The sequence below is a fragment of the Acidobacteriota bacterium genome (assembly GCA_038040445.1).
GTDB classification, from domain to species: Bacteria; Acidobacteriota; Blastocatellia; order UBA7656; family UBA7656; genus Onstottus_A; species Onstottus_A frigus.
Genome location: JBBPIG010000016.1, coordinates 57672 through 115342, shown reverse-complemented (window position 1 = coordinate 115342; position 57671 = coordinate 57672). Strand labels below are relative to the sequence as shown.

The following is a 57671-nucleotide window of genomic DNA, read 5'->3' as shown; positions in this document are numbered from 1 at the left end:
CGGACGCTGGTCCGCGTATTACGAATCACCCGAATGTTTGTGCCAAACTGGAAACTGTGGCTGCCTTTGGTCCACGAAACGTCGTCGGTGAAGTTGTATGTCGGGTTTGCGCGGGCGAAGGTCCGCGAGAAAGCTGCCGGGGAAAAAACCGCCCGGAACTGGACGTTATTGGCCCCGGAATCCCCGAAAGTCGAGAACGCGTTCCGAGTCATGCCAAATCGAGCGTCGTTAACCAGCGAATTCTTGATAGCCCAGGTGTGCCCGACCACAAATCCCGACGGGTGGCTCCAGGTTCCCGGCCTGGGACTGTCGGGTAGGAAGGGCGCGTTGAGGGCGACGTCTTGCTGGTAGTTCGCACGCAAGAACAGTATGTGACGGCTGTCCTGCGTGAGATTGTAGTCGATCCGCGCAATGTGTGTGGTGAACCGCGCCGGGGTCGAAGCATTAAAGCGAAAACCGCCGGTATTGAGGCCATCGCCCACTTCTGACGAATTTGCCGGATACTTTTTCGCGGCGTCGGCGAGGACTGCGATCGCCGCCGGGTTAACCCCGACCGCTGGAAAGATCTGGGTGATTTGGGCCGAGGTCAATGTGACGGGGACGAGCGTGGCGGTCAGGTACTTCACTTCGCCGCGGCCAAGGCTTGCAAGCGGCACAGTCCGTGGATCGGAGGACGCTTCACTGGCGTCCCTCCGGCCTTCGTAGTTGTAGAAGAAGAATAAGCGGTCTTTCTTGATCGGGCCGCCGATGGTGGCGCCGAAAAGGTTGCGGATTAGTTTGGGTCTTGGCAGTTTCTCTTCGCCGGCACCTTTCAGCCCGGCAAGCACCTGTGGATCAGTCGCCGTAAACACCCCGGCCTTGTTGTTAAAGAAGTTGTTGGCCGTGAATATGGTGTTGCGGTGGAACTCATAGGCCGAGCCGTGAAACTGATTGGTTCCGCTCTTGGTGACCAACGCCACCTGGGCGCCTGCCGAGCGTCCCTCCGCCGCATTGGGGTTCGTTGTAGTAACGCGAAACTCCTGAACCGAGGAGGGAGTTACGCGCAGTACGCTAAACAATGCGTCGCCGTTCCGTGCGAGGCCTGCTTGTTGTTCGTTAACATCGACGCCATCGAGCGTGATATTGGCCTGGTCCGAGCGGGAACCGGTGACATTGCCGTCCGGCGTCACTCCGGGTTGAAGGCTTAGCAGTGCGACCACGTTGCCGGATTCGAGCGGCAACTGGGTGATCTGCTGCGCCACGAAGTTGTTGCCGAGGCTGGCATCGCGCTTGTTGAGCAGGACCTCAGCAGATCCGGCGCTAACCGTAACCGTGTCGCTTACGCCGCCAACTTCCAGTTGTACTGTTACGTTGGTCGGCTTGGCCACCAGCGCGCGCACATCCGTAATCACAGCCTTCTTGAAGCCGGAAGCTGTCGCTTCAAGCTGGTACTTCCCGGGCTGGACCAAGCTAAAAAGGAACGAACCATCCTCAGCAGCCGTAGCGGTCCGAACAGTGTTCGTGTCACTGCTGGTGAGTGTGACTGTTGCTCCTGCGACTGACTTACCCTGTGGATCCACAACCGTGCCATTAACCGAGGATGTGGAACTTTGAGCGGGAACGCTCCCACTGAGCAGCAGAAGCGAGAGAAGCACGCCGAGACCGGCCCGACCTCTCGAAGACCCGCGGTGTCTCATGGGGTGAATCCAGAATCTAGTTGTTGAACCCGGCGGTGCCAACCATCCGAGTCCGCGCCTGATGCTAGTACTAAACATTTTGCCTCCATTCCTTCTCGCCTGACAGCTTGGTGTCAGTGTGAGCGTTTGTTAGGTTATTCAAATTCCGAGCTAAAGCCTGAGCCGGATTGCGTTCGAGCCCCGTTGCATATCAGGCCGCACCCGAATAGCGCGGGCACGCTGCTGAGGCTGATGGACGAGTCTTGCCGCCCGTCTTACCTACACATCCTAGAACCCTTTGATACCTGGAGGAGTGCTGCCGAAATTAGTGCAATTTATGAAAGCGAGCGAATTCTACAAATTGCGAGGACAAGAGTCAATAGCGCATGAGCGTTCTTCGCGACCGGCGTGAGAGTGTCACAAGAGCGAGAGAGGCCTTGAACATTCGGGTGCACCTGCGTCGCGCCGAGAGTCAATCCACAATCTTGATGTGAAGGTCGCGCAGTTGCTCTTCGGATACCGAGCTCGGGGAGTCGATCATCAAGTCCACAGCGCTGGCGGTCTTCGGAAACGCAATCACCTCGCGGATCGATTTCTCGCGAGCCAGTAGCATCACCAGGCGGTCAAACCCTATCGCCATTCCTCCGTGAGGAGGCGTTCCGTATTCCAGAGCGTCAAGCAAAAAGCCAAACTTCGAGTGCGCTTCCTCCTCGGTCATTCCAAGTACTTTGAAGACACGCCGCTGCGTCTCGCGCTGATGAATTCGAATCGATCCGCTGCTCAATTCCACGCCGTTCAGCACCAGATCGTAAGCTTTCGCCAGTACGGAACCCGGATCTGTTTCCAGCCGGTCCATGTCTTCGTCGCACGGGCTGGTGAACGGATGATGCATCGGATAGTAACGGCCGTCTTCTTCGTGATATTCGAACATCGGGAAATCGGTAACCCATAGAAAGTTAAACTTGGCCTGATCGATCAGGCCTTCGCGCTCGCCGACCTCCAATCTCAGCGCGCCGAGGGACGCTGCCACGACCGAGGGCTTGCCCGCGACCACCAGCGCGCAGTCGCCTGGCTTCGAACCGGCTGCCTGAACGAGTTCCGCGACTTTCTCTTCGCCGAGCGATTTTGAAAGCGGGGACGTTATCTCTCCCGAGTCGGCAGTCTTGATCCAGGCCATTCCGCCGGCCCCGAAGCGGCGCGTGACCTCGGTTAGCTCGTCGAGGTTCTTGCGCGAGTACTTCGCCCCACCGCTCACGTTGATGGCCTTTACCTGTCCGCCCGATTCAAGCGCGTTCTTATAAGGTGCGAAGCCGGTTCCGGCCAGCTTGTCCGATAGCTCGACCAGCTCCATCTCGAATCGCGTATCAGGTTTATCGGTGCCGTAGCGGCGCATGGATTCGGCATAGGTCAGGCGAGGGAAGGGAAGCTCGACTTTCAAGTCGATCAACCGCGACATCTCGGCCATCAGCGGCTCGATGACCTTGAAGATATCGTCGGGGCGAACAAAGCTCATCTCGATGTCGATCTGGGTGAACTCGGGCTGGCGGTCTGCGCGCATGTCCTCGTCGCGGAAGCAGTGCGCGAGCTGAAAGTATTTGTCGTAGCCGGCGATCATCAGGAGCTGCTTGAATATCTGAGGTGACTGGGGCAGCGCGTAGAAGCGGCCCGGCTGCAAGCGGCTGGGCACGATGTAGTCGCGCGCACCCTCGGGGGTGGTCTTGATCAACATCGGCGTTTCGATTTCGTAGAAGCCGTGTTCGTCGAGGTGGCGCCGCACGGCGAGAGCCGCGCGATGCCGCAGTCCAATGTTGTACTGCATCTTTTCTCGGCGAAGGTCCAGATAACGGTACTTGAGCCGCACTTCTTCGCTCGCCTTATTTGCGTCGATCTCGAACGGCGGAGTCTTTGCGTCGTTCAGGATGTGCAGTTCCAAAGCCTTCACCTCGATCCGGCCGGACTTGAGGTTTGGATTGACCTTTTCCTTGTCGCGCATCAAAACCTTACCGGCGACCGCCACGACATGTTCGTTGCGCAACTCCTTGGCTCGGCGATGGGCCTCCGCGTTCTTCTCTTCATCGAAGACCACCTGTACGATGCCCTCGCGGTCACGCAGGTCTATGAAAGTCAGTGGGCCAAAATCACGGCGGCGGTGTACCCACCCCATGAGCATCACCATCTCGCCGGCGTGCTCAGCCCTGAGATCGCCCGAATAGTGCGTCCGTTTCAAGCTTCCTAGATTATCGAGTGTAGACATAAAAATTGATGAGTGATGCGTGATACGTGACCGAACACGATCGTCACGCATCACGCATCACTTTGTTAAGGTGTCAATCAGATCCTGCTCTCCCAGATTCCTCTGCTCGCCCGTAGTCATATCGCGAAGCACGTATGTGCCTTTATCGATCTCGTCGTCTCCGACTATCAACGCGTATCGCGCCGCCAGCGTGTTTGCGATCGCCAGCGATTTCTTTAGCTTGCGCCCCTCCAGATCTACGACGGTGCTGATGCCGGCTTCCCGCAACCTGGCGGCCAGCGTGAATGAGTATCTTCGCGCTCGTTCGCCAATGTAGGCGACGAACAGCGTAGGGACCCGCTTCGGGAGATCGGCGCTGTCCTCCGGCAAACTCATTATCATCCGCTCGACGCCGAACGCGAAGCCGAATCCCTTGGCAGGCGGCCCGCCCAGCATCTGTGACAGGCCGTCATAGCGGCCGCCTCCTACAATTGTGTTCTGTGAGCCAAGCCGATTGCCGATGATCTCGAACGCCGTGCGCATGTAATAGTCGAGCCCCCGCACTAGCCTCGGCGAGACTGTGTACGTGATACCGCGCGAATCGAGAAGCTCCTTGAACTGGTCGAAGTGCGCGCGGCAAGGATCGCACAGCGAGTCGGTGATGGCCGGAAGCTCTTTCAAGTAAGGCTGGCACGATTCTATTTTGCAGTCGAGCACTCGCAACGGGTTGGTCTCGTACCGCTGATTGCAGCTTCCACACAGCAGCGGTAGCTGCCGGCCAATCGCTTCCTTTAGCTGCTCAATGTAAGCCGGCCGGCAGTTCTCGTCGCCGATCGAGTTCACCAGCAGCTCAGTGCCGGTGATTTGAAGCCGCTTCAAATACCAGTCGAGCATCTCGATCACCTCCGCTTCGATCGCGGGGTCGTCGCTCTGGCCGAGCACCTCGACGCCGATCTGCCCAAATTGGCGATAGCGGCCTTTTTGCGGGCGCTCGCGCCGAAACTGCGGGCCGATGTAGAAAAGCTTCACAAGCCCGGGTTGGTTGAACATCCCGTGTTCGATGTAAGCTCGAACAGCCGAAGCGGTTGACTCTGGTCGAAGTGAGACTCGCTCACCATCGCGGTCCTCGAAGGTGTACATCTCCTTGTTCACATCGGTCTCGGTTCCGATCCCACGCTCGAACAACTCGGTCTTCTCGATCATCGGCGTGCGAATCTCCTCGAAGCCGAAGCGGCGAAACGCCTCGCGCGCCGTGCGCTCGATGAGGTCCCAGCGCTCGATCTGCGCGTCGACCTTTTCGGTGAACCGCGCAGGCAGAAGATCCTGTGTTCCGCGTACTTTTGCGATCATGGAGCTTGCCAAAATCCCAACATTGAAAATTGAGAATTGAGAATTGAAAATTGAAAAATTGCGGATCTAGCGCTTCTTATCTCTGTTCTCCTTCGCCGTAACAATCGACTGACCGGTTATGTTGCAGAGCTCGTTGGCTTCATCCAACAATTCGTTCATCCGGTGCTCTGGAAGAAGTTCCGTCTTGATAATCAGACGAATCCAGCACCGCGACTCTCGCAATTCCTTCAAGCAGATTCCGAGTTTGTGAATGAAGTCGGCGCGACTCTCGGCGGCGCAGGCTTCTTCGTAGTTCGGGGCGGGTGAGGTGCCGCACCGCACAAATTGTCCGGCAATGTGACGTCCCATTCGCGTATCAGGCAGTGCGTCTACCACCTTGCCGACACGCGCGGCGAAGTTAATCAAGCGCTCAGAAAGTTCGTCGGGTGTCACTACTTGCCTCAATGAGTTCACAATTTGCAATTTTCATTTTTCAATTCTCAATTTTCAATTTTTTCTCTCTCGGTGCTGGCGAGGTGCCGCACCGCACAAATTGTCCGGCAATGTGACGTCCCATTCGCGTGTCGGGGAGCGCATCGACGACCTTGCCAACGCGCGCCGCAAAGTTGATCAGTCGTTCAGATAATTCGTCCGGCGTCAATGACTTCCGTTCCCCTTCAATTTGCAATTTTCATTTTTCAATTCTCAATTTTCAATTCTTCGCTCCCGCCACGTACTGATTCTTGTACTCGACATAATGCTGCCAGTGTTCATCGATCCGTGCCACTTCTTCGTCGGTCACTTGCCGCCGAACCTTTGCCGGCGCGCCCATCACCATTGAACGCGGCGGTATGACCGTTCCAGGCGTGATCAGCGAACTGGCGGCTATGAACGACTCTTCGCCGATGGTCACATCGTCCAGCACTATCGCTCCGATTCCGATCAGACAGCGATCCTTCACCGTGCACCCGTGAAGCACCGCCGAATGCCCCACTGTCACATAGCTTCCGATAACGGCCGCGAACCGTCCCTGCGTCACGTGAACAACTGTGTTGTCCTGGATGTTAGTGTTCTCGCCGATTCGGATGTAGTAGCAATCGCCGCGCAGCACACAGTTGAACCAGACGCTCGAGTGCGCACCAATGTGAACGTCACCGATTATTTGCGCGCCCTCGGCGACGAAGGCGCTATCGGATATCCGCGGAGTGATGCCCTTGTACGAAGTGATCATCATCTTGCCAAGAAAACTCAGAGCGTGCAAATTACGGCCTGACTTCAAAGCCCTGGTCTCTTCTCCCGAAGTGTCTCCTGAACAGCCTCGAGGACGGGTCACATAGCACGCGAAACGCGCTGTCTACAGAAAGAAGTGACGTTAGCATAGCCCTCTGAAAAGCCGCAAGTTGACACCCATGTTGTTGCTGGCTTAGCATCAGCGTGATGTCATCTACATCCGTTGAATGGTATTCACCGCGGCAATCTTTGCTTCGGCTGATGGGCGGCTGCGCCTTGGTTTTGTTTACGGCGCCGTCTTTCGGTTGCGGTAAGCCGTTCAATGTTCGAACGCAGCCGGAACTGCCGCCGGCGAGTTACGCGGCGAAAGCTTCGGCAGGTAGCATCGGCATTCAGGCACAGGCGGTAACCGACGAAGACTTCTTGTATGACACCTTCGATGCGAATTTGCTTCTAGCCGGAGTCTTGCCCGTGCGAGTAATGATCACGAACTCCGGCCGCGAGAGCGTCGATCTTAAGAACGCCCGTTTCGAAATGCGCGCGGCGGAAGGCCGCAGCTTCAAAGCAATGAACGAGCGTCAAGCATTCAAGCGGCTGGTCTCCTACTATGAAATCTCAGCCTACAGCAAGGCGGGGTACAAAGAATCTTTGGAGGCTTTCTCGGCGTACGCGCTCGACGTCAAGGCGCCGGTTGAGGCGGGGCAGTCGCGTCAGGGATTGGTGTTCTTTTCGATGCCGAGCCAAGCGTCACGTGGGGCCGGTTTGGCGCTGGTGGTGAGCAAGCTGGACTCTGCACATCCGGCGAGTCGTGGTGTTGAGCTTAAACTGAATTGAATCAGCCTGGCGTCAGAAATACGGCATGGCGTCGGCCTGCGGCTTTTGCTTTGAGAATTCTCTCTGAGAAAGTCGCGACGTGCGAATGTGTCCGAGCGACTGAGGAGCAGTCTGTGAGAAAGTTAACTCGCGCGATCTTATTTTTCTCGATGATCGCATTGGCGGCCACGAGCGCGGTCAACCAGCCGGCCTTAGCTCAAGAAGCCTCGACAAAGCCGGCCCCGGAGCAAAGCGATGACTTCCAAAAGGCGCTCACCGACGGCCGTCTGCTTGTGCGGCAGGGCCGCGTCGAGGAGGCGATTACCGAGTTGCGTAGAGCCGCGGCACTTCGCGATGACAAATGCGCGGAATGCTTTCAGTCCATCGGGCAGATCAATCTTCAGCTAGGGAGACTGAAGGAAGCCGCCGTTGCTTTTCGTCAGGCCGCCGAGCTGAAGCCGCCAAACGAAGCGGAGATGTACAACGTGCTGGGCGTCGTGCTTTATCTGCAAAACGAGAAAGAGTTGTTCGAGCAAGCGGCGGTTGCTCTTCAACGCGCGATCGAGTTGAGCAAGGGCAAAGTGGTCAAGGCTTATTACAATCTGGGCTTCGCTCTGATCAAGGCCGGTAAGGAACAGGAGGGCGTTGCCGCACTGAAAACATATCTCGAACTTGATCCCGCCTCGAGCGATGCAAGCCAGGCACGCGCGGTCATCGCCAATACGAAGATGGTGGATGCCAGGGTCGCGCCATCTTTTGCGGTGAAGTCTCACACCGGCGGGGAACTTTCGCTCGAGAAGCTTCGGGGCAAGGTTGTGCTCCTCGATTTTTGGGCAAGCTGGTGCTTGCCTTGCCGGCGGGATATACCCGAAATCAAAACCATCTTGAAGAAGTTCGGTGGCGAGCAGTTCGTTATGATAGGGATCAATCTCGACTCAAATCGCCCGGAGTTCGACGCCTACATGAAAGAAGAGGGCATCACCTGGCTGCAGTACTACGACGGGCTTGGATGGCGGAACAAGGTCTCGCAGTTGTACGGCGTGTACGCGATCCCACACACGGTGCTGATCGATCAAGACGGCGTGATTAAGGCAGCCGGTCTTAGAGGTGAGGAGCTGTCGGAAAAGATAGGCGAGCTGCTGAAGAAACTACACGAACAGAAGAGCGAGACAAGATCGAATTAAGCCGGCGCTAGCGCCTGTGCCCGCACCCACGGCTCACGGCCGGCATACGCACAAGTTTAGAGTTCAGGCTTTAGCCTGCCCAATCTCTACCAGCAACCTAAAGGTTGAACTCTGAACTTCGGACTCGCGATCCCAACCGTTCACTTGATCAATCGAGCTTGCGCAGTACGTTAAAGATCTCGTTGATATCCGGCTGCTCGCCTATCTCGTGGATGTCCTTGTAGACGATCTTGCCTTGCTTATCGATGACGAACAGCGCGCGTTCGGAGTAGCCTTCCGCGCGATACGCTCCGAACTTTCGCGCGACCTCGCCCTTTGGCTCGAAGTCTGAAAGAAGATCGTAGGTGATGCTACCGAGGCTCTTGGCCCATGCGGCGTTGCAGGGAACCGAATCGACTGATATACCCAGGACCTGGGTATCGTAGCCCTGGAAGCGGCTGAGATCAGCCTCATACGAGGGCATCTGCGTTGTTCAAACCGAGGTCCAGGCCAGCGGATAGAAGGCAATGAATACGTTCTTCTTGCCACGGACGTCGGATAGCCTGACCTTCTTGCCCTCACCTAAATGAGACGCGAGCTCGAAGTCAGGAGCCATATCGCCCACTTCAACAGCCATCTTCTTTTCCTCCACTCTAGAGACATAACTTCCAGGTACTCATTAGTTCGACTGGCGGTCGGGTGTCAAGCACGGTTGCAACTTGCGGGGCGTGAATCGGTATCCGCGCAAATCGGTCGAATCAGTGTCATCCGTGGTCTATGCGGCGTGCTGGCCAATGCGATCCTTGCGAACTCATAGACCACGGATGACGCTGATTTGACGGTTCGCACGGATTTCGTACCCAATTAATGGCTAGCGAAACGACTGTTCAAGTCACTAGTTTGCTTTCCTAACGGGTTTGGACGGCTTTATTAGAGGTGTGTAGCTCACGACGAAATCTGTGACCCGCTGGCATTGACTGAGCTCGATTGTTTTCTTAGATGCTTCGCCTTCAAACTTGAGAGAGGTTCGCCCGCCCGCGTCCCAGGCTAGCGGCTTGTGATCTGCTTCGGTTAGTTCCTGGTCGGAGAGCTCTCGCGCTACGAGCCGGTATTTGCCGGGTGCGATGTTGGCAAACGCGAAGTTGCCGTCTGCTGCTACTTCGGCCTCGAAGTAACGCAGGATATTGTCAGCGGCTTCTGGTTCGGCAGGCACAAGGTGCACTCTCATCTTCGCGGACGGCGGCTTGTTTTCTTCGCCGGTGACGACCTTTCCTCGCAAACCCGCGGCTCCTTCGCTCATCGTGACTACCAGCCCCTTCACCTTGTCGCCGGACTTCAGCGTAACCCCGCTCTTTGCGGCATCGACGGGCTTGCCATCGGGAGTCAGCGGAGGAAGCGTGACGGTTCTTATGTAAACACTGTCTCCGGGAAGCTGCAGATCCAATCGATGAACACCCGGCCGGAGAAAGCCAACGGTGAACTCGCCCTTCTCGTTGGGAGAAGTGTCTTTAAACATGGAGAGCAATGATAGAGATTGATCCTCGGGCTTCTTGCTGCCTTCGTCTCGCGCGCTGATGACGAGTTCTTCGAGCCGGGCCGGCCTGTTAGCTTTGCATTCCGCTTTCTGCGCGGCGCTTATCGGCTCGATCAAGGCGCGGCCGGCCATTGAAGCAAGAGGCTCGAGCGCAAGCTCAACGCCGGTGACGTCGGCGCCGCTCACCGTCACTGGCCGTGACGGTGACACCGATACATTCATCCCGTCACCGCCGCCCATCATAGAGCCCGATCCGGCCATTGCAGTCACGAAATATTCACCGTCGAGGAGAGCGTCGAAAGCAAAACCTTTTTCTTTCAGCGGCGCAAGCACGTAGGTTGTCGCTTCAACTATTCCGTTGCTTGCCCGAGTCAGCATCACCGAGATTCCGTCCTCACCCGATTCCTTAGAACGCGATACGGCGCCGCTCACCGAGTGACCTCGGTTATCGCGATACCGGATGTCAATGTTGGTGGCTTCGTCCCCGGCTCGCACCGTGACCTCGGCCGCAGTGTCGATCGTGCTCGAGGGAAAGTAAGTCGGCGCGTCGCCGTCGTAGGCTCCACCGCGCGGTGAGGACAGAGCCTCTGAGTAGTTCACACCGGTGCCTTGCCCGCGCCGGCCGCCCGCGGCAACCTGATAATAACCTGCCTCGAGACCGTAGATGCGGTATATGCCGCGGTCGTCGGTCTTGTACGGTCCAAGCAGCGAAGCGATCGTGCCGGTGAATTCGGAGGCCATGTCTCGGCGTACCCGCACCGGTTTGTTATCAGCTTCTCGCACTTTGATCGCACGCACGACGGCTCCGACTACGGCATCGCCCGTTAAGTTGGTCACCCGGCCGGTAATCACGCCGCCTTTTGCCAGAGTGAGCGTGATACTCTCGCCGGGTCGATAGTACGGCTTCGAGTCGGAGTCGGACAGAACGTATCCGGGAGCGCTTGCAGAGATTTTGTAGGCGCCCCATTGAAGACCGCTCAACTCGAACTTTCCATCCGCGTCGGAGGTGACCGGCCGGAAGAACGTGGTCATCATCGCTTGCGGGTTGGAAGCCATGTTTGCAGGAAAAGCCATGATCGAAGCATCAGCAACCGGCCGGTTTCCTTCTCCGATCACGCGGCCCTTGATCGACCCGCCCGCCTGGGGTTTTTTCTCCTGCGCGGTCGCTGGTTGCTGCGCCACCCGGCGATCGCCCGCCGCAGGCTTCTCTGATTGCGGTTGCTGGGCATTGGCGATCGCCGATACGAATAAGGTAGATAGAATAATTCCTAAAGCAATCTTATGCATCGTAAAGTTTCGGCAATTCGTCCCGGGCGGATTCTGTGACAGAGCGTTCATTTGTCGGGACCTTTCGCTCCTAGATCGAGAATGAGGCTCGTTTGTGCCGGGGTGCCAGGCGTCAATGTCACCTGCTGCTTAGCCGAGACCCTGCGCCCGGTTCCCGAGCCTTGCGAGGACACGCTGGCCTCGACCTCATAATCACCCGGCGCCAGACCTTCGATGACGAAATTTCCCTTCGCGTCTACCGGAAAGGTTCGATGCGAATCATTGATGGTGCTGTTCAGCGGACGCGCCCACACTGAGATCTCTGAGTCGGGCGTGAGAGTGCCCCCTTGAATGGTAACCCTACCGTGCAGGATGCAATTGGCCTGAACCACGACTACTCTCACTCCGGTGATCTGCTCGTTTGGCTGAATATCTAGTCCGTCGAATTGCTCTACACCGTTGCGTTCGATCCGAACGACTGAAAACTTCTGGGCGCCATATGGAAGCGACCGGATATTTATCTTGCCGGCTTTGAGCCCGCCGATCCTAAAGCTGCCGTCGGCCGCAACTCGGGCCATGCCCGACGCCGTGGACTTCGTCCGCTCATCCGGGACGGCAATCAGCATAAATGGAGTCGAGGTGTCGAAAGCTTCGGCGGCGGGGCTTTCGAACCCCACGACGCCGCTGATGCTTGCGCCGAGATGAACCTTGATCACGAGCTTATCGATATTGCCCGATTGAACTTCGAAGTTGACCGGGTCGGCGTAGAAATCATTGGTGCTGGTGCCAGTCAATGCGCCCATGGATTGGACTTCCAATTTGTAGTTGCCTGGCTCCACGGAATCGAGGCGAAACTCACCCTTGGCGTTCGTAGTCGTGATCCCGCCGGGAACAGAGAAGGAGTCTTCGCGATTGCTCTGTTCCAGGCTGCCCTCACTGGGTCTGGTCGTGTAGGCAACCATCGCATTGGCGATCGGTGCGCCTGTCTCCGCAATAAGGACGCGGCCGTTCACGCTAAACCCCTTGTCCGCCATGCCAACCTTAATGTCCACACCTGAGGCTTCCGCCCCGGCGATCACCTCAACGGGTTTTGACCGCGATTCATCGGTGACTCCCGGATAGTAGGTCTGAACTCTTTTCGGCCGTTTGGCTAGGAAACTCATCGAGTCTTGAGAACCGCCGGCGCTCACTATGTACCGCCCGGGCGCTAGAGCGTAGATTCGATAGACGCCGCGGTCGTCCGTGTAGTACATCCGGCCTCCTTGCCCCGAGTACGAGTCGGCCGCCTTTGTGCCCGCGACCAACTTCAAGGAGATTTCTTCAGTAATAACCGGCCGCCCCTCGCTATCGGTGATCTTTCCGGTCATGACGCCGCCGCGTGACAATGAGAAGTCGATGCCCTCGATGGCCGCGCCTTCGGTTACATTCAATTCTTTCGCGAACGCACCTGGTTCGGCGCTCACTAATGTTGGTGCGGACGGCATTATGTTGTACTTCCCGGCAGGCAAGGCTTCGAAACGGTAACGGCCGTCGGAATCGGTCGCCGCCTTGAGCGACGCGGCCGGCTTTAGCATTTGCTCGACCATTCTGGCGGGATCCGTGACTGATGGGGTAGCCAGCACGATGACACGCTGTGCGGGCTTGCCATCGAGTAAGACACGGCCCGTGATTGTGCCCGTGCCCTTTGCGTCTTGAGCAAGTGATACAGACTGCGTCAAAGATTCTATGCCGAACAGAAGCGCGAGAAAAATCACTAGGCGTGGGAGACTTCGCATCTGGGTTCTCCAGCGAGTAGGACTGGCCGTTGCCCGTTACCACAAATTCGGGTGATGCCTTAGATCTGAGCGAGTGAAGGATATCACTTCTAACGCCGCAATCCTAGCATGCTGCTGAAAAAGCGCATTGACACGCGACTATTCAGGTGCAGTCCCACCAACGCAGTTGGTGGTCGCCCTCCGCTAGGAGGGCCAGGCCCTCCTAGCGGAGGGCGCGTACATCCTCTCGCGCCTCTATAAACATGGCCTTCTAGCAGAGGGTGCGTATCCTCTCGCGCTTCTATAAACATGGCCCTCCTAGCGGAGGGTACTGCATCCTCTCGCGCCTCTATGAACATGGCCCTCCTAGCGGAGGGCGCGTGCATCCTCTCACGCTTCTATGAACATGACCCTCCTAGCGGAGGCCGTCTGCTCCTCACGCGATCTTTGCCAACGCCGCCTCGCGCATAACATCAAGCGGCGGTTTCCTGCCGGTCCAAAGCTCGAACTGGAGCGCCGCCTGCGCCACCAACATTTCAAGCCCGCTGATCGTTTGGCATCCTGCCGCTCGCGCGTCGGCGAGGAAGCGGGTTTCGAATGGATTGTAAACCAAGTCGTAAGCGATCCGGCGGCTGCGCAGCCAGGCTCCAGGAACTGGGCTTGAGCCTTCACTGTGACCGCGCATTCCAACCGGAGTCGTATTGATTACCACGCGGGCATCACTTGATTGGAGTGCTTCAATTGGAGAAACAAGAACGCCAAATGCCTCGGGCAGAGCGCGCGCCTTCTCGGGGTTGCGAGCGAAGACGCCGACCCGAGCGCCGCGTTCGACAAGCCCGTAGATCACAGCTCGCGCGGCGCCGCCCGCTCCAATCACAGCACAACTCTCACCTTCGAGCGCGTAAACCTTCTCGAGCGGTTCCATCGCCCCTTGAACATCAGTGTTGTAGCCGGTCAGCATCCCCTCGCGCACGACAACTGTGTTTACCGCGCCGACCTCGCGTGCCGCCCGGTCAGCTTCGTCGAGCAGCGGAATCACGGCGCTCTTGTGAGGGATGGTTACGCTCAGCCCGCGAAAATCCCAATCAATCTCGCGCGTCGCCGGTCTGATGAAGCGATGGAAAAACTCGGCGAGGTCTTCCACCTCGAAGGGGAGATAAACGAAGTCGAGATCGAGCTCGGCGAATGCTCGATTGTGCATCGCGGGTGAAGCGGAGTGCGCAACAGGCGAGCCGATGATTCCTGTTATCGAAGTGCTGTGCGAGACGCGATGAACGCGATAGTCGTGGATCAACTCGTCGCAACTCGACTGGCCCGGCGCGCTCTCTTTGCCGTGTCGAAGCGAGCAATAGGTAAGGAAGCTCCCCCGCGCGGGCCCGAGTACACGCGTGATCACGCCGGGTGCTCCCATTGCAAGCGCTATGAGATCGCGCCCCTCAGTTCGTGCGCGGTCGAGCAGCTTGAATATGGCCAGCGAGTCGCTGACGGTGTTGGCTTGCGTCACAATCTTATGCACGGCGGCAGGAAGCGCCGTTACTCGATTGTAGATCGCGTCCAGGTCCGCCGGGGTTCTGTCGAAGTTATGGTAGGAGACTATGAGACGCGAGAAGTTCGGCGCGAGCTTTGCCGCTTCTTCGTAATGAGCGGCTTCTATGTCACAGTAGTCGGCGAGGCGCCGCGCGCCTTCGACCAGTAAGCTCAGCCGCACGTGATCGTCTACGGGCTGATTCCCGCCTTCGGAGGTCGCGCGGCAAGTGATGATAGCCGGAAGCGGCTTGTCTTCGAGCAGCGCGCGCAGACCGTCCCGATCGGAGAAGTCAAAATCTCTCAGGTAATCGAGCCTGACCTCGATCATATCGGCGATGCTTGCCGCTCGTTTGATCGAGGCACGAGCGGCGTCGATCGTCGCTTCGGTGATAACGGCGCAGACTCGAACGCGATTTTCAGACATGCTTGTCGTAATGGACCACGGACCACGCGGAGCAGGCTTTCAAGCCGCAACCAAAACCTCTGCGTTCCTCTGCGTCCTCCGCGGTTCAATCTTTGACCGGACTTAACCGCAGGGGACGCTGGGGAACGCAGAGAGAAACTTGCTAAGGAACAAGAAGTCACGCGGTTGCTACGCGGATTGAGCGGAGCCGCACGGATCAGATCAGCGCGAATCCGTCGCATCCTGTCTAATCCGTGGTCTATCTCAACTGACCGAGCCTAGCATAACGGGCAATCACTGGCTACTCACTTGGGCTCACTGCTATCATCGCAACGAAGCGCAACAAACGGAGAACAAATCAATGTTAAAGGACAAAAAGATCGCGGTGGTCGGCGCGGGAAAGCTTGGCGAAATCTTGATCAAGGGTCTGCTTGAAGCCGGCGTCATCAACATCGCCAACGTAAGGATCACGGCGGGGCACCAGGAGCGGCTAGATTCCATGCGCGAGCGGTTCAACGTAGCCGGCACGCTTTCAAATAAAGTTGCGACCGCGACTGCTGACATAATCATCCTTGCCGTCAAGCCCCAGACCGTTCCGGTTGTTTTGGCTGAGATCGGCGAAGGTCTCAGGCCATCTCAACTCTTGATCTCCGTCGCGGCGTCCGTTAGCACCGCGTTTATTGAGAAGCACCTGGTTGCGCCGGTTCCGGTGATCCGCGCTATGCCGAACACGCCTTGTCTGCTGAAGAAGGGAATGACCGGCATAGCGCCCGGCAAGAATGCCTCGCGTGAGCACCTCGAGCTTGCGAAGTTCATCTTCGATTCCGTGGGCCGTACCGTAGTCGCCGATGAGAAGCATATGGACGCGATCACCGGGCTGTCGGCGAGCGGGCCGGCATTCATTTACATCGTGATCGAGTCGCTGGCCGAAGCCGGGGTGAAAGTCGGACTGCCGCGCGACATCGCAACGGTGCTTGCGGCGCAGACCGTGGTCGGCGCGGGCTCGATGGTGCTCGAAACTGGCGAGCATCCGGCCAAGCTTAAAGACACGGTGACGACGCCGGCTGGGTGCACGATTGACGGGATTCTCGAGCTGGAAGATGGTGGGCTGCGAGTTACTCTAATAAAGGCGGTTGTGAAAGCCACGCAACGAGCAAAGGAGCTTTTGGAAACCTAGATGAAGGGAATTCCATTGTCTTCTCTGCGTGACCTTTGCGTCCTCTGCGTGTCTGCGGTGAACCCCAATGCCGAGAACCCTTCACCGCAGAGACGCAGAGGACGCAGAGGTGGCGCAGAGAGATTAAAGTTAGGACACTACCCAATATCGTTGCTGATTTGCTCAGTGGTTTTTGCAAGTTATTTTCCTGGTTCTAAGTCTCTTTTTTCGCGGGTAGCTGCGGCTCAAACAAGAGAATCAAAAAGCGAAATGGCTGCTGCTAAGTTTCCAAAGCTTGTCGCCGAGTACCTGTTGGATCTGCACTCGCGCCACCCTACGCTCGCGGCGGCCAGCGGCATCCATGCTTGGGACGGGCACCTCGAAGACTACAGCGCCGGAGCTATCGCCGCCGAGATTTCCGCCATCAAGGCATTCCAGTCGCGTCTTGAAAAGATTCCGCCGCTCGAACTACCTCTGTCAGACACATTCGACTACCAGATTCTTTCGTCGAACATCAACGCTCGTCTGCTCGAGCTCGAGCAGATCAAAAGCTACGAGCGCAACCCGCAGATCTACAACGACGTGCTCTCGACCGCCCTGCTGCAGATTGCGATGTTCGAATACGCGCCCGCCGACTCTCGAATTCGCCATCTGATTGCGAAACAGAAGCTCGTCCCGCGCTTGCTGGATTCCGCGCGCGCAAACGTGCGGCAGCCGCCTGCCGTGTTTTTGAAGATCGCGATCGACACCTTCAAAGGCACGCTGAGTTTCGTTCAGACCGATCTGCCCAGGGCGTTTGCTTCGGTCAAGGACTCGAAGCTTCAATCCGAGTTTAAGAACTCCACCAGGACTGCCGCCGATGCGATCGCAAAGTACATCAAGCACCTTGAAGGGATAAAACCCGACCTGAAAGCGACCTTCGCAATCGGCAAAGAGAATTATGAAGCGAAGCTAAAGTACGACGAAGGCATCGATGTTCCGGTCGATAAGCTTTTGAAGATCGCCGAGCGTGAGCTCGCAAAGACTCAGGAGGAGTTCAAGAAAACAGCTTCGCGGATAGACCCGAAGCGCAACTCGCTTGCGGTGTGGGCTGACGTGCAGCGCGATCACCCGAAGGCCGGCACTCTGGTCGAAGAGGCGCAGAAACAGCTCGACGCATTGGCTCGATTCATCAAAGAGAAAGAGATCGTAACGCTGATACCTTCCGAGCCGCCCGTCGTAGCGCCCACGCCTGATTTCATGCGGTGGTCGACGGCCAGCATGTGGACGCCCGGTCCGTTCGAGAGCCGCCCGTTGCGTGCGCGCTATCTGATCACCGACGTCGATCCGAAATGGACCGAGAAGCAAAGAGAAGAGTATCTGGGCTCGATCAACTACCCGCAGCTCTGGACGACTTCGATTCACGAGGTGTATCCCGGGCACTTCGTGCAGGGCACGTACCTCAAGCAGACCGCGTCACCGGTGCGCAAGCTTTGGTCGATTGCTCCTGCAAGTTTTGTCGAGGGCTGGGCTCACTACACCGAACAGATGATGATCGACGAAGGGTTCGGAGGAGGCGATCCGAAGATCAAGATGGGCCAGCTTGCGGGCGCGCTGCTGCGGTTATGCCGGTTCGTGGTGGGGATACGAGAACACACCGGCGGGATGACTGTGGACCAAGCGACGCGGTTCTTCATGGACAACGCTTATATGGGTGAGACGCCGTCGCGGATCGAAGCTGAACGCGGCACGTTTGATCCGACATACCTGGTTTATTCAGTGGGCAAACTTGCAATACTGAAGCTTCGCGACGACTACAGGCGCGATCGGAATGAACAGTTTTCTCTTCGAGAGTTCCACGATCGGTTGCTCTCAAACGGCAACGCCCCGTTGTGGGTTCATCGGCAAATGCTCCTGCCGGGGGAAAAGGGCAAGCTGATCGAATAGTCAACGTGCCCCTTAGTCTCGACCGGGCCTTGGGAGTCGAAGATCGGCTCGCCTCGGGGCAGTCTTAGCCTTGATTGTTAGCCTATCTCGGGGGGCCTCCACCGGAAGTGTTGTCCGGATTGATCCTGTGGAAGGGTGCGTCTTGAATAGGAGTACTAACGGCGGTATTATTCAACACGCTTTTAGTACGGCTACTTCATGTTAGGGCGCATCGGATGCCCCTCGCTGCTCTTCCAGACCTACTGGCCTACTATCGCGCGGCGCTTTGGAGTAGGGCTAGAAGAGTGGATGAAATAGCGATTACAAATAGGAGGATGACGACATGGCAAGATGCACAGCACCAGTAAGAGGCCATCGCACAGCGAGCGCTGCAGCGGACTGCCCCGCATGTGGTGGCCGCTATGGCCGCTACAGCGGCTACAGCAGCTACGGGTCGTACTCGTCCCCGTCCTACTCCTCGTCGGGGAGCAGCGGGGGCGGCCGGAGCAGCGTCGGCGGGTCCGGTAGCAGCGTAAGGCCCCGCTGGTCGCGAGCAGGTTCGTCCGTGGTGTACACGGACGCACAGGTGCGGGCACTCACGCCGGTCCGCACCAGCGTCGAGAATCGAGCGTCCCTGCCTGACCGTCGGGACGTCTTTCTCTGCCACGCGTGGGACGACCGGAGCGGGGCCGCCAAGGAGCTTCACGATCTGCTCGAGTCGCGCGGTGTCTCGGTCTGGTTCAGCGAGAAGGACGTCGCCCTCGGTACGCCGTTGCTCCGCGAAATCGACAAGGGACTGGCGAAGTCGCGAGTCGGGATCGTGCTGGTGACCCCTGCGCTGCTGCGCCGCCTCGCAGGAGAAGGTATCGCCGACAAGGAGCTTTCGGCACTCTTGGCGCGTGATCTGCTCGTTCCCATCGTGCACGACACGACCTATGAAGCTCTCCGCGAAGTCAGTCCCTTGCTCGGCTCGCGAAGTGGCCTGAGCACTGCAGAAGAGCCGATGGCGAACGTCGCGGCCAAGCTCGCGGAGCTGGTCACCCTCTAGCTTTGTTACCCACACAGGTCTGGGTGGCCGCTGACACGCAGCAGCAGTTGCTAGATCGGTTGTCGGTATTAGAGCGCATAGTGCTCAGTTCTCCGTGACTGTGCGCCCTAACAACTCATTCAAGCCGACGCCGCTTCGCGGCGCGGCTTAATTCAGGCGTTAGGCGCTTGCGCTTGGCTATGATAAGAAGAACTCGGAAAAGGAGAAGGTAAACATGAAATATAGAGCCCTGATCACTATGGACTGGGGAAAGCCACACAACAATAACGCTCGGCATAAACTGATTTCAGCTCTTATGGATGCCGGCTGGCTTCTAGTGGAAACCAGTACATTCACTATCGAGACAGAAGATATTAACAAGGTCTGGCGCGGGGTTGGACTCATAGCCAAGGGTGCAGCGGCTACCGGAGTATTGACTGCTTTGTCACTTAACGTCATTGGTAGCGAGGACTTCTCCACGACGAAGGAGTATAAAGCAAAGAAGAATCATCCGAATGCACTGCAACAGATTGAGGCTCTTCCATTTCCAACATGAATTACTTGAACCACTTTCACTTCAACTTTGGTGCAAGATAACAACAACGCGCCTAACAATCGCGTGAACCGGAGCGCGCGCAGCGGGTTTCTCATGGTTCATCCAGTGTTCGGCGCGCGCCCGGTTACGCGGGGCGTTAGGCGACAAGGAAATTCGCCGTGACCAAGCCAGCAATCGCCACTGGCATAGTCACTGTCTTAGAAACCCTAGGCGACAAGGAGATACCCCATGATCGAGCCAGCAATTGCCGCTGCCATCGTCACTGCCTCAGGAACGCTCATAGGAAAGCTGCTTGAGCTCGCGGGAAAACGGGAACCAACGGCCAAAGCTCGGGAAGTCGTTGACAAGACATACGACCAACTTAGCAAGCACGCTGTTACGACGAATTGCGTGCGCATTTTGCTCGCGCTTCGGCAGGCCGGATCTAAGCAAACAGAGGGGCAGCTGTATCCAGTCGTCGAAGCCATGCGCCAGCGCCAGGAGCCGAATGGCTTACCGTTTGAGACCAACCTGACCTACCGGCTTAGATTTCTCTGTCTCCTCGGGCTAGCTCAGCCCACGCTGGGCGAGTACGCGCTCACGCAACTCGGCGCTGCCTTTCTGGCCCGAGCGAGCGAAGACAGCGTCAACTACAGGTTCGCGTTTGTCGCCTAACCGTTCGTTCCACCGGAACGCCTCCGGCGGCCGGTGAACTCAAACGTTAGCCGGACAGACGCACTTGACGACATCGCAGTCGGCTGGGTGAAAGAGAAAGGTGATTGGCAATGAATCCGTGGATCGCGAAAGCTGTCGTACTCGTAGCCACAGTGGTGATGATGGCTATTCGCGCGCCGCATGGCCACCGAAGTCGCAGTGTCAAGGTCGCGAAGAGCCTCAAGACCCCGCTGGAGACCGGCCTCTTGGTTCTCGCGTGGGTGGGATTCTTCATCCCTCTGATCTGGGTCGCGTCACCAGCGTTCTGGTTCGCTGAGTACCCGCTGCGCACCGGCCCGCTCGTTGCTGGCGTGATGTGCTTCGTGATCGGCCTCTGGCTCTTCTATCGGTCGCACGCTGATCTCGGTACGAATTGGTCGATCACTTTGGAGGTACGCGAGGGGCATCGACTTATCACGCAAGGCGTTTATCGCGGGGTCCGCCACCCGATGTACTCGGCGTTGGCCCTCTACTCCGTCGGCCAGGCCCTCGTTATCCCGAACTGGGTGGCAGGTCTCTCGAACTCGGTCGCGTTCGCGGTCCTCATTGCACTTCGTCTCGGCGCGGAAGAGAGAATGATGGCCCAGCAATTTGGCAACGAATACGCTGCTTACACGGCACGGACGAAGCGTCTTATTCCGCACCTCTGGTAGACGATGCCGGGCCCGGCTAACAAGCGGTTGGAGCGGACCGCTGAAAAGCGCGGCCGCTCAACCGCAGGCCGTTGGGTCGCTTCGAGCGATAAAAAGAAAGGAGGCTCGAGATGAAAATTGATAGATTTGTGAGAGTGATGCTTGTGCTAGTTGCACTGCTACTAGCTCTCAACTGCGCCACGAACTTCAATAACTCTTCTGATAGCACAGTTGAGGCTGCACCACCTCCGTCGTTTCTTCAGGTGGGCAAGACATACACTTCCGGCGCGATGGCCTTCAGAGTCACAGAAGTGTCAAATACAGGCTGGGTAACGGCAGAAGCCCAATCACCTACTACAGGGAGACTTACTACCATGTGGATAAATTCAAACGTACTTCCCTACATTGAGCCAAGATGATCCAAAGGAACGCGTCGCTTGACGTCTCTTCTGCCGTCTCTGATTGAGACGGAAAACGCGCGTTGCGTGACAGCCGCTGAAACGCGGCGGTCGTGACTACCGGAGTGTGGGAACTGCGCATGGCCGGGTTGCTTGGTTTTCGTCACAGATGATGGTGTCGAGGATGGTATCGAACATGAAAGAGGATAACGTTCCACCGTACGAGATCACTACGTACCCTATCAAACCCCCGGTCGGAGATAATCACTTCGGCGCGAAGGCTATCGTGCCTTCGAGCTACCACATGCACCCAGACGATCCGTGGAATAAGGAGTTTTGGGGTAGGACTGAACAAGAGGCAATTGCGAAGGCGAGGAGCGCCATAGACGAGTGGGTCAAAAATAGGACCTAGCGAATCGTACTATGCGTAAAGTCAAGCTGCCTGGTTGCCTTCGACTCGCGACCCAACTCGCCGCATGCACCGTAGCCGCAAACTACGCGGCACGGTGATGCGGAGCGTTCGGCCGCTCCTCGGACCACACCATGTCAGACCCCGTCAGAGACGTTGATCAGTTCGTCGAACACCGAAGTCGACGCCCGGTCTGGGCCGCAGGGTGGACCGTCTTCCTCGCTGCGAGCGCCTTTACCGCGCATACCATTTTGGACTTACCACAACAGAATGCGCTCGTGGCTCAAGACAGCGCGGTCGCGACGCGCTACGCTCAAATCGCCGCAAAGCTCGATATGGTCCCAAAGACGATAGAGATGGTCGTCGACGCGAATATCCGAGCCGCATCGTTCTTTCGCTCAGAAATCGAGTCGGTTCCGACTGCCCGACCAATTTCCCCCTCGACCGTCGCTGAGGCCAGACGCCTGATTGCCGAGACTCGCGGCGGCATTGATGCCTTGACGTCAGTATTCGACTCGCTGCAAGTGGGTGAGCCAGACGCTGATGCGATGATTGCAAAGTTTCGCGAGGACTTGGCGGCAATGGACCAACTCCTGATTCCCCGAGAGCGAGTATTAGTCGCCATTCAAGCAGGCGACCTGCAGACGGCTTCTTCAATTCTTGAACAAGTACGAAGCGATCCGGACCGCAAACTCGCGCGGCAACTGACCGCCTTCGGCCTCAGAACGACTGTGTTCGCCCAGATGGCGCAAGCGAAGAAGCTTGAGCAGGCGGCTGATCTGGAGGGGCGACGCGTTCGTAGAAGCGATTATCAGAAGAGAATATATTTGCTCCTGCTTTCTGCCGGGTACATGAGTGCGTTTCTAGTCGTTGCCGTGCGCGCGTGGCGCCGTGATCATTCGTCCTCCAAAGGCGGAGCTGAATCCGCAGAATCTCCGCCGCCTGACTAGCTGCCTAACCTTCCATCGAGCGGACCTCTTCACCTGCGGCCTCCATCGGCCGCTCATGTCAAACGTTAGGCGCTTCATGATCCTCTCTCGGAATGTGGACGCTCGCTGTTGGTCAAACTGCCAATAATTGCGCTACACACGGGTTAAGAAAGAATCAATAAACTTACGCATAGATTCTATTCCGAATTACGTCTGTTATTTGTAGGAGCAGGTCTAGAAGAAATCCAACAGGAATACCTCTGAGGTTGTTCCTCACTCCTACTTGAATTTCATTCTGGTCTACTGACTCTGAATCCAAGTTGAAGAGAGGTGAAACTATGGCTCTAACACAAATTTCCCGCTACTACAGTCGCTGGGATCTCGATAATCACGATGGCAGAATCGCGCTATATGACATAGCAAACAGTGCGTTGGACAACCGCACCTACACAAACCCTGAGGAGTTTCAACTAATTGTAGACCTACTACGCAATGAGGCCCCTCTGTGGTTTGATACTGAGGCTAAGCATCTAAGGACGGGCTTCGGCGCAACAGGTGAGCCTACTGGTGAAGAGGAGACTTAGATATTGTTCAGGTTCAAATAGAAAGAGTTGTACACTAGAATCTGGCTTCAATGACGAATGGTTGAATCCGTCAACACAAGGCCGCCTAACAAGGTAAGAATTCGCGCGGGGCGGCTCAGAAGAGTTCTCCCTCAGACGCGCTCTCAGCCCCGCGCAATTCGGGGTTGAACTAGGCCGCCTCACTCAGCTACTTGGAGTTTCATCAGCGGTCTCACTCAGTGGCCAAATCGCGTTGGTGATCCCTCGCCTGGTTGAGCTGCCTAGATTTGACCATCGAATTCAAATCGTTCGTTGCTCTTGGCGGTGCATCTGAGCTACCCGACTCGCTTTCGGCAGCGCACGCGAGTCGTCGCGGCGCGCGTTCCAAACAGGCACGGGCACCTGTCGCCCGTCGACCAGAATAGAATAAGCCGTGAGAAGCGGGGAGCACCTCTGCTTGAGGTTTCTCCCCGCTGCTCTGGTCCGGTTAGATTGTTAAACTGAATCTTATTGACTCACATCGACTTGTTGGAGTTTTTCGGCTTGGCGGGCTTCTTCGGTGCGGCGCCTTCGACAGTGATTTGATTATCGACTTTCTTCACGCAAGGCACGCGCTTGGCCTGCATGGTTGCCAGACCCTTTTGATTTCCCTTTTTCACCGAGCCTGTGAGTGTGACCTCGCCGCCGCTCGTTGCGGCATTGATTGTCTGGTCTTTGAGCGACGCCGTTCCCGCAAGCTTGGCCTTCACGTTTTCGGTGATCTGCGCGTCGGTAGTCGCGGAGCAATCGACCGCCGCCGGTTTTGCCTTCGCAGGCTTAGCGTTTTTGTTCTGCGCCCAAACGGCACTGGTCGCAAGAAACAGAGCCAGGACAAAAATCGGAATTCTCTTCATAGGTTGTCTCCTCGTTTGATTTGATGACTTGAACTGGAGGCTGCACCCAGGACATTGCAACCAGTGGTCGCCGAGATAATAGACCCAAATTGTCTCGCGGGCAATGCGGAAGCGTATAGTCGGTTGTCTAGGTATGCGTTCGTCACCGGGGCCGGTTAGACAACCCGCGGTATGCCCGCCTAACCCGGGCCGCAGGTTAGACAACCTACGGTACACGCGCTCTCTTGATCAACTCAACGTGCGGCCGCGCCAATCCGAAAGGATTTCGCGCGCAGCGTTGTGTCCGGGCGCGCCCATCACTCCGCCCCCTGGATGCGTTCCTGATCCGCACATGTACAGTGCCTCGATCGGCGTTCGGTACTTGGCCCAGCCCGCGACGGGACGCATGAAGAATAACTGATCGAGCGTCATATCTCCGTGAAAGATGTTCCCTCCAGTGAGCGAGTATTCCCGTTCGAGATCAAGCGGCGAGATCACCTGGCGATGAAGTATCGAATCGTGAATGTTCGGTGCGTACTCGGCAAGCGCGTCGATGCACCGATCAGCAAACTTGTCTTTAACGGTGTCCCAATCGGCGTCCTTCAAGGTGTACGGGGCGTACTGTGCGAAGATGCACATTATGTGTTTTCCGGGCGGCGCGATCGAATCGTCGTACGTAGTAGGGATCGTAACCTCGACCAGAGGATTCGTGGACGGCCGCCCTGCCTTGGCGTCTTCCCACGCGCGATCGACATATTCCATGGACGGGCAGACGTGGATCGTCGCCCTATGATGCGGTCCAAGCTCGGATCCGGGAAATGCTTTGAACTCGGGCAGCCGGTCGAGCGCGAGATTGATCTTCATCGAACAACCTTCCATCCGAATTGCTTCAACCTCGCTGCGGAAACCGGGATCGATGTCGCCGGCGTCGACAAGCTTCAGGAAAGTCACCTTTGGATCGGCGCTCGAGATCACGACGCGCGCGTGAATTTCCTCACCGCTCGCGAGCGCGACTCCATAAGCGCGACCGTTGCGCACCAGCACTCGATGGACCGCTGCTCCCGTTCGGATAGTAGCGCCTCGAGACTTCGCCGAACTCGCGATCGCTTCGCTGATGGCGCCCATTCCGCCGCGAACGAATCCCCAGAGCCCGCGAACGCCTGTCGCGCCGCCCATCACGTGGTGAAGCATTATGTACGCGGTACCAGGAGTCGAAGGCCCTCCGTTGGTGCCGATCACTCCGTCGGTCGCAAGCGTGGCTTTGATCTCGTCGGACTCGAAGCGCTCATCGAGATATGCGCGCACGCTTTGGGTCATGATCTTCACCAGGTGGACAATGTCGGGATCGCGAAATCGCAGCCCGTCGAGTCCGAGCTTGCCCAGCGCGATCAGGTCGCCCAGCTTCCGGCGGATGATGTTCGGAGGCGTAGTAAGCAGCAGTCCCTCGACCCATTCGCCCAGCCGCGCGAGCCGTTGCTCGTACTCCGGATAAGCTTCCGCGTCGCGTTTTGAAAACTTCGCCAGTTCTTTTTGGGTAGCGGCGATGTCCTGCCAGAAGAAGAGGTGACGGCCGTCGGGGAACGCGGTGAAGAATGCGGGGTCTTTTGGATAAAGATGATAGCCGAACCGCTCGAGCTCGAGCTCGCGAATGATCTTCGGTTGAAGCAGGCTGCACAGATAAGCGAGCGTCGAGACCTTATAGCCGGGCCATACTTCTTCGGTTACCGATGCGCCGCCGACCACGTTCCGGCGCTCGAGCACCGCAACCTTCAGGCCCGCGCGCGCAAGATAGGCCGCCGTCACAAGTCCGTTGTGACCCGCTCCTATTACTATTGCGTCGAATTCGTTCGCCATCAGTGAACTTTGTGCGCCTTAACCCAAAGCTCATCGAGCGAGCCTTCCTTCAGCATCTTGGTTACGTAGACTATCTGCCCCGTGTGCGTCGCCAGATGAATCGCGATGTTGAACATCACGTCAAAGATGGTCGGTACATAGTTCTGCTCGTCGGAGGAATCGAGGAATCGCGAAGTATCGAATGCTTCCAGTGTCTGAGTCGCCTGGCTGATCGTCTCGTCGAACGTCACGAGGAGTCGTTCCTTCGGCAAAGGCCCACGCTCGGCAAACTCTGCCGGCCGGTCGCGCTCGTATTCGAGGCCTCCGACCCCGCGGGACAGATAATGGCGCATCGAGCCTGACAGGTGCAGCACGAGATTGCCGACGGAGTTGGTGTGTTCGTTCGGTCTCCACCATAGTTGCTCTTCGGTCAGCTCTTCAACGCACGCCCTGATCTGGGCGGGCAGTATGCGAGTGATGCGCCCGCGTAAGGCTTCGAGTGCTACGTTGCTCAGATCGTTCGGTGGTTCCATGTTTCCTCTCGGTTCGGTTAAATCCGATCCCCCACGACTATGCTTGATGCCTTAACTGAGCGCAGGATTCTAGTTGTTGAGAGTCGGCTTTGCAACGCGCGGGTCGTGAACAAGGCTTTAGTGAAAGATTAATCAGCGACGCACCAGCACGGCTACAGTCTCGACGTGATAGGTCTGAGGGAAGAGATCAATCGCTGTGATTCGTTTCAGCTCATAGCCGGAATCCACCAACGTCCGGAGGTCGCGAGCAAGCGTCGAAGGGTCGCAAGAAACATAGGTGATTCGCGCGGGTTTCAACCCGGCCGCGTAGCTGACTGCCTCTGGTGCGCCGGTTCTCGGAGGGTCGAGTACTATGAGATCGGGCGGTGGAGCTTTCGCTTCGACGAAGTTCTTCAGCCACGGCTCGGCGGCGCTGTTGTGGAACTCGACATTCGTCAGGCCGTTAGCGGTGATGTTCTCGAAGGCGAATTTCGCTGCATCGCGATCTGCCTCGATCCCAATCACTCGATTGAAGCGCCGCGCCAGTTGAATCGTGAACAATCCTACGCCTGCGTACAGATCGATCGCGACGTCGCCGGACTCTGTACCCACAGCTTCGTCGACCAGTACATCGAGCAGTCCTGGGTTCGCTTGAAAGAATGTCGAAGGACTGAAATTGTAGACGGCTCCACGCATGGTTCGCTGGAGCGCGCCTCCCGGCAAGCCCTCGAGTGCCGGCTCGAAAGAGATGCCCGATTCACCGGAGGCTAAATCTATCTGCAACCTGTTGGGTAGGGCGCGATCTTTGTCGGTCGCCTTGCCCAGCGCTTCCCAAAGGGAACGGAGCGCTTCATCGAGTTCCGGGACGAGTATCGTACAACTCGTGATGTCGCAGACTGCATTTGAGGCCGCGCGATTGAACCCAACACGGCCAGCCCTCCGGTCGACCTTTACCTGAGCCCGCCCGCGATAGCCGAACTCCGCGGCGTGGCGGATGTTTATCTCGTGAGGCCAGTCGATGCGGCCTATTCTTTCCAGCGCATCGCGCACAAAGCCTATCTTAGATTCAAGCTGCGTTTCATAGCTGATGTGTTGAAGCTGGCAGCCTCCGCAATCGCCGAAGTACTGGCAGGGCGCCTCGCGTCTTGAGGGCGATGGCTCCAGTATTTGGTCGATCACCGCTCGAGCGAAGTTTTTTTTTCGCTCGGTGATTCGAACCCGGAGCCGCTCATGGGCCGCGGCGAGCGGAATGAAGATGGCGAGTCCGCCGTGTCGAGCTATGGCGTCGCCGCCGTAAGCCAGCCGTTCAGTCGTCACCTCGAGGACGTCGCCAATGTTGAGTGTCTCTGTCACAGCGTCACGATAGCAGGCGAGCCGGTCCGAAGGAAGTACCGCAGACATCAGGCTGTAGGTTACAGGTAGAACAGGCTCATTCGAGGAATGTTGTTAATCTCGCGCAGACGCCGCGCGATGAAGTTCAGAACAGTCTGCTCGTAGATCGACTTGTCCATCTTCTTACGATAAGAGCGGAGATTCGATTCGGCTTCGGTTCGAAGCTTTTTCAACTCTTCTTCCCCGAAGCTTTCGCGCGCAGCCTCCAGAATCATTCGGTCAATGCCGTCGAGGTCGCGCTCGAGTGCTTCGGCGTCCACCCGCGCCGACCCTTCGATCTCGGCGATGATTTCCTTCATTCGCGCGCGTGACCTGACGATCGCGGATTCAAGCGCGGTCCGGCCTGAGGTCGACGCGCGCGAAGCGGCTGCGCGAAGCTCCTCGTCGCATCGGGTCAGGAATCCGAAAAGAACGTCTTTAGGAAACGCGGCTTGCGCTGACGCTGGTTCATCGCCGGTTGATTTTTCGCTGTCAGTCGTTTGCGAAGCGGAGTCCCCGCCCACTTGCGCAAGGCGATACTCAGCAAAGGTGGCGTCGACTTGCTGCTGGCAGTAAAAGATGGAGTTAATCTTGCGATACTTTTGGGCGCGCGCATCGTAGGCGTCGAACGCCTCATTGATAGCGCGGAGAACGATGTGAAGCGGGATGCCGGCGGCCTTCCAGCTCTCGACCAGCGCCCAGTCCAGAGTGGAGATCAGCATGTGCTTCCCGCGGCGGCGCACAAACTCCTCCTCGACCTCGGTGAAATAATTAAAGTAGTTCAATCGTTCGGCAGGAGCAGCGCTGCTGTCGTTGATGCTTTCCAATGGTAGGTAAAGAGGCTTCGACTTGATTACAGGATACGGTTAGCAATCTCGCCGAGTACGTAAAGCAAGACAGCCGTTGCTATCATAGCCATTACAAACGATCCGATGAGTGGCCATCCTTCTTTCGAAGCCTGTGCGTCAAGCTTTTCGATGTACTGCTTCGGATACTGTGCCATTCGGTTGCCCTCCCTAAGAGTCTTCTGTCCCGAGTTCAAACCAGCGGTGTGAACTCGCTTATGATGGCGCCTTCAACGTCCTCGAGCCGCTCGCGAACCACGTCTGCTTTTGTGCCGGTCAATCCCAATCTGGAGGCTATTTCAGCCGCGGCTTCCTTCAATCCCCTGTGCAGCAGGTTGGCCATTCTTTCACGATCGGCGGCAGGCACGGCGTCCGGATTTGCGAATGGCGCTGCCGGGTCAAGACTCGTCAAACCGGGGCCTTTCTTTGCGACATTGACCAATGATGCGAAGCTTGGAATCGGATGGACCCGCGAGCGCCGGAACGCTTCGCGCATCATGCGCTTAGTCTGTTCCTCGGTCGAGTCAGTCAGCCCGCCCAGGGCTCGTTCATCCGCGGGCGTCCAATCGTTGTCTGTCAAATCCTGGTAGAAACTGCGAACCCCATCTAAAGAATCGTCCTTGCTCGCAACGGGTCGACGCTCGAGTTCGGAGAGCCGCTCGCTTATCCGGCGGTTAGCCTCTTCAAGCTCATCACGGAGAATTTCCGCAATGCGCTGGTGCTCTCGTTGCGTGATTCTCATGTAGATTCCTCCACGAACGGCGATTCTCGGCGCGGCCTCACGTAATACAATAGACGAACCCGCCGGTGCGAACAAGTCCAGGCCCTTAGATTTGCGGCCTCTCCCCGCTCGCCCCGCAGGCGAACAGAAATTGTTGAATATCCGCGGAACATAGTTGACATCACAACGGCCTCGCCTTAGTATATCGAAGAATATATTGTGGGGCGGGCCTGAAAATATTGATAGCGCTGAACGAGCTGGCTCGAACAAAACAAATGGTAGCCGCGGAAAAAATCCTGGGAACCTTTGAGGAAGAAGCCGCAGTCTGCTGTGAGTGCGGCGGTACTGGAACGGTTTCCCGTTGGAGCGAGGTCGCCTACTTCGAAGATCGGCGGGCGTGCACGCGATGTGAAGCCGGCCGAAAGGTGGATTCGAAAATAGCCGATATCATAAAACGGGCACAGCTTGAGGAGCGGCTTTCAAGAAGGTGACCTACGCCCGGGAGGGATGGCCAGCGGTTCGAAGTCGTCTCAAGTCTCAGTCAATCCAGCGAGAACCAGATCGGCGCTAAGGGCCGAATCAATCGCCTCTCAACCAAGTCCCAGCACACCTGATGCATTTGAATCAAGCGAGTGCTTGCACGATTCGCTCGGCAGCAAGATCTAGCATCGCATCCTCGCGTGCGAAGCAGAAGCGCATGTAGACGTCACGCTCTGGTTCATCCATGAACGCGCTGCCAGGGACTCCGGCAACTCCCGCCTCACGGATCAGGAACTCGTTCAAAGCAGTCGCGTCTTCAAAACGATCGGGTATGCGAACCCACGCATAGAAGCTCGATCGCGACGGGTAGACGTGAAAGCCCGCGGCTTCGAGGGCAACCGTTATGATCTGTCGCTTGTGAGCGAAATCGGTTCGCAGCCGTTCGTAGTAGCCGGGGTCCGCAAGTAGCACGCGCGCGAGTGCATGCTGAAGCGGAGTCGGCGTGCATACGTAGTATATGTTTCCCAGTTGGGTCAGCTTGCCGACCAGCTCACCCGGCCCGCATGCGTAGCCGAGCCTCCAACCCGACACCGCCCACGACTTCGAAAATGAGCTGACGGTGATCGTGCGCTCGAACGCACCTGGCAACGATGCGGTTGAAACGTGGTCCGCAGCCTCGAGGGTGAAATGTTCGTAAACCTCGTCCGAGATCAGCAGCAGATCGAACTCCTCCGCGCACGCGACGATCGACGTCAACTCGTCGCGGGTGAACACCCGGCCGGTTGGATTCGCCGGCGAAGATACGATAATTGCTTTAAGAGGACAGGCGGATCGTGATTTGCCGGCGCGGCATACGCGGCGCAATTCGTCGACATCGAGCTCGAGGGTTTCCCCACGCAGCGTCACCACGTCCGTGCGAGCACCCCCGGTTTCCAACGTTCGCTTGTGATAAGGGTAATAAGGCTCGAAAACAACTGCGGAGGCGTCTCGAAGGTATGTGTGCGCGATGGTAATCAACCCACCCGTCGCGCCCGGGGTAATGATCAGTTCGAGCGGACGGCGGTCGGGGTCTATTGAGAGGCCGTTGAAGATGCGCAGTTTCTCGGCGACCGCGCGGCGCAACTCATCGACGCCTTCGAAGAAGCTGTAGTGATTGAGTCCTGCGGCTACGACGTCGTTCAGCGCCCGAGCGAGTTCGGGATGCAGCGGCAGCTCGCACTGGCCCTGTACCAGATTGCCGCTCTGCGGAATGAGGCGCGCGATGGCGCGTATGTCGGGCTGAGTCCGTCTGATCGTAGTCTGCAACGGGATCCTCCAACTCTAAGGGCCTCGGCGTCCGCGGAACTGCTCAATGACGCAAAATGGTAAAGGCCGCTAGATTGAGCTGTCAAGAAGAACGAATCGTCACTCGCAAGGCTGCGTTGTTTGAGGTGAGACAATGTAGCTTCCCCAGGACCACGATGCCGGCGTTTGAATTCCCAAGCGCGTTTCGAATTTCCTTCGATCTGCCGGAGATTGAAAAAGGGAAGTCTTGGTATTAGAGTGACGGAGCTTTTGCGAGATATGTACAAAAGCGATCCCGCAGGTTTTTGCGACAGCGGCTGTCTCATCGAGCGCCCCGGGGTTGGATTGTATGGTTAAGGGGATAAAGAATGCTAAGCCGGCGACTCTAGTTGTGTGCGCCATATTGGGCGCGGCGTTGCTGCTTCGCGTGATCAACCTGGATGCCGATCCTTCGGCTTTGATCAGCCGCGATTTCATCACCGACGAGGGCTGGTGGGCTCATAATGCGCGCAACGCTTTGTTCTACGGTGAATGGCGAATAGACGAGTACAATCTAGGACTGTACTCAGCGTACCTGTACAACCTTCTTCTCTATTTCACATTCAAGCTGTTCGGCATCAGCTTTACGACGCTGAGAATGCTGTCGGCGCTTTGCGGGTGGCTGACCGTGCTTCTGCTTTTCCTTCTGGTTCGCCGCGAGATAAGTACAAGAGCGGCCCTTTTTGCGAGCGCGTTGCTTGGCTTCTCCAATCTTCATATCGTGTATAGCCGGACAGGATTCACCGAAAGCGTGATGGTGTTCTTCCTGGCTCTTACGCTTTGGTCATGGTCCCTCAGGCGCACACATCAACTCTTTGCTTTGATCGCCGGCGTCTCACTAGGCCTAATGGTCGTGACCAAGATAACCGCCATTTATTTCATACCCGGATTTGTCCTCGCTGTCGCAGCAGCGGCGATCAGACAGTCCTTAAGGCGGCGAGAGGCCCTGTTGTTTCTGTCCGGCGCAGGCCTGGCAGGAGCAGCTTACGGGATTCTCTTCATCGTGCCCAACTTTGGCGACTGGTTACGATTCAATTTGCAAAACGGCTCGGGGTCCGAGTGGTCGACAAGGCCTTCCAGTCTGATCGACTCGATACCGAGATTACTCGCCTCGCCGTTCTACGCAGAGGCGCCTCTGATTACGGCGCTTACCGTATTGTCGCTGTGTCTATTGGTCGTTGGCGCATCGAGGAACGGGCTGATGAAAACAATCCGAGGCGCCGGCGAGCTGGAGATGACTAGCGCGATGCTTTTGATCGGATACTTGTTCATTCTTTCTATTACGCGCTATCAGCCGGAGAGAAGATTCATCCCGGCCTTGCTTTTGATGGTTGTGCTATCAGCCGGCGTTTTGGAGAAAGGCTGGGCCTCGCTCGAGGGATTTGCGAACGCGGACTATCAGATGGGCCTGATTGGATGGTTCACGGTGTTGTTCTTGCTGCCGACGATTGGGATTCTGGAAGTAAAGTGGCGTGTGCTTGGGCCGCCTCTGTCGGTCGGGTCCTGGGTGTCCAAGCTCCTCATCATCGCTGGGCTGATCGTGATCGCAGTAGCTTTGAGCCGCGGCCTGTGGCCCTACCGGTTCAAGAGAAGTCTGCTGTTTGCATCCAGGTTGATCTTCATTGTGCTGTTTTCGTTTCTGTCGCTGGCCATAATCTATAAGGCCCTTTTGCTCTGGGGACTAAACGCGGAAGCCTGGAGATCAGTGGTGCCGGGAGATCGCAAGGGTTTGTTAATAAGCTTGGCGGTAGTCCTGGCTTGCGCAGGCTTCGTCAACAGAAGTCTCCAATCCGGGCGGCGCGCAACACCCTGGCTGATAAGCGTCTTTCTTCTGCTCGAGGCCATCCAGATTTCGACTTGGCTGTTTCAACCAACCTATACCTTGAAGGAAGCAAACACATTCCTCGCCACAACTCTGACACGCGAGGATACGGTTGTAACCTATTACGAGACCCTCTTACTGTCATCCCCCGCGAGAGCAATCTGTAGATCAGTGCGAAGGGGATTTAATGTCGACGTGTTCGAGAAGTCCAATCCTAATTACATACTTGTCCTTCGGCGGGACAACTGGATCGACTACACGTTGGAAAATATGCCGCCCGAAGAGTGGCCGCCTCCGGCAAGGTTCACTCCAACGAAGATCGCGGGGTTCGACTTATGCCCAACGCGATTGCGTGGGCCTCGCTTCATCGTGGAGCTCTACAGCCTGAGCCCGCGAGTGAAGCGGCACAAGCGCACTTCTGTTGGAGATGCCCAATAGAGACTTTGCGAGCTTGCTTGAGGCCCGCGCGAAAGGATAATCTAACCACCAATCGAGGAGTTGAATCTGCGCGAGCGATCCATCTGGGGGATATGGCGACAAAGACATCTGCATTGACAACGCGACGAGAGGCGATTGCTTCACTGGCAACGCTGGCAACCGGAATATTGTTCAAGCCGGCGACAGTCCTCGGCCTTGGCTCGGGAGACAGTAAGACGAGGTTCGCAGTGGTCGGAGACTTCGGCACCGGAGAAAGCGACGAGTACGCGATTGCCGCGCAGATGCTGGATTTTCACCGCCGGGCGCCGTTCGATCTGGTGCTCGCCGTCGGCGACAACATCTACCCCAACGGGAGCGCGCGCTATTTCGTCAAACATTTCGAGCTGCCCTTCGCGGGGTTGTTGAAAGAGCGCGTAAAGTTCTATGCGGTGCTTGGCAACCACGACGTGGAAGAGGGGCGTATGGACCAGTTGAACTACCCGTTGTTCAATATGGAAGGCTCGAACTATTACATGATAAGCAGGGGCAACGGGCTTGTGGATTTCTTCATGCTCGACTCGACGGCTTGTGATGCTACACAGGTCACCTGGCTCGAGAACTCATTGCGGTCATCGCGGGCGATGTGGAAGGTAGCCGCCATGCATCATCCGCTTTATTCGTCTGGTAAGAAACACGGCTCGGACCCGAGTCTGCGCGGTACGCTCGAACCGTTGTTTACTCGCTACCACGTACAAGTGGTCTTCGCGGGTCACGACCACGTCTACGAACGCACCAAGCTTCAGAATGGCATTGAGTACTTCATCACCGGCGCGGGTGGCAAGATGCGGCGGGGCGACATTGATATGAAGAGCCCGTTGCGTGCGGCCAGCTACGATCAGGACAACTCGTTCATGATCATCGAACTAGATGAGAACGAAATGGGCTTTAAAGCAATCAGCGAAAAAGGTAACGTGGTCGATAGCGGCACTATTAGGCAGTCCTCGGCTCTGGGAATGACCGTGACATCCCGTTAGCTTGCTTTGGCTGCGTTGCCGGCGAGACTGAGCACCTCGTCGCTGGTGACCAGATGCGCTCCATGTTCCACCATTTTCTGGAGGGCTTTCTCTCCATCATCGGGATTCACATTCACAGCTCTCATCGCGTCGGTCACGGCGTGAACTTCATAGCCGTACTTGATTCCATCCAACACCGTCTCCAGCACGCAGTAATCTGTCGCAAGCCCCACGACGTACAGCGTATTTACCCCTTGGCTTTTCAGCAGTTCGTCAAGCGAGCGGCCTTGAGCGTCCTTGCCCTCGAACTCTGAGTAGTCGTCCTTCTCGGGCGATGAAGCCTTTCGAAAATGGTGCGCGATTGTATCGGTCCTAAGACCGGGATGAAGCTCGGCTCCGCTCGTACCCTGGACGCAGTGCGGAGGCCACGGCCCTCCTTGCTGCTTGAAAGAGGTGTGGTTTGGCGGGTGCCAGTCCTGAGTCGATATCACTAAGGGGAACTCGGGGATCAACCGATTGACGGTGGGCACGATCTGGTCTCCCTCGTTTACGCCCAGCGCGCCTCCGGGACAGAAGTCGTTCTGAATATCGACAAGTATTAGCGCACTCTCCTGAAATTGCGACTTCATTCTCGCGTACCCCCTTAGCGTTTATTCTAGTCAGGGCATTAGCTTCAGTACAGGACAAAGCGAAAACCGCCGCTTCAGCTAGGCGAGTCGTCAAAACGGCGGAGAACGACCTTGGACAGTTCTTGCGCGCGACTTTGAATTGCGGCGCCTTCGCCGCTTTAGGCGCTGCCGGCAACAAACCAAAGCGGCGGCAAGTCGCCGCACTCCAAGGAAGGCTTCAACGCCAGACCACGATGATCGAGCCCATCAGCAGCAGGTAGACCAACTGATAGCCAGTGTCGATCATGAAGACGGTCTTTCGTTTCTCAGAGAACATGGTTGCCATAAGCCCGAGAGGGAAAGCGAAGCCGGCCCATATCAGCGCGGCCAACTTAAGTCCCTGTACGCAGCGTTCCATGTGCAGGTAGCCGATCAACACTGCAACAGCAAGCGCGATCAGCAACTGGCATAGAAACGAGACTGCGTAGGCCTTACCGGCGCTTTTTTGCATTTCTTTGACTTGTTCTTCGGTGTAGCCGTGAGCTTTAACCCACTTGTTAGCGAACAGCAGCGGCGAATACCACAGCCCGCCGACCGCAAAGGCAGCAACCGCGGCTACGAGAACTGCGAGGTAGTTGATGTGAACTTGGGGCATACGGGCTCCTTTTCTATCGTTTCGGTTTGAGGACCAATCATTACAGAGACTGATAACGATTCGTCCTTCACAACTTCCGGTAGCGGGTGGCCGCGAACCAGCATTTGCAATCAACCACGGCCGGTTCTTTTACTTGCGCACTTCGAGGTGCTCACACATCCAGCGTCCACCGCGGTGTCCCGCGATTGTAAGTGTAATTCGTGAATGAAGCAAACTATTACGGTAGGGCGATGTGCGCCGATCAGTGGAGCACAAGCTTTATCGGATACTCAGCTTCACCGTCGCCTGACCCGCGCTCAATTTGACGTTTACGATCACCTGGGCCAGATAGTCGCCTGCTACCCACTTGCACCCTTTGGGCTTCACCTGTATCTGGTACGCGCCGGTCAATACGTTGTTGAACGACGTAAAGTTGTTAGTGAAGCCGCAAACCTGCGCAGGTATCGAGAAGTGATTGACGATCTGGAAGTTCTTTTTGGTGAGGGTTGTGATCGGTTTTCCGGTGATCGGGTCTGTTACCACGATGAGGAAGTTCGCCTGTTCGGCGTTGCCCGGAGCCGCAAATCCCTGCGCCGCATGAGATTGAACAAACAGAGCACTCGATGTTGCCATAGGTCCTCCATTGGATTCTTAGTTTGTACTCCCGTCGAAGCGACTGTGGGTGATTATACATAATTCGTAAATGCGGTAAAGGGGACGAAGGAACTATACCCGTTCTGCATCATATGGGGTGTCTGAGCGGACGATACATGGTTATTCGCCCTCTGCTTGGGTATCACCTATGCTGGCTCTTGATCTGCTGATCTAGTCGGGCTCTTGCCGTCTCAAGCTGCTCGCTGATACCTACTGAATACTTCGCTTCGGAATCGAGCGTGAGCAGGTCGTCGGGAAGACGTTTCCTCTCCTCTGTTGCGCCCTCCCGCACGCGGTTCAAGCGCACTAAACGGGCATCTGAGCCGCCAACCGTCACATCCGGACTTGCGCCCGCGAGGCGCTCGACTATGCGACCCTGTTTCATCACTGGCTCAAGAAGAGGCCGCGCACTCTGGATCAAGCCCTCTGAAGTCGCTTGTGGCGGTTCTTCGTCGGCCAGCGCGATCAGGTCTCTGGAGTAGTTGCCCGAATTGTCTGTGAATCTCCAGACCTGCTTGGCTCCGGGATAAGTCGCCTTGTCGTGACTCAACTTGATTCGCATGCTGATGCGGCCGTTCTCTTCCAGTGCCGCGAGCTTGTAGACCCCCGACAGCGCAGGGGCGTCATACGAAGTCGCTAGCTCGGTCCCCACTCCAAACGAATCGATCTCGGCGCCGCGCGAAATCAGGTCTGCAATCTTGTACTCGTTCAAGTCGCCGCTGGCGAAGATCCTGGTGCCGGTCATACCGGCTTCATCGAGTATTTGGCGGACCTGTTTGCTCAGCTCACACAGGTCGCCGCTGTCGAGCCGAACCGAAGGAATACCCGGTCCGAAGTCGCGAGCTAACCGCCTGACCGCGGCGATGGTGTCGTACGTGTCGACAAGCACAGTCGCTGTCTCCGGAAAAACTCTCAAGAATGCGCGAAAGGCATCATCCTCATCCTCGAAGGTCATCACGAAAGAGTGAGCTAATGTGCCGAAGGTTGGAATGCCGAACAGGTGACCGGCTTCCACATTCGACGTGCCAATGCAACCGCCGATATATGCGGCCCGCGCCGCTAACAAGCCGGCTTCGGTGCCGTGCGCGCGGCGAGTGCCGAACTCGATCACGCTGCGGCCCCTGGCAGCAGTTACGATGCGCGCGGCTTTGCTCGCGATCATAGTTTGAAAATTGATTGTCGAGAGCAGAGAGGTCTCGACTACTTGAGCCTCGATGATCGGCGCCGCGACTCGAAGCAACGGTTCCATACCGAACGCCGCCGTGCCTTCCGGCATCGCCCATACATCCCCACGGAATCTGAACTCGGCCAGGTAATCAAAGAACTCCCGAGACACCCTCTTGAACGAGGGATGCTCGCTCAGGTAATTGATTTGATCGCTGGTGAAGCGCAGCGTCGAGAGATAATCCAACGCCTGTTCCAGACCAGCCGCTATGAGATAGGAGCGATGGCAGGGAAGCCTGCGCACGAAAAGTTCGAAGACGGCCCGGTCGCGCACGCCGTTCTCAAAATAGGCGGCCGCCATCGTCAGTTCGTAAAGGTCTGTTGTGAGCCCAAAAGCGCGTTCGATCATAGGCCGTGATTCAAGCGAGCTTGAGATGTCTGGCGCGCGTTCACGTGTCCCAGAGTAACTAAGGAGTCCCTTTTTTTGCCGCCTCGACTCAGCGGCTCCAGCAGTCTTAAGACCACGAAGCGGCGAAAGACAATAGCACCCAACGTCGCGGCGAAAGGTATGAGCATGAAGTAAGGGAATAAGCCGGGCGTCGTCTTATGAAGAATCATTACTACAGTGGGCGAAAGCTCCGAGCGATCTGATCGGTGACGTTTCGTATAGCGTCCAACGAGCCTCGCTTCCCGGTGAAACGCAGCACCCACACGGCACTCTTGTCCTGAAGGTAGTAAAACGTGTTTGCCATCTTGCGATTGCCCTCGGTGCTGAAGAATGACAATCGAATCCCATTCAGCGGGCCTCCGCCAAACGGCTCGCTGGACGAGCCCTCGAACCCGGACCGGTAAATCTTGAGATTCTCTTCTTCTCGACGGACCATTTCCGCCAGCGATCCGGTGAGCGGCTCCCTGACTACCTTCAGCAAGCCCTCGCTGCGATCCCGATAGACGAATTCCGTCTTTTGACGCCCGACCGCGTCGTTGTATGAGACGGCCCGCCAATCGCCCATCAGTGTGAGTTTGTACTGTCCTGCGGGATCGGCGAACTCTTGCGCGTTTTGCGCCATGGCTGCGGGCGCAATCGCCAAGAGTACCAGGGCTATAAACAACAGACCCGTGTGCTTCATAATGCCTCCAACTGCTTGTTGATCACGCTGGCTTGCAACTAAGTCTACCACAACCTTGCAGGGTTCAGAGTTCGGGGTTCAGGGTTAGGATTCAGGGTTCAGAGTTCAACCTTCAGGTTGCAGGTGTAACTCAGCAAAGCTGCTTGCAAGCTAAGGCTTGAACTCTGAACCCGGAACTCTGAACCCGGAACCCCGAACCCTGAACCCTAAAGCCTCACCGCAAATCGCCTAGCACTTTGCGTTGCTCCTCCAGAAGCCGCTCGATCCCACGGCTCGCCATCTCGGTCATTTGATTCATCTGGTCGTGGGTGAACGGCTTGGATTCTGCGGTGCCCTGAATCTCGATGTAGTGTCCGGAGCCTGTGCGGACAATGTTCATGTCGACCTCGGCGCGCGAATCCTCGCCGTAGTCCAGATCAAGCAGAGTCTCTCCCCCGATGACTCCAACCGACACCGCTGCCACGTAGTCTGTCACCGGGAGCGGCGCGGCAAGCTTGCCGTCGTTGTAAAGCTTGCGTAGCGCCAGAACCAGCGCAACGAAAGCGCCGGTGATCGAAGCCGTCCGGGTTCCCCCGTCAGCCTGGATTACGTCACAGTCGAGATAGATCGTGCGTTCACCCAATCGATTGGTTTGCACTACGGCCCGCAGCGAGCGTCCGATCAGCCGCTGAATTTCCTGCGTGCGGCCCGATAGCTGGGTGCGGCCGGCTTCGCGTTGAGTACGGGTCTCGGTCGCGCGCGGTAACATCGAGTACTCCGCGGTCACCCAGCCTTCGCCCCTTCCGCGTTTGAACAAAGGGACGCGATCGTCGATCGACGCCGTGCAGATGACCCGCGTGGCGCCCATCTCGATCAAAACCGAGCCTTCCGCATACCGGGTAAACCCGGGCGTGATTCTCACGTCCCTCATCTCATCGTAGGCGCGTCCGCCGGATCTCTTATATGCCATCAAACAGTACCCAACTCGACGGTTTCGACCGACTCCAGGGGCCGGCCCAGAAATAACTCGGCAACGCGGCGAAACCGCGCAGCGGAATCGGTGACATAAAACTCTTCAGTTCGGTCTTGCCGGCTTTCGCAAACAAGACCCTCTTCTTCGAGCATCTCTGCAAGCCTATCCGCCACGGCGTCGCCAGAGTCTACATACTTGATCTGATTGCCCATCGTTTGCTCGATCACCGGGCGGAGTATCGGGTAATGGGTGCAGCCTAGAACGAGAGTGTCAACGCGGCTGGATCGCAGCTCAGCGAGATACTCTTCGGCAACCTGCAGGGTTACCGGGTGATTCAACCAGCCTTCTTCGGCGAGCGGCACGAACAGCGGGCACGCTCGCGAAGTTATTTCCAGACCGCCTCGCATTGTCAGCATCGCTCGCTCATAAGCTCCGCTGGCGACGGTCGCTTCGGTGGCGATCACGCCGATGCGGCCATTGCGGGTTTGTTCAACCGCGCGGCGAGATCCCGGACGAATCACGCCGATCACTGGAACCGAGCACTTGCTCCGCAGATAATTGGCGGCCAGCGCCGACGCGGTGTTGCACGCGATCACGATGGCCTTGACGCCTTTGGACTGAATGAAAGCAGCGCACTCGAATGCGTAACGCTCGATGGTTGCGGCCGAGCGAACTCCGTATGGAATTCTCGCCGTATCCCCGAGGTAGATCAGGCTCTCGTTTGGAAGCCGCCGCTGAATCGCCCGAAACACGGTGAGCCCCCCGACACCCGAATCGAATATCCCGATGGGAGCCTCTGATTGCCGATTTCCGATGTCAGAGCTCTGTGAATTGCCGATTGCCGATTGCCGATTGCCGATTTCAGAGCTCTCCATTTTGGTCTTTCTTAAAAGAGAAACAAAACCGCCTTAGAACGAGAAACAAAAACCTCGAGTGACACGGTCAAACCGACCTTCAAATCGGCAATCGGCAATCTTCTAGCAATCGACAATCGGAAATCCTCAATGTCCCTTCGAGTGCTTTCCCCTCCGCTCCACCAATATCGACGAGAGGCGCTCGAGTTCTTCATCGGCTTCATCGAGCGTCTCCTGCAAGCTATCCGACTCGAACGCAAGTCCCGAGGACTCGCTGCCGGCCTCTCGGACGATTTGTTCAACTTCGTGCATCTCGCTATCAAGAAGAGAGAGTTCCGCGGTGGTGGTGGCGACTTCGGTGAGGTGGTCGCACAACAAATCGACGGAAGCGCGTATTGCGGTTGTACGATTGCCGGCTGCGAGCAAATTGGCTCGCGCGCTTTCGACCCGGTTCAGCAGAGCCGTTCGAGTCTTTTCCAGTTCCTCTATCTCGCGCAACAGGTGGGCGAGCCTTGACGCTTCATCCAGGCGGTCGGTCATCGGTTACTCCGACATAAAACGACGAGCGGACGCCTCGCCCTTCAACTCAGGGGAGCGTCCGCCCGATAGGTGTCTAAACCGTTTCGCGCACGATCTTCAATGGAGGTGGAGAGAATCGAACTCTCGTCCGGAAGCCCTCAGCGAAAGAACCTACATACTTAGTTGCTTCCTCTTGATTCGCCAGCCGTGACCGCGGAAGCAACGAAGCATCACGGCAAGCTAGCCCAGATTGATCTTACCCTCCGGCCCCCTGAGCACGGGTCCTTCGGGGCAGCCTGCTAAAGTTACGCTTCTTCCCGGCACACAGGCGATGCCGGGGGAAACGTGGCTGAGATTAGGCAGCCAATGCTAGTTCGCTATTCGCGATTGTGTTTTTCCAAGCTTGATAACGCGGTGCATGGGCCGCGGTATGCATCTTTCACCTCGGAGTACCCCCGTCGAAACCTGGCACCCCCAAACGCAAGAAGTCTAACACTCGCTGTTCGCGCCCAACAAGCCGCATTATGAAGCGCTCGCAGCCTGTTGGCTCAGCGTCCGCGCTCGTTCCATCGCTTCGTCGTAGTGGCCGAGGTACTCGGCAAAGTCTTCTTCTGATGACGGGAACATCCCATACCACACCTGATCGAAGCGGTCAGTCAGGTGGCGCATCGGAGCAGCCAGCGCGGTGAAACGGGAAACCTTGCTCAAATATTCGCGGTTCGTCGCGCTGTCATCAAGCTCGATCAAGTTGCGTTCACCCAACTCGTAGAGCAACGAGACGTAGAGCTTTCGAACCGCGGTGCGAAAGTCGCCCGCTCGAGCGGCGGCAAGGCCGGCGTCTGCAAGCTCGCGAGATGTGCCGTCCGCTCCTATTTCTTCACCAAGTATCAGCCGGGTCTTCTTTCGTTTCGCCCGAGGCACACGCAGCCTTCGAGCCATTCGCGCCGCGACGACTAGCGCCGCTGCCAGCAGCGCAACGATCAACAAGGTGGAGATCCACCCGCCTTGCGCGCTGGCTCCGAAGAGCTTTTCCAGCAAGCGTGTCAGTGCAGAATACACGTCGCTCACGAAGCCGCGTACCGTTCGCAACCCTCTCTTGATAAAGGCGCCAATCGCGGTCTCGCGCTCGGGCTGGTAGGGGGAACGGCTCAGGATCTCACGAATCTTGTCCCGCGCGCCGCCGTGGTCATTAGACTCGCCTGCCTGGGCGCGGCGCAGATGGTCATCCAGCGCTCGCAGCATCCCGCTAGCCTCGTTGAGCCTGGCAACACGCTGCTGCGGATCCTTCTCCGCCGCATAGGATTCAAGCAGCGCGTATAGCCAGGTGTTGTCGGCCGAGACTTCGCTGCCGTTGAACTCTATCTGTTCTGATCTCGGCAGCAGCCCCTTAATGTGGGTGATTCCCTCTTCGCCGTATTCCTTGTCTTTCTTGATCCGCTCGATCTGCTCGGCTGCGCGTACGACGCGATTTTCATAGTTGAGCAGATTCGACGCGGCCGTCGCTTCGGCGGCAAAGAGGAGTGTCAGAAGGGTAGTTAGTGCCAGCTTCGACATGGTATCCGATCGCTCAGACGCGCAGTACCCTCAATCCATTTGCGCCACGCTTCCACAGTTCATGCAAAAGCTCGCGCCGGTCAAAAGCGCAGCGCCACATGCTTTGCACTTCGCAGTCGCAACCTCACGCGAGTCGCCTACAGTCTCGAAGCGATCTCCGCCCCCCTCACCTCGCCCGCCTATGCTCTCGGCGGCGCGCTCGAACTTATCACGCAACTCATCGGGCTTCGCACGTGGCGCCGCCGAGCCTCCAGTTGAGGCGGCCTCAACTCGCGGCTGAGGAGGATAATATCCCGCAAGTCCTAGCGGGCTCGTCTGAACGTAGGCACGTCCCTGCGCGAACTGCGCGGGCACTTGGTAGCCGAACGCCGATGTCTGCACCGCAGGCTGCCAATAGAATCCCGGGTTGATCTCTCGAGCCATCAGATCCACATCATAGGCTTCTTTTCGAACGCGGCTGTCAAAGTACAGTAGCGTAAACGACACGATCCAGATCGGCAAGCTCAGCAAGCTCGAGATATCTCTGAACGAGGTATAGAGAATGCTCCAAGCCGGGCTGAGAAAAAGATTGGTGCTCAGCACACCGGAGAGGTACAACCCTAAGAGCACCGGCAGCGTTAGCGCCGCGAGTAATGAAAGCGATACAAAGTAAGTGAAAATGACTATCGCTGCCACGCGATACCAATTGCCTTTACCCAAACGCATTGCGCGGCCGAGGGCATTGCCCGCCGATGCGCCCTCGATCATCACGATCTGCGGAAGGAACACGATTCGCGAAGCGACTACGCAGATCAACAGGAGACCGGCCGCCACGGCTACGATCACCGTAAGCGCCAATGTCACCGTTGCTATCCACTGAGGCAGCTGCGCCGCCGCGATTACGCCGACGATCAGACCGACGGCCAGAGCCAGGACGATCACCACGATGGAGATCACTACATACGCGGCGAAAAGCAGAGCTACCGATAGCAATCCCATTAACGTGATCGCCCCGAGCCTGCGCTTCACTGCCCTGAAGCATCCGCGAAATGTTATTGGCTCGCCCAGCATCAGGTGATCGCCGACTACGCGGCACAGGCCGGATACGGTCAACAGCAGCACAAACATCCAGAGCGGATAACCAAGCCCGCCGAGCACGAGCATCCACAGCGCTGTGATCGGCACATTGCCTGAACCCGCGGCTCCGGTCAGCAAACTCGTGTAGCCGTACCAGAACATCAGCGAAACGACGTAGCCAATCAGAGTCGGCACTGCGGTGATCGCAACAAGGGGAGTGAAGTTGCGCCGGTAAAGCCGAACCGCCCGATCGATCACGTCGCCGGTCGACATGGGTTCGAGTATGGTGAAGGTGGCCATTGATTGTTGGCGAGATTATAACACGGTGGCGAGCTCGGACTTGATCGTCAATCCTCGTCGCCATGCACTTCGCTGTGGGTCTTACTCGAAACAGGGACCGGTTGGATGGTTCTCTCTATAAAAGGCGCGTTGGGTTTCTGATTGCTTATTCTCCTCGTCAGTAGCTATTCGCCGCCAGCGGTTAGCACTTCGACTTCTTGAGGCAATTCCAAATCGTCACTTTCTTCTCGCGCATACCTGGCAATCAACTCAGCGAGAACTTCCTCGCCGCATATCTGCCCGTCGCTGATAAACCGTTCTACTTCGACGGATCCATCATCAATAAACTCAATCTCCCAACGTTCACCGGGCGCAGCAGCGATGACCATAATGGCCTCATCGCGATTGTGAGCCACGGTGTAGTTTATTCCTCTTTGCTCCAAATCGATCAAGAAGGCAATGAGTTTGTCGAACACGTTGGTACTCATCTGTCAAACCTCTTATCCGTAAGTAACTTTCGCACGACTTTGAATCCCGGCTTGTTTGCCTTTGCTCCACTTTCAATCTCTTCCCAAGTCAACCGGTTGAACTCATCCCAGCCCGCGCGAGCCTTCCGGTAGCTGAGCCGGCTTCATGCTACCCTTCTTTTGCTTAAGTATGTCGGATATTTTCTGACCCGAGAATGTATGTGCGATAGCCTTGCCCCCTTGCGAATGACCCGTGTGGTCGCCGAGTGACTATAGCTTTCACCAGTTTGAGTTTCATTTTGTAGCTTGCTCATTCAACCAGGCAATCGCTTCTTCTTCTCATAATGCTGAAATCTCGCCACGGTCTCATGCATGAAGTCGAGCCTTGGCTTCGTCTGCACACATCTGCTCGATCGCCAGTCACTGCAACAGGACGGCGCAAATCAATAACCCAAGTTATCGTTTTGTCTGAAGCTTCTCTTGGGGCTTTTGCGTTCTTATCGTAAACGGAATCTCATGAGCGGCAAGAGCCTCTAACGCTTCCTTGGTAACTGTATGTTCGCCGGAACGCTGAACGCGCCCCGAGAAGCGTCCAAGCAGAAAGGCCAGCGCTCGCTTTTCGGTATCACGGTCTGGAAAGGTTATCGTTACCATCTCGCATCGTGGAGCAGCCAGAGGGTCCGCTCGACTTTTCCAGTCATCGCCCAAGAGAGTCGCGAACCTTGCGGAGAGCCTCCTCGCCCGGAACGGTCTCCACCAGGCCGGCGCGCACTTCGTCACGTCGGCGTTTCGCCTCAGCAGCCCAAAGGCGGTCGATCCGCCCCAGCTCGCCGGCATCGAGACTCTCCACCAGAAGGTCTGCCAGTCTTGCACGCGATTCGCTTGGCAAAGTCATCGCCTGCTCGATTAACTTATCTACGGTAGTAGCCATAGGCTGAAGATACTGCAACTAGCAGCGGTCATCAAGCTGAGGAACCTATTAGGGCCGCACACAGATCACTCATTCTTCGTAACTATCAAGCTCGCCTCATAACGCTTCGGATCAATCTTCTGATCGATCTTCGGGTAAGGGTTTAGCGCCACCAGTCTTATCTTGAATCCCTTGTAGTCGATTTCCTTTGGCTCCGAAAACGTATTCAGCGTCGCGACCGTTGGCGCATTCTTCTTCGAGACTTCAATCTCGATCGCGGCGTTTCCAGCCCACACGCACTGCACGCCAGTAGGGCAACGCGAGTCATCGGAAACAGATTTGAAAAGGATGCAAAGCTTTTCTCCTCTGACCACCACCTGCTGACCAGTCTTGATGCTGAACTGTTTGCCGAGATCAACATTTTTGCTCGTGGGTTCCCGAGCCGAGGCTGCCAGCGCTACAAGCAGAAGCGGAAGTATTGTGATTCTCATACAGCTTAGATTCCTACCGCGCGGCTTGAGCTGCCGCTGGCCGTTTCAAAACTTTCTTCGCAGTGACGTGCTTCATCAACCCGTTCTTATCCATGAAGAATGTCGGCGCCACTTTGCTCTTGCTGAAAAGTTTCTCCGCTTGATCGTCCCAATGTCCGCTTTCTTTATGATCGCTTTCGCCAAGCGGAATAATCGCATAGGACTTCGGCGGGTTTGTCATAACTACGATTTGCGTAGAAGTCTGCCCGCCTTGCCCGACCATCTCTTTTCCGGCGTGGCCGAAGCTGATCGCGCGCGGCGTAGCCATGCCGACGTTGTTCGCGCCGCCGTTCAACGAGCCTCCTCCAACGGCAAATGTTCGGTCGCCGCCTTGTCTGCCAACTCGAAAGTATTTGCCGTACTGAACATGTAGCGAGCCGAAGGTTGACTTTAGCCACTCGGTCGCCTTTCCAACCGCCGCGACCAGTTGATCATCGCTGATGTCGGAAGGTACCTCGACTTGCCTCGCAAGCCCCGGACCCAGTGCCTTCTTAAAGGCGTAGTAAGCAAGGGCGCCTTCTGACTCAGCGTCGCTTCGGCGATTCCATTTCTGGATCGAGTCGTAGACTTCCAGCGCATCGGCCGAGACGCCTGCCCTGCCATTTGTCCCATCAGATGAAACTGCCGAGGGACCGTTCCCGCCGGCATTGGCTTTCACCCACGCGGCCTTCAAACGCGACTGCCACAACTCTGCGTGGTAGACCTGGGGATTGAACGCGATGTCGATCGCCTGTTCGAGGGTCACCTTTTTGGCGGCGTCCAACAAGTCGGTCATCATCTCGGCTCGCTGATGGCGGGGCGCTGTTTTCGTCGCGTTGTAGATATAAGGGTTCGCAGCATACTTCTCGGGCACGAGCGGGCTGTCTTTCATCATCCCGAACGGCGACACATTGCAGTTGTGCATGTAGCCGCTGGGCGGATTGGTTATCTGAACCAGATCGCTCAGCGGATGAATGCCTTGCCACTCGGTCGCCGAGGTGTTGCCGGGAATCGGCTTGCTCGGATCGACGCCCTTCGCGCGAATCGGGACCCGCCCATTCCGAACATAGTAAATATCTCCCTGAACCGTTCCCACCATTATGTTCTGAGCCATCAACTGCAGGTGTCCCAGCGCGCGCTTCATTTCATCGAGGTTCCGCGCCGTCATCATTTCGTGGATCTGATCCGTCAGCCCTACCTCATTCGCGTAGGGAATCGCCATCGAGTAAGCCTTGTCTCCCTTGTGTGCGACTATCGGACCGTGATGTGTATATTCGATTTCGATCTCGCGCCAATCGACTGTATCGCCTTTCTTCACTCCGATCTTTTGCTTGCGCACTTGAATGTCGCGCCATGCGCCATCGTAGCGATACTGGCGCCGGTTTGCCGGATTGAGTTCCTCTTCGTAGATGTCCGACGTGTCAGGACCGCCGGTCGTCATCGCTACCGAACAGTAGCGGCTGTGGGCGAGGATGGGAAAGGGAACGCCGAGTATCGAGACTCCGGACACGTTGTAATCGCCGGCGTAGATCCTGATTTGATAAAAGCGGAACTCCCCGTACCAACTCAAGTGAGGATCGATCACTGCGATCGGAGCGTTCATCGCAGTGCGGCTGGGAGCGATGAGCATTTCGTTCGAGCCGCGATAGACAGCCGGATCGGCTTGCAGGCCGCCGCGCTGGAGGTCGCCGCCGGCTTCGCCAAGCGGCCATCCCCAGATGATGTACCGGCCGAGCGCGATCACATCCCAGGGGTGAATCTCCTGGGCCCACGCCGGCACTTGATCGGGGTGTTCACGCATGAAAGTCTTAACTCCGTCGATATAGGCTTCGATGCCGGCCCGCATCTTTGGGCTGACCTCGTTGTACTTCTCGCGGCTGATTTCGGAGTGCCGCCACATTCGTTGGATCAGGTCTGAGCGATAAGAGTCCGGCCCGAACACTTCGGCCATCGTGCCGTTGGCCCGGCGGTAGTTCTTTAGCAACTCCTCAAGCCGGTCCTCGGCTTGAGCGTAGCCAACGGCAAACGATGCGGCCTCGAGCGTTTGCGCGAACACATGCGGGATCCCGTATTCGTCGCGGTAGATCGTTGCTTCGTCGTTTGTGCGCGTCGTTTTTGAGTGCGCAGAGAAGGGAAGTAGTAGCGATAAGCTGATGACAAGCAGAAGCGCTCTTTTCACGGCGATGCTCCTTAACGGCTGAACTAAATTTCGAATGCCTGTTTCTAGGAAGCGATAATAAGTCACCAAAGCTTCGGATGTCTAACAGGTAAAGAACTGTTTGACGCGTACCGACTGGGGAGCAGTTCAACATAGCGTGCCGGCGCGAAGGGTGAGTCAAGCGTGATTTCCCTGCCATGCGCCCGTTTCGACAACCACTCGGACCCAACGGATTCAGCCGCGCCCTTGTTTAGCCAGATCTGCCCGCCCTGGCTTGATGCATTCTGAATCTCATCATCAATGCCGCTCCGCTCTCGTATAGTGAATCTTCGCCATTGGGTCTGGTTATTGAAGTATTCGAATGCAGTGTCCGCCTCATTGCGATCCAGGAAATAAATCACGGTTTTCGCATTCCACACATGATTTGCGTTGCGGGCTGCTGCAACGCTCGGGTTAGAGGCCGCTCTCATGTGCGGAGAAATGAAGAAAGCAAAGTTGAAAAGCGCCAGTGTAGCAACCAGAAGCGCCGTCGCTCGCGCAGGGAAGGCCGTTTGATAAGTGCTCAAACCGAGGCCTAGCGTAAGAGCGAAGGCGGGCAAGTAAAACGCGCGATAGAGCACTTGCCAAGGTTCCCAGAATAACAAAAAGACTGAGTATGCGCCGATCCACGCGATGAGAACTGGGCCACACGCGGCCCACCTGGCACGCGCCTGTGGAGCTAGACTGAACGAGGCTCTAAGCAATTCCGCGTTCCTTACTCTTAACACGAACGCGACTAAGAAACAGATCGCGGTGAGCAGAGCAGCCAACGTAACCACCTTCTCGATCGAACCGCCCTGGCTCCGGTATAGAGCAAGGTCATGCCCGACGATCATATCCAGATTGCCGCGCGGGAGCAGCGCCAGCCCACGCAGCGGATTCCACGACGGCGAGACACCACCGGGATTTGACACCGCCCACTTCACGACACCGAGCGGCTCTCTTATATCGTGGAAGAATCGGGCACAAAGATAATAGACGATTGCTGTCGCACCCAACGCCAATGCGCTCAGCTTCGCCGAAAATGGAAACTTTTTCTCGACACTGCGATTTGTGAAAACCGCGACTATCGCTGCAGGGTAGAACAGCATTGCCAGTTGATGAACGAGCATCGCCGCCGCAAGCGCAAATCCCGCGAGAAACCAGCGCGGCTTCGCGCTTAAAAGAGTGGAGGCACAGATCAACATCAACAACATACTGACGACGTAGGCGTCCGCATCAGTCGCCACCTTCCACCATACGGCCGAAAAACCAAGAGCGGCAGTCGAGATCATCGTTGCGTGCCGGCTGTGCGTTACCCTCCAAGCTATGAGATAGAAGACGCCAACAGTAATTCCACCGGCAATTGCGTTGAACACTTGCAGCAGGTGGAGTGCACGTATGGATAGGCCCAGTGCGCGAGCGGCGCAATAGAGCACATAGCATGCACCGTTATAAAACAAGTGATTCTGATGGAAGAGCAGGGCGGCGTCCCGTTCCATCTTTGCCACCTTTTCGATCTGCAGTGCGAAGGTGATCCCGTCCCAGTAATAGTCTGCTGTCAGAGTAAGCAGATATAGCAATGCCATAGAAGTTCCGATGAACAAGGCCGTCAAGCGAGGTGACCCGCCTGGGAAACCGTTTGCCAGCCTCGTAAGCAGTGTCTTGGACGGCATAATCCTTATCTGAAATGACGCGCATTCTAGCTACCCGAGCCATGATTGGTCAATGATTGTACGTTTCGATGTGCTGCTGCACCCGCATTGCAAATCCACTAGCTTTATAAGAGAATACGCCCGCTCCCATCTCACATTCCAATTGCGAAAGGAACAGCATGGCATCGAGTGATAAGCTGCTGGTCACGCTCGAAGACGGCATAAAGCGCATCACCATAAACCGGCCCGAGCGCCGTAACTCGGTTGATACCGAGACCGTCGAGTTGCTCCACGAAGCAATCCAGCGCTCCGCCGAAGACGAAAGCAAGGTCGTAATCCTAACCGGCGCCGGCGACTCCTTCTGCGCGGGCGCCGATCTGCAAGCTACCTCCGAGCGCGACATCAAAAGCATCGACGTCACTGCCTCGCTGCGCGAGCACACTAATCCGACAATTCTGGCGATGCGCCGTCTGCCCAAGCCGATTATCGCTCGCGTTCATGGGCACGCTGTCGGAGTCGGCTGCAACTATGCGTTGGCGAGCGACATTCTGATCGCGTCCGAGCAGGCGAAGTTCGGACAGGTCTTTGTGAAGATCGGATTGATGCCCGATGGCGGTTCGACTTTCTTCCTCCCGCGCACAGTCGGCTACGCGAAGGCGTTCGAGTTGATGGCCACCGGTGAAATCATCGCCGCCAATGACGCGCTTGCTCTCGGACTGGTGAATCGAGTCGTGCCGTTCGAGGAACTCGACTCGACGGTGACTGCGATGGCCGCGCGACTGGCGCAAGCCGCTCCGATCGCGCTGCGAAAGATCAAGGAAGGCCTGAATCACGGGCTCACTTCGGACCTCGCGGCGGCGCTGGACTTCGAGGCGGTGAATCAAGGGGTGTGCTTTCAATCGGCCGATTTCGCTGAAGGTGTGAAGGCATTCCTCGAGAAGCGAAAGGCGAGCTTTCAAGGCAAGTGAGATTGCGATTGCCCGTTCAAGTAACCACGAGGATCGCAGAATCCCCCTATTTGCAGCTCGGGGAGGCAATCCCAAAGGGATTGCAGCTATCAGCCCCAGGGTTGGTACTCCTACCCTGGGACAAGAGATGATCCAACGAGGCACAACCCCAACGGGGTTGCGACTCGCGCGTCGATTCACTAGCGACCGAAGTGCGAATGGCTGCCGTAGGCCGCAACGCCCTCGGGGTTGACGCGAAGGACTGTCTCCGCGCTTGGTATGCCACCGTCACCAAGGTAGCCGAGTACAGCAACCTTGGGCTGAGAGATGCAACCCCGTTGGGGTTGCCGATCCCCCACCCGGCGTTGTGGGTATTCGAGGTTTGTTAAGGAAAGGCAGATCGAAATGACCAATAAGGGCAGAGTAGCATTCGCGCTGGCGGTTTTGTTCGCGATCAACACGATGAACTTCTTCGACCGGCAAGTGCTCGGCGCGGTCGGCGAGACCATTCGCGATGAATGGAAACTGAGCGACACTGCGCTTGGAACGCTCGGCACCGCTTTCACGCTGCTGTATGCCATGGTCGGCGTGCCGCTCGGCAGGATGACCGACAAATTCACGCGTACGTGGATTCTGTCCGCAGGCGTCTTCGTATGGAGTTTATTCACCGCCGTTTCGGGCATCGCCCAGAACTTCACTCAGCTCTTCGTCGTGCGCCTGGGCGTCGGAGTTGGCGAAGCGGCGTGCGCTCCGGCCTCGACCTCTTTGATCGGCGACCTCTTCCCTGCCGCGAGGCGCGCGAAGGCGCTTTCTGTTTTCATGCTCGGCCTCCCGATCGGCATCGCTCTGAGCTTCGCCGTCAGCGGTTGGCTCGCTCAACGTTACGGTTGGCGGCCCGCATTTTACATCGCCGGAATTCCTGGATTGATCTGTGCTGTGCTTGCGTTGTTCGTTCACGAACCGAAGCGCGGGGCGTCTGAGCTGCACAACATCAGCGGAGCAAAGCGCGAGGGCTCGCCTTACCTCCTCGTGCTATCGATCCCGACGATGTGGTGGCTCATCGCGTCGGGCGCGCTGCACAACTTCAATATGTATGCGATCGGAACATTTCTCTCGTCGTTTCTCCAACGGGTGCATCATCTCAACAAATTCGACGCAGGGATGATATCGATGGTGGTGTACGGGCTTTCGGGGATACCCGGTCTCATTCTTGGCGGGATGCTCGGCGACAGCATCATGAGGCGGAAGCCGAACGGGCGATTGATCGTCGGCGCGGTCGCGATATTCATCTCGGTTCCGCTGATGTATTTCGGACTCGGCGTTCCAGTCGGAGACATGGTTAGCTTCACGATCCTGGCAGGGTTGGGCATGGCTTCGATGTACGTCTACTATTCGACGGTCTACTCGACAATTCAAGACGTAATCGAGCCGTCGCTTCGAGGGACGGCGATGGCGCTGTACTTCTTTGCGATGTACGTGCTGGGCGCGTCGCTCGGTCCAATAGGTATGGGGATCTTAAGCAGTCATTTCACCAGCACCGCGGCATTAGCCGCCGGCGTAACCGATACCAGCTTTGAAGCGCTGAGACCGTTTGCGTCCCAGGGCTTGCACTCGGCGTTGTACGTCATTCCGGTGCTCGGCGTGTTGCTGGGGCTGGTGCTATTCGCCGGGTCGCGAACCGTCACCAAAGACATGGAGAAGCTGCGTCGCTGGATGCACGAATCGGCCACGCAAGCTCCGGCGGTCGAATCTGCCGAAGCCGCGAATTAGATTGAAACGCCCCCGCATCGAGATTATGCTTTCGCACTGTGGCGTAACTCGCTGCCAATTCTGACCAACCAGGATTCTGTGTGATGCTGAGGCGACCAACAACCAGGCTGCGTTTCCCGTCTTCTCATCGCCGCGTGGCGCGGCAAGCAGTGCTGTTCGCGGCTTGCACGCTCGCGGTAGCGTCGGGCGGCTTTCGGCTTTCAGCTTCGCCGGCCATTGTTACGACCGCTCACTCGGTTGAACGAACGCAGCGGACGACGCGAGTTCTTGCAACCAACTTCCAGAGCCTGTTTCACCTGCCCGGCTTGCGGCCCGGCACATCGCTTGTTCGAGCAGCGACAGAACCAGAGCCGGGACCCGGCCTCGATGAAGACCAGGAAGGCCGCAGCGACTGGTTTACATTTCAGCGCACGTATCCCGCAAATAAGATCCCGCCCGACGCGCGACTGAAAGCGTGGGAGTCACAGCCGGAATATCACCTCAATAGCGTATTCGTCCCGCAGGCAGCGCAGAGCTGGCGTGCAATCGGGCCTTCGCCAACCGTTTCCGCCTGGTACAACGCCTGGGGGCTTACAAGCGGACGAGTCAACGCAGTCGGCGTGTCCCCCGCGAACTCGCAACTGGTGTTGATCGGCAGTTCGACCGGCGGCATATGGCGCTCCACGGACGGTGGCAGCAGCTTCGTCCCGGTTTCCGACGATCAAGTAGATTTGGCAGTTGGCTCACTCGCCTTCTCGAAGAGCAACCCCTCAATAGTGTACGCCGGGATGGGAGATACCAAGCTCGGCTATCTCGGAAGCGGGGTGTTGAAGTCGACCGACGCGGGGGCAACGTGGATTAGACTCAGCAACAAGTCGCTTCCATCGCCGGGCACGATCGCCAAGCTCGAGATCGATCCGGTTAATCCGAATCGCGTCTACCTAGCGCAGTACTCGAAGGTATCGGCCGACAAGATCACGGCGAGCGGTGTGTACATATCGAGCGATGGCGGAGTCACCTGGACCAGAGCCCTTGCCGGCGCGGCTCGTGACGTGACGATTGATCCGGCCAACTCGCAAACTATTTACGCGGGTCTTTCTCGCATCGATAAAGACGTCGATCCTGCGTTTGGCCTTTATCGCTCGACCGACGCTGGGAACACCTGGGCGAGCATTTTCACGGCACAATATGAGCTGACCAAGCGCCGCGATATCAGAGTTGCAGTGAGTCCCGCTGATCCGCATTCGATCTATGTTTACTTCGGCGGGTTTGTTGGAACTAACCCCGAAGCTCACCTGAGGGTCAGCACCGACGCGGGCGCCTCGTGGAGCGAGCGCAACCTTGCAACAATCGATATCGCGCAACTCGGCTACAACACCTATCTTGTTGCCGACCCCCGCGATGCGCTCACAATCTACATCGGCTCGCGCGACGTCTACAGGAGCACCGACGGAGGCGATAGTTGGAGAAACCTGACGCTCAACTTTTACGACGGCGGCGCCGGCATCTTTGAATATGCGCCCGGCGGCTCAAAGACTCACGCCGATCAACACGCGCTTGGGTTCTCTCCCGCGGGCGGGAATGAATTCTATCTCGGCAACGACGGCGGCGTTTCGAAGACGACCGACGGGGGCGAAACATTTCAAGCGCTGAACTCGACGTTGACGCTCACTCAGTTTGTAGGCATCACTCTGCATCCTACCAATCCGGCGATCACCTACGGCGGCACTCAAGACAACGGGACTCAGCAGCGATCAGGAGACTCTACGAGCTGGTCTGAGATATCAAGCGGAGACGGGGGGCACTCGGTCATCGATCCGCTCGATCCAAGCATAGTCTTCCTGACTTACGTTCGCGGCGATATATTTCGCTTCGTCAATGACGGCCGGACCTTCAACGCTCAGATAGGATCCAACTTCGCGTTTGGCGAGCCGTTCGATAGCCCGCGCATCGCATTCTATCCGCCGTTCGAAGGCAACGCAGTTGACGCGACGCTCTATTTCGGAACGTGGCGGCTGTTCATAAGTGCGGACCTCGGGGACTCGTGGTTCGCCCCCGCCGGCTTTTTAGACCTGACCAAAGGCATCACCGATGCAGGTCGAGATGTCTTGTCCGCAATCGCCGTCGCCGAGTCGAACACCAACGTCATCTATACCGGCTCGGTCCAAGGCCGCGCGATGGTGAGTACGAATGGCGGGCGAAGCTGGGATGAGATTACTCGCGGGCTGCCCGACCGCTCGATTACCAGCATCAAGGTTGATCCGGGGAACCCGGCGAGTGCCTACCTGACAGTTTCCGGGTTCAACTCGGGACACGTCTTCAGGACCACCGACACCGGTGATACGTGGACCGACATAAGCGGCAGTCTTCCGGATGTGCCGGCTAGCACGTTGCTGATCGATCCGGCGAATTCCAATACGATTTACCTTGGAACGGACATCGGAGTCTTTCGCTCGACCACACGAGGCGCTGACTGGCGTTCGTTCAACCGCGGAATGCCGCCAGTAGTCGTGCATGATTTTTCCGCGGATAAGAACGGGCTGATTCAGGTTGCGACCTATGGGCGCGGCGCATTCGAACTGACGGCGAATGCGCGACCGGCGATCACCTCGATAAGGTTTGATGGAAAGAAACAACTAACAATCGACGGCACAGGTTTCGGTGAGTCGCCGAGCGTGATCATCAACAGCGAAGACAGAAGCATTCGCATCGCCAGTAGCTCCGACATTTCTATCAGGCTCACAGGCAAGATGAAGAAACTCGGTCTCAGGGCGGGTGAAAACAGCATTCAAGTGATTACATCGGAGAGTGTGGGCTCGAACGCCTTCACGATAACCCTGTAGACCCCTCGCGCCTGATCGTCCCGCCATCCTATAATGAAACTTCGAGCTTCAAGGCTATGTGGACAATCTCTCGGATCAACCTGCTTCTCATTTTGTCGGCACTGGCTGCGCCCTCGGCCTTCGCCCACGAGCGGCAAGGCAATCGAATCCAGAAGCGCGCGTCGAGCGAGCAAGGCGTTCCGCGAGACACTTTGATTACGCTCGAGAGGACCGGGTGCTACGGGATGTGCCCGATTTACAAGCTAACGATATCGGCCGACGGTAGCGTGTTATTTGAGGGGAACCGGTTCGTTAAGAAAGTCGGCACAGCGAAATCCGCCATCTCGCAAGAACAGATTCGAGAGCTTATCGTTGCGTTCGAGAAGATCAATTATTTCGATCTGAAGGACCGGTATGAGAGACCCGAAGATGATTGTAAGCAGTGGGTGACCGATCACCCCTCGGCCCTCACCTCGATCACCCTTAACGGGACGTCAAAGTCCGTAATACACTACTACGGATGCCGAGGCGTTGAGGTGCTCGCGAAGCTCGAGAAGCTGGAGCAGGCCATAGACGACGCAGTCAACAGCGCGCAGTGGATACGCTGAGGAAACGTTCGTAGTACCGCCTTTAGGCGGAAGTTTGTAACACCATGACGGGACAGTGACCAAGTACAAGCTTCGGCCTAAAGGCCGTACTACGAACCCTTTTGTAGGAGTTCAACTTTGCGCATTTTGGCAATTCTGATCAGTTCGTTTCTCGTTACTCCGTTTCTGATTCAGCGGACCTCATCCGCATTTCAGGAGAGCACCGTCTATTCGTGCACGATGCATCCGGAGGTTCAGTCGTCGAAGCCGGGCAAGTGCCCAAAGTGCGGAATGAAGCTTGTAGCCCAAAAGCCTTCCAAGGACAAAACAAGTAACGCCAATGAACCGCCCGCGTCGGGCTCGCGCACTCGTGAAGTCGTCCAGCAAACCGGCGAGTACACCTGCAGCATGCACCCCGATATTCGAACAACTGCCCCGGGAAAATGTCCCAAGTGCTCGATGATTCTCGTGCCGGTGACGCCCGGCATAACCGACGACTTCAATCTAAAGGTTGAGTGCTCCCCCAAGACGCCAAAGCCTAACGAAAAGATCCGCCTGCGCTTTGCGATTTTCAATCCCAGGACCGGAGAGCAGGTGAGAGAGTTTAATATCCTGCACGAGAAGCTTTTTCATTTGTTCATCGTCAGCCAGGATATGTCCGAGTTCCAACACATTCATCCGACGCTCGAGCCGGATGGACGCTTCACCATCGAGACGGTGCTCCCGCAAGCTGGGAGCTACAAGATCTATTCCGATCTCTATCCCAGAGAAGGCGCCCCTCAGGTGCTGCAACAAAACATCACAACCGCCGGCTACACAGGCGACCTGCTCGGCGCGCGTGCGCGGCTCACGCCTGATGCGTCACTCACCAGGATAGCCGACGGTATGAAGATCGAATTGAAGCTTGAGCCCTCCAAGATCATTGCCGGTCAGCCCGTCACGCTCAAGTATCATCTGACTGATTCCAGGACGTCCGAGCCGGTCCGCGATCTTATTCCTTACCTCGGAGCCTGGGGCCACACGCTGATTCTCAGCGAAGACCAGTCCGACTATGTTCACTCGCATCCAGAAGAGGTTGTTCCTGACTCGGCTGAGCAGACGAAGCTGCGCGGCGGGCCCGACGCGACTTTTATCGCGTTCCTGCCTCGGCCCGGCAACTATCGCATATGGTCTCAGTTTCAGAGAGGCGATACGTTGACGACGGTTTCATTCACGGTGCGTGCGGAAAGGCTGCGTTAGGTGCTGCGGCTGTGAAGTCAATCATATGCTCCCGCAACTAAATTCATCGGTTGAGTAGGACTCGCACTATGCAGAACACCCGATTTCCAACGCGATGGACGGGCGCGACCCTTCTGCTGGCGCTCGCATGGGCTCTGCCCCTTCAGCCTGTAAGCGCGCGCTACGCGGGTCCGGACTTGGTCAAAGTCCCGGTCGCGCGGCTGATCAAGAACCTTGACGCACTAGCGAAGAACGACCCGAAGAACGCGGAGGTCCGGTTCAACCTTGCCCGAGCCCATGCCATGGCCTACGCCCTGAGAACCGAGTCCGCCCAGGTATGGAAGGGCAGAGAGAGCGAGGGCGTTTGGTTCAGTTACGAGCCGCAACACGTGCCGTTCACGGTCAAGCCGACCGATGACAGCACCAAGCTCAAGGCAGCCAAGGAGCACCTGGCCAAAGCTCTCGATCGATACGCGGAGGTGCTCGAACTGGCCCCAGACAACCTGTCAGCGGCGCTTGGTTACGCGTGGTGCATTGAGCAATCGGGCCAGAAGCGGAAGGCAGTCAGGAAATACCGCAAGGTCATCAAGGCTGCGTGGGAAAAGGAGAAGGACTTGAAGGAGGCAGGCCTCGGCTGGCACTCGATGACTGCAGAGGCGGCCGGTTATATGATCCCATTGCTCGACAAGGATGAGGACAAGAGAGAAATCGATACGCTCCAAGAACGCATCAAGCTGATGGGTACGGTCTCGAGGCCAGTCACGCCGATCGTGATCCCCTTGCGAAACAGCCTGGCCGCGCGCGATCTAGAGGACCACTCGGCCAATGTGTCCTTCGACGCAG

General features: G+C 57.0%; 51 protein-coding genes and 1 other RNA gene (2 of these 52 cut by a window edge). 19 read left to right on the top strand and 33 right to left on the bottom strand.

Translation table 11 applies throughout. The features are described from left to right. From AABO57_17685 to AABO57_17665, 5 genes are all read right to left on the bottom strand, one after another. Positions 1 to 1676 carry the start of a TonB-dependent receptor gene (locus AABO57_17685; protein MEK6287578.1) on the bottom strand. The gene continues 2083 nt to the left of window position 1, outside the view, so 1676 of the gene's 3759 nt are visible here — the first part of the coding sequence; its start codon is at positions 1674 to 1676; its stop codon lies off the left edge, out of view. 451 nt (positions 1677 to 2127) lie between these two features. Next, a complete protein-coding gene (gene aspS / locus AABO57_17680; protein ID MEK6287577.1) occupies positions 2128 to 3909 on the bottom strand; it encodes an aspartate--tRNA ligase in 1782 nt (593 codons plus the stop codon). 57 nt (positions 3910 to 3966) lie between these two features. Continuing rightward, complete coding sequence (gene hisS / locus AABO57_17675; GenBank protein ID MEK6287576.1) at positions 3967 to 5238, bottom strand: histidine--tRNA ligase; 1272 nt, start codon at positions 5236 to 5238, stop codon at positions 3967 to 3969. Positions 5239 to 5304: 66 nt separating this feature from the next. Continuing rightward, the gene (locus AABO57_17670) at positions 5305 to 5670 is read right to left on the bottom strand and encodes a four helix bundle protein (GenBank protein ID MEK6287575.1); all 366 of its coding nucleotides are present in this window, start codon (positions 5668 to 5670) and stop codon (positions 5305 to 5307) included. 259 nt (positions 5671 to 5929) lie between these two features. Then, positions 5930 to 6496 (bottom strand): gamma carbonic anhydrase family protein, encoded by a 567-nt coding sequence (locus AABO57_17665; GenBank protein ID MEK6287574.1) that lies wholly within the window; start codon positions 6494 to 6496, stop codon positions 5930 to 5932. A 158-nt stretch (positions 6497 to 6654) separates the two neighbouring features. Between AABO57_17665 and AABO57_17660 the strand changes: the two genes are divergently transcribed. Both AABO57_17660 and AABO57_17655 read left to right on the top strand, forming a co-directional pair. Next, entirely contained in the window at positions 6655 to 7281 is a 627-nt protein-coding gene (locus AABO57_17660) for a hypothetical protein (protein ID MEK6287573.1), read from the top strand. 113 nt (positions 7282 to 7394) lie between these two features. Beyond that, on the top strand, positions 7395 to 8444 hold the full coding sequence (locus tag AABO57_17655; protein MEK6287572.1) for a redoxin domain-containing protein: 1050 nt from the start codon (positions 7395 to 7397) through the stop codon (positions 8442 to 8444). A 148-nt stretch (positions 8445 to 8592) separates the two neighbouring features. Here the strand turns inward: AABO57_17655 and AABO57_17650 are convergent, their stop codons facing one another. From AABO57_17650 to AABO57_17635, 4 genes are all read right to left on the bottom strand, one after another. Further along, positions 8593 to 9039, bottom strand: coding sequence for a redoxin domain-containing protein (locus AABO57_17650; GenBank protein ID MEK6287571.1), 447 nt, complete (start codon positions 9037 to 9039; stop codon positions 8593 to 8595). Positions 9040 to 9318: 279 nt separating this feature from the next. Beyond that, positions 9319 to 11244: a carboxypeptidase regulatory-like domain-containing protein gene (locus tag AABO57_17645; GenBank protein ID MEK6287570.1), complete on the bottom strand. Its 1926-nt coding sequence runs from the start codon at positions 11242 to 11244 to the stop codon at positions 9319 to 9321. Between the two features lie 47 nt (positions 11245 to 11291). Next, on the bottom strand, positions 11292 to 12998 hold the full coding sequence (locus tag AABO57_17640; GenBank protein MEK6287569.1) for a carboxypeptidase-like regulatory domain-containing protein: 1707 nt from the start codon (positions 12996 to 12998) through the stop codon (positions 11292 to 11294). Positions 12999 to 13413: 415 nt separating this feature from the next. Next, positions 13414 to 14928: a shikimate dehydrogenase gene (locus AABO57_17635; protein ID MEK6287568.1), complete on the bottom strand. Its 1515-nt coding sequence runs from the start codon at positions 14926 to 14928 to the stop codon at positions 13414 to 13416. A 340-nt stretch (positions 14929 to 15268) separates the two neighbouring features. On the opposite strand from AABO57_17635, the gene proC reads away from it, so the two are divergent. The 8 genes from proC to AABO57_17595 all read left to right on the top strand — a co-directional run bounded on the left by proC (position 15269) and on the right by AABO57_17595 (position 22633). Next, complete coding sequence (gene proC / locus AABO57_17630; protein ID MEK6287567.1) at positions 15269 to 16084, top strand: pyrroline-5-carboxylate reductase; 816 nt, start codon at positions 15269 to 15271, stop codon at positions 16082 to 16084. 249 nt (positions 16085 to 16333) lie between these two features. After that, positions 16334 to 17989, top strand: a complete 1656-nt coding sequence (locus AABO57_17625; GenBank protein ID MEK6287566.1) for a DUF885 domain-containing protein — start codon at positions 16334 to 16336, stop codon at positions 17987 to 17989. Positions 17990 to 18311: 322 nt separating this feature from the next. Next, on the top strand, positions 18312 to 19016 hold the full coding sequence (locus AABO57_17620; GenBank protein ID MEK6287565.1) for a toll/interleukin-1 receptor domain-containing protein: 705 nt from the start codon (positions 18312 to 18314) through the stop codon (positions 19014 to 19016). Between the two features lie 214 nt (positions 19017 to 19230). Continuing rightward, complete coding sequence (locus tag AABO57_17615; GenBank protein ID MEK6287564.1) at positions 19231 to 19551, top strand: hypothetical protein; 321 nt, start codon at positions 19231 to 19233, stop codon at positions 19549 to 19551. Between the two features lie 228 nt (positions 19552 to 19779). Further along, a complete protein-coding gene (locus tag AABO57_17610) occupies positions 19780 to 20205 on the top strand; it encodes a hypothetical protein (protein ID MEK6287563.1) in 426 nt (141 codons plus the stop codon). A gap of 110 nt (positions 20206 to 20315) precedes the next feature. Then, positions 20316 to 20897, top strand: coding sequence for a protein-S-isoprenylcysteine O-methyltransferase (locus AABO57_17605; protein MEK6287562.1), 582 nt, complete (start codon positions 20316 to 20318; stop codon positions 20895 to 20897). 110 nt (positions 20898 to 21007) lie between these two features. Next, positions 21008 to 21295, top strand: a complete 288-nt coding sequence (locus AABO57_17600; protein MEK6287561.1) for a hypothetical protein — start codon at positions 21008 to 21010, stop codon at positions 21293 to 21295. 522 nt (positions 21296 to 21817) lie between these two features. After that, positions 21818 to 22633 carry a hypothetical protein gene (locus AABO57_17595; GenBank protein MEK6287560.1) on the top strand — a complete coding sequence of 272 codons (816 nt, stop codon included), beginning with the start codon at positions 21818 to 21820 and terminating at the stop codon, positions 22631 to 22633. 1057 nt (positions 22634 to 23690) lie between these two features. Here the strand turns inward: AABO57_17595 and AABO57_17590 are convergent. From AABO57_17590 to AABO57_17555, 8 genes are all read right to left on the bottom strand, one after another. Further along, positions 23691 to 24068, bottom strand: coding sequence for a BON domain-containing protein (locus AABO57_17590; GenBank protein ID MEK6287559.1), 378 nt, complete (start codon positions 24066 to 24068; stop codon positions 23691 to 23693). A 228-nt stretch (positions 24069 to 24296) separates the two neighbouring features. Continuing rightward, complete coding sequence (locus tag AABO57_17585) at positions 24297 to 25901, bottom strand: NAD(P)/FAD-dependent oxidoreductase (GenBank protein ID MEK6287558.1); 1605 nt, start codon at positions 25899 to 25901, stop codon at positions 24297 to 24299. Beyond that, positions 25901 to 26413 (bottom strand): DUF1572 family protein, encoded by a 513-nt coding sequence (locus tag AABO57_17580; protein ID MEK6287557.1) that lies wholly within the window; start codon positions 26411 to 26413, stop codon positions 25901 to 25903. The genes AABO57_17585 and AABO57_17580 overlap by 1 nt, the downstream gene beginning before the upstream one ends. Before the next feature lie 132 nt (positions 26414 to 26545). Next, positions 26546 to 27745, bottom strand: a complete 1200-nt coding sequence (locus AABO57_17575; GenBank protein ID MEK6287556.1) for a class I SAM-dependent RNA methyltransferase — start codon at positions 27743 to 27745, stop codon at positions 26546 to 26548. Positions 27746 to 27804: 59 nt separating this feature from the next. After that, complete coding sequence (locus AABO57_17570; protein MEK6287555.1) at positions 27805 to 28590, bottom strand: hypothetical protein; 786 nt, start codon at positions 28588 to 28590, stop codon at positions 27805 to 27807. A 26-nt stretch (positions 28591 to 28616) separates the two neighbouring features. Then, positions 28617 to 28766 (bottom strand): hypothetical protein, encoded by a 150-nt coding sequence (locus tag AABO57_17565; GenBank protein ID MEK6287554.1) that lies wholly within the window; start codon positions 28764 to 28766, stop codon positions 28617 to 28619. A 35-nt stretch (positions 28767 to 28801) separates the two neighbouring features. Beyond that, the gene (locus AABO57_17560; GenBank protein ID MEK6287553.1) at positions 28802 to 29350 is read right to left on the bottom strand and encodes a hypothetical protein; all 549 of its coding nucleotides are present in this window, start codon (positions 29348 to 29350) and stop codon (positions 28802 to 28804) included. Between the two features lie 603 nt (positions 29351 to 29953). Continuing rightward, positions 29954 to 31114 carry a pyridoxal phosphate-dependent aminotransferase gene (locus tag AABO57_17555; GenBank protein ID MEK6287552.1) on the bottom strand — a complete coding sequence of 387 codons (1161 nt, stop codon included), beginning with the start codon at positions 31112 to 31114 and terminating at the stop codon, positions 29954 to 29956. Between the two features lie 328 nt (positions 31115 to 31442). Here AABO57_17555 and AABO57_17550 point away from each other — a divergent pair, with 328 nt between their 5' ends. After that, positions 31443 to 33392 carry a glycosyltransferase family 39 protein gene (locus tag AABO57_17550; GenBank protein ID MEK6287551.1) on the top strand — a complete coding sequence of 650 codons (1950 nt, stop codon included), beginning with the start codon at positions 31443 to 31445 and terminating at the stop codon, positions 33390 to 33392. A gap of 92 nt (positions 33393 to 33484) precedes the next feature. Further along, positions 33485 to 34405: a metallophosphoesterase gene (locus AABO57_17545; protein ID MEK6287550.1), complete on the top strand. Its 921-nt coding sequence runs from the start codon at positions 33485 to 33487 to the stop codon at positions 34403 to 34405. Here AABO57_17545 and pncA read toward each other — a convergent pair. The 16 genes from pncA to AABO57_17465 form a co-directional block, all read right to left on the bottom strand. Then, positions 34402 to 35013 (bottom strand): bifunctional nicotinamidase/pyrazinamidase, encoded by a 612-nt coding sequence (gene pncA / locus AABO57_17540; GenBank protein MEK6287549.1) that lies wholly within the window; start codon positions 35011 to 35013, stop codon positions 34402 to 34404. The genes AABO57_17545 and pncA overlap by 4 nt on opposite strands. Positions 35014 to 35230: 217 nt before the next feature. Next, positions 35231 to 35647: a DUF1761 domain-containing protein gene (locus tag AABO57_17535; protein ID MEK6287548.1), complete on the bottom strand. Its 417-nt coding sequence runs from the start codon at positions 35645 to 35647 to the stop codon at positions 35231 to 35233. Positions 35648 to 35905: 258 nt separating this feature from the next. After that, positions 35906 to 36259: a hypothetical protein gene (locus tag AABO57_17530; GenBank protein ID MEK6287547.1), complete on the bottom strand. Its 354-nt coding sequence runs from the start codon at positions 36257 to 36259 to the stop codon at positions 35906 to 35908. A gap of 163 nt (positions 36260 to 36422) precedes the next feature. Next, positions 36423 to 37853, bottom strand: coding sequence for a nicotinate phosphoribosyltransferase (locus tag AABO57_17525; GenBank protein ID MEK6287546.1), 1431 nt, complete (start codon positions 37851 to 37853; stop codon positions 36423 to 36425). A gap of 211 nt (positions 37854 to 38064) precedes the next feature. Beyond that, positions 38065 to 38574, bottom strand: coding sequence for a hypothetical protein (locus AABO57_17520; GenBank protein MEK6287545.1), 510 nt, complete (start codon positions 38572 to 38574; stop codon positions 38065 to 38067). Positions 38575 to 38788: 214 nt separating this feature from the next. Next, positions 38789 to 39523, bottom strand: a complete 735-nt coding sequence (gene rph, locus AABO57_17515) for a ribonuclease PH (GenBank protein ID MEK6287544.1) — start codon at positions 39521 to 39523, stop codon at positions 38789 to 38791. Beyond that, positions 39523 to 40401 carry a glutamate racemase gene (gene murI / locus AABO57_17510; GenBank protein ID MEK6287543.1) on the bottom strand — a complete coding sequence of 293 codons (879 nt, stop codon included), beginning with the start codon at positions 40399 to 40401 and terminating at the stop codon, positions 39523 to 39525. Before murI ends, rph begins: the two co-directional genes overlap by 1 nt. Before the next feature lie 126 nt (positions 40402 to 40527). Continuing rightward, complete coding sequence (locus AABO57_17505; GenBank protein ID MEK6287542.1) at positions 40528 to 40920, bottom strand: hypothetical protein; 393 nt, start codon at positions 40918 to 40920, stop codon at positions 40528 to 40530. Positions 40921 to 41017: 97 nt separating this feature from the next. Further along, positions 41018 to 41375: a transfer-messenger RNA gene (gene ssrA, locus AABO57_17500) on the bottom strand. A 46-nt stretch (positions 41376 to 41421) separates the two neighbouring features. After that, entirely contained in the window at positions 41422 to 42453 is a 1032-nt protein-coding gene (locus AABO57_17495; GenBank protein MEK6287541.1) for a DUF4129 domain-containing protein, read from the bottom strand. A gap of 30 nt (positions 42454 to 42483) precedes the next feature. Then, on the bottom strand, positions 42484 to 43809 hold the full coding sequence (locus tag AABO57_17490) for a zinc ribbon domain-containing protein (GenBank protein ID MEK6287540.1): 1326 nt from the start codon (positions 43807 to 43809) through the stop codon (positions 42484 to 42486). A gap of 164 nt (positions 43810 to 43973) precedes the next feature. Further along, complete coding sequence (locus AABO57_17485) at positions 43974 to 44276, bottom strand: hypothetical protein (protein ID MEK6287539.1); 303 nt, start codon at positions 44274 to 44276, stop codon at positions 43974 to 43976. 676 nt (positions 44277 to 44952) lie between these two features. Next, positions 44953 to 45186, bottom strand: a complete 234-nt coding sequence (locus AABO57_17480; GenBank protein MEK6287538.1) for an addiction module protein — start codon at positions 45184 to 45186, stop codon at positions 44953 to 44955. A 65-nt stretch (positions 45187 to 45251) separates the two neighbouring features. After that, positions 45252 to 45656 carry a hypothetical protein gene (locus tag AABO57_17475; GenBank protein ID MEK6287537.1) on the bottom strand — a complete coding sequence of 135 codons (405 nt, stop codon included), beginning with the start codon at positions 45654 to 45656 and terminating at the stop codon, positions 45252 to 45254. Between the two features lie 13 nt (positions 45657 to 45669). Beyond that, the gene (locus AABO57_17470) at positions 45670 to 47853 is read right to left on the bottom strand and encodes a penicillin acylase family protein (protein MEK6287536.1); all 2184 of its coding nucleotides are present in this window, start codon (positions 47851 to 47853) and stop codon (positions 45670 to 45672) included. A gap of 62 nt (positions 47854 to 47915) precedes the next feature. Further along, a complete protein-coding gene (locus tag AABO57_17465) occupies positions 47916 to 49439 on the bottom strand; it encodes a hypothetical protein (GenBank protein MEK6287535.1) in 1524 nt (507 codons plus the stop codon). A 245-nt stretch (positions 49440 to 49684) separates the two neighbouring features. Between AABO57_17465 and AABO57_17460 the strand changes: the two genes are divergently transcribed. The 7 genes from AABO57_17460 to AABO57_17430 form a co-directional block, all read left to right on the top strand. Next, positions 49685 to 50473 (top strand): enoyl-CoA hydratase, encoded by a 789-nt coding sequence (locus tag AABO57_17460; protein ID MEK6287534.1) that lies wholly within the window; start codon positions 49685 to 49687, stop codon positions 50471 to 50473. Positions 50474 to 50670: 197 nt separating this feature from the next. Then, positions 50671 to 50841 (top strand): hypothetical protein, encoded by a 171-nt coding sequence (locus tag AABO57_17455; GenBank protein ID MEK6287533.1) that lies wholly within the window; start codon positions 50671 to 50673, stop codon positions 50839 to 50841. A gap of 16 nt (positions 50842 to 50857) precedes the next feature. Next, positions 50858 to 52222 (top strand): MFS transporter, encoded by a 1365-nt coding sequence (locus AABO57_17450; protein ID MEK6287532.1) that lies wholly within the window; start codon positions 50858 to 50860, stop codon positions 52220 to 52222. A gap of 83 nt (positions 52223 to 52305) precedes the next feature. Next, complete coding sequence (locus AABO57_17445; GenBank protein MEK6287531.1) at positions 52306 to 55044, top strand: hypothetical protein; 2739 nt, start codon at positions 52306 to 52308, stop codon at positions 55042 to 55044. A gap of 56 nt (positions 55045 to 55100) precedes the next feature. Continuing rightward, entirely contained in the window at positions 55101 to 55631 is a 531-nt protein-coding gene (locus tag AABO57_17440; GenBank protein MEK6287530.1) for a DUF6438 domain-containing protein, read from the top strand. A gap of 117 nt (positions 55632 to 55748) precedes the next feature. Next, entirely contained in the window at positions 55749 to 56849 is a 1101-nt protein-coding gene (locus AABO57_17435; GenBank protein MEK6287529.1) for a heavy metal-binding domain-containing protein, read from the top strand. Between the two features lie 68 nt (positions 56850 to 56917). After that, on the top strand, positions 56918 to 57671 hold the 5' portion of the coding sequence (locus AABO57_17430) for a hypothetical protein (protein MEK6287528.1). Its footprint extends 431 nt past the window's final position; 754 of the gene's 1185 nt are visible here — the first part of the coding sequence; the start codon lies at positions 56918 to 56920; its stop codon lies off the right edge, out of view.

Bases quoted from the DNA above. Each gene is read 5' to 3' on its own strand.
- AABO57_17580 (MEK6287557.1), bottom strand. From the start codon at position 26,413: ATGGAACCACCGAACGATCTGAGCAACGTAGCACTCGAAGCCTTACGC.
- AABO57_17560 (MEK6287553.1), bottom strand. From the start codon at position 29,350: ATGAGAATCACGCAACGAGAGCACCAGCGCATTGCGGAAATTCTCCGT.
- AABO57_17440 (MEK6287530.1), top strand. From the start codon at position 55,101: ATGTGGACAATCTCTCGGATCAACCTGCTTCTCATTTTGTCGGCACTG.
- rph (MEK6287544.1), bottom strand. From the start codon at position 39,523: ATGGCATATAAGAGATCCGGCGGACGCGCCTACGATGAGATGAGGGAC.
- AABO57_17475 (MEK6287537.1), bottom strand. From the start codon at position 45,656: ATGAGAATCACAATACTTCCGCTTCTGCTTGTAGCGCTGGCAGCCTCG.
- AABO57_17485 (MEK6287539.1), bottom strand. From the start codon at position 44,276: ATGAGTACCAACGTGTTCGACAAACTCATTGCCTTCTTGATCGATTTG.
- AABO57_17460 (MEK6287534.1), top strand. From the start codon at position 49,685: ATGGCATCGAGTGATAAGCTGCTGGTCACGCTCGAAGACGGCATAAAG.
- AABO57_17505 (MEK6287542.1), bottom strand. From the start codon at position 40,920: ATGACCGACCGCCTGGATGAAGCGTCAAGGCTCGCCCACCTGTTGCGC.
- AABO57_17520 (MEK6287545.1), bottom strand. From the start codon at position 38,574: ATGAAGCACACGGGTCTGTTGTTTATAGCCCTGGTACTCTTGGCGATT.
- AABO57_17645 (MEK6287570.1), bottom strand. From the start codon at position 11,244: ATGCATAAGATTGCTTTAGGAATTATTCTATCTACCTTATTCGTATCG.
- AABO57_17565 (MEK6287554.1), bottom strand. From the start codon at position 28,766: ATGGCACAGTATCCGAAGCAGTACATCGAAAAGCTTGACGCACAGGCT.
- AABO57_17615 (MEK6287564.1), top strand. From the start codon at position 19,231: ATGAAATATAGAGCCCTGATCACTATGGACTGGGGAAAGCCACACAAC.
- AABO57_17660 (MEK6287573.1), top strand. From the start codon at position 6,655: ATGTCATCTACATCCGTTGAATGGTATTCACCGCGGCAATCTTTGCTT.
- AABO57_17640 (MEK6287569.1), bottom strand. From the start codon at position 12,998: ATGCGAAGTCTCCCACGCCTAGTGATTTTTCTCGCGCTTCTGTTCGGC.
- AABO57_17490 (MEK6287540.1), bottom strand. From the start codon at position 43,809: ATGGCCACCTTCACCATACTCGAACCCATGTCGACCGGCGACGTGATC.
- AABO57_17635 (MEK6287568.1), bottom strand. From the start codon at position 14,928: ATGTCTGAAAATCGCGTTCGAGTCTGCGCCGTTATCACCGAAGCGACG.
- AABO57_17545 (MEK6287550.1), top strand. From the start codon at position 33,485: ATGGCGACAAAGACATCTGCATTGACAACGCGACGAGAGGCGATTGCT.
- AABO57_17600 (MEK6287561.1), top strand. From the start codon at position 21,008: ATGAAAATTGATAGATTTGTGAGAGTGATGCTTGTGCTAGTTGCACTG.
- murI (MEK6287543.1), bottom strand. From the start codon at position 40,401: ATGGAGAGCTCTGAAATCGGCAATCGGCAATCGGCAATCGGCAATTCA.
- AABO57_17595 (MEK6287560.1), top strand. From the start codon at position 21,818: ATGTCAGACCCCGTCAGAGACGTTGATCAGTTCGTCGAACACCGAAGT.
- AABO57_17495 (MEK6287541.1), bottom strand. From the start codon at position 42,453: ATGTCGAAGCTGGCACTAACTACCCTTCTGACACTCCTCTTTGCCGCC.
- aspS (MEK6287577.1), bottom strand. From the start codon at position 3,909: ATGTCTACACTCGATAATCTAGGAAGCTTGAAACGGACGCACTATTCG.
- AABO57_17550 (MEK6287551.1), top strand. From the start codon at position 31,443: ATGGTTAAGGGGATAAAGAATGCTAAGCCGGCGACTCTAGTTGTGTGC.
- AABO57_17525 (MEK6287546.1), bottom strand. From the start codon at position 37,853: ATGATCGAACGCGCTTTTGGGCTCACAACAGACCTTTACGAACTGACG.
- AABO57_17530 (MEK6287547.1), bottom strand. From the start codon at position 36,259: ATGGCAACATCGAGTGCTCTGTTTGTTCAATCTCATGCGGCGCAGGGA.
- proC (MEK6287567.1), top strand. From the start codon at position 15,269: ATGTTAAAGGACAAAAAGATCGCGGTGGTCGGCGCGGGAAAGCTTGGC.
- AABO57_17445 (MEK6287531.1), top strand. From the start codon at position 52,306: ATGCTGAGGCGACCAACAACCAGGCTGCGTTTCCCGTCTTCTCATCGC.
- pncA (MEK6287549.1), bottom strand. From the start codon at position 35,013: ATGAAGTCGCAATTTCAGGAGAGTGCGCTAATACTTGTCGATATTCAG.
- AABO57_17605 (MEK6287562.1), top strand. From the start codon at position 20,316: ATGAATCCGTGGATCGCGAAAGCTGTCGTACTCGTAGCCACAGTGGTG.
- AABO57_17455 (MEK6287533.1), top strand. From the start codon at position 50,671: ATGGCTGCCGTAGGCCGCAACGCCCTCGGGGTTGACGCGAAGGACTGT.
- hisS (MEK6287576.1), bottom strand. From the start codon at position 5,238: ATGATCGCAAAAGTACGCGGAACACAGGATCTTCTGCCTGCGCGGTTC.
- AABO57_17480 (MEK6287538.1), bottom strand. From the start codon at position 45,186: ATGGCTACTACCGTAGATAAGTTAATCGAGCAGGCGATGACTTTGCCA.
- AABO57_17625 (MEK6287566.1), top strand. From the start codon at position 16,334: ATGGCTGCTGCTAAGTTTCCAAAGCTTGTCGCCGAGTACCTGTTGGAT.
- AABO57_17590 (MEK6287559.1), bottom strand. From the start codon at position 24,068: ATGAAGAGAATTCCGATTTTTGTCCTGGCTCTGTTTCTTGCGACCAGT.
- AABO57_17450 (MEK6287532.1), top strand. From the start codon at position 50,858: ATGACCAATAAGGGCAGAGTAGCATTCGCGCTGGCGGTTTTGTTCGCG.
- AABO57_17610 (MEK6287563.1), top strand. From the start codon at position 19,780: ATGATCGAGCCAGCAATTGCCGCTGCCATCGTCACTGCCTCAGGAACG.
- AABO57_17465 (MEK6287535.1), bottom strand. From the start codon at position 49,439: ATGGCATTGCTATATCTGCTTACTCTGACAGCAGACTATTACTGGGAC.
- AABO57_17535 (MEK6287548.1), bottom strand. From the start codon at position 35,647: ATGCCCCAAGTTCACATCAACTACCTCGCAGTTCTCGTAGCCGCGGTT.
- AABO57_17620 (MEK6287565.1), top strand. From the start codon at position 18,312: ATGGCAAGATGCACAGCACCAGTAAGAGGCCATCGCACAGCGAGCGCT.
- AABO57_17585 (MEK6287558.1), bottom strand. From the start codon at position 25,901: ATGGCGAACGAATTCGACGCAATAGTAATAGGAGCGGGTCACAACGGA.